Below are 57,671 nucleotides of genomic sequence, written 5' to 3'. Positions count from 1 at the left end.
CGCCTCGCAGGACGAATGGCAGAAGGCGCTCACGACATATCAGCGGTTGGTCAGCAGTTACCCCAAGGCCAAGCAGTCGGCGCGCGCCCGCGCGGGCATCACCCGGGCCGTGCTTGCTCTCGAGCTCGAGAACGTCCGTGACCTGATCACAAGCGGCGACTACTGCTCGAGGCCCGCGCGGTACAGCGGCGCCAAGCCGTTCGGCCGGGGGTACAACCCGGCGATCTTCCTCGGGGAAGGTACTGACCACATCGACCAGTTGCCGGCGGGCTGGAAACTCAGCGATCCGTATCGCGCGAAGATCGTGGTCTGCACCGGGGAGGAGGGGCTCGGTGCTGCGACGAGGACGTGCCCGTACGTTCCGGAGAACAGCCCGTACGGTCCGGTGACCCAGGTGACCTTCCGGAAGGTGACGGTCCCGGTGCGGGTGTACGAGCTCCGGACCGCTCGCCTCGTGCTGAGCACCACGTTGAGCATCTCCGGTGAGAGCTGCCCGTACTACCTCAGCAACTGGTACTCCGGGGACCGGACCAGAGCTGTCACACCCAGCAATGCCCAGGTTCAGGCGGCGTTCCGCCCGCTGCTGTTCCGCTGAGTCGGCAGCGGGCGGGGGTCAGGAGTTGCCGCGGTCGCAGGCGACGCCGTCGCCGTTGTGGTCCAGTGCGGCCGAGTAGCCAGGCTGGCCGCGGTACAGCGGCGCCTTACCGGCCGCGCGGGCCTCGGCGCACGACCGGAACGTCACGGCGGTCGTGGTCGCCGGTGCGGCGGTCGCCGTTGCCGTGGTCACCCGTGCCGTGGTCGGCTGGGTCCGCGTGGTCGTGGGCGCTTGGGTCGGCGCGGACGTCGCCTTCGACGGCGGTGCTGACGTCGGGGATGTCGGCCGCTCGGTGGGCTCGTTCGCGGTCGGGCTCGCCTCGGTCCGCTGTGGAGTGACCGATCCGGGCGTCCCCGACGGCGCGGTGGTCGGCGTGGCCGCCGCGCTCGCCGGCGGCGAAGTGGTCCGGCCGAAGAGCGGTACGGTGCCTGCGGTGTCGTTGCCGTCGCCGAACGGATTCGCCAGCACCAGCGCGATCAGCGCCAGCGGTACGCCCGCGATCGCGCCGACCTTCACCCGGCTCGGTCCGCCGTACCGGCCGATCGGGCCGCGGACCGGGCGACCGGCCTCGTCGACCCAGAAGGCCCATCCGCGGGGTGCGGGCGGCCATGATTCCGGCGGGCGCCAGCCCTTGTCGGGACGCCAGCGGGCGGTCGGCGGGTCGGGCCAACCGGGCGGTGCGTTGAACTGCCTCACTGTTCCTCCCCCAGTCGCGGCAGCAGCTTACCGAGGTGCCGCGACCAGTAGGTGCAGGAGGGGCCGAAACCCTAACAAATCAAGCGTTTGCGCGCCGCCGGGCCCCCGGTCCGGGCCGCGGTACGGCGTCCCGCGCGGACCGCACCGGATGGCCGGCGGCGCAGTGCAGTTCGGTGTGCACCGGTGAGCCGCAGTCGCGGTGGTGGACGGTGAGCGGCGACCCCTCGGGTCCGCTCAGGTACTTGTCGCCCCAGTCGCGGATCGCGATCAGGATCGGGTACAGATCGAGGCCGCGTTCGGTCAGGCGGTACTCGTACCGCTGCCGCGCCCCCGGTTCGCGGTACGGCGTACGACGCAGGATGTCGTGCTCGACCAGCTTCGCGAGCCGGTTGGACAGCACCTGGCGGGGGATGTCGGTGCGGACTCGCAGATCGTCGAACCGGCGGATGCCGCTGAACACCTCCCGCAGCACCACCACCGTCCAGCGCTCGCCGAGGATCTCCATGGTCCGGCCGATCGGGCAGTTGTCCACCGACCAGTCCAGCGGGTTGTACGTCGTACTGCTCATAGCCGCATCGTAGTGAGGGCTAGGTCTCGTTGACAGACCCAAGTCCGGATGTGAGGCTCGATCCATGACCCAGCAGGAGTTGCAGACCGCGCAGGACACCAGGAGCCGGACCTTCACCTGGAGCGATCCGGCCGCGACCGCGGCGCAGGTCGGCCGCTCGTCGGGGCTGGAGATGCTGCAGGCGATGCGCGACGGCCTGCTGCCGGCGCCGCCGATCCTGCACCTGGTCGGCGGTGCCGCGATCGAGGTCGAGGAGGGCAAGGTCAGCGTGCTGATGCCGGTGGCCGAGTTCCACTACAACCCGCTCGGCACCGTGCACGGCGGCGTCATCGCGACCCTGCTCGACACCGCCGCCGGCTGTACCGTGCATTCGACGCTTCCGGCCGGGGTCGGCTACACGTCACTCGACCTGATGACCCGCTTCGTCCGGCCGGTCACGATCGCATCGGGTCTGCTGCGGTGCGAGGGCGGGATCATCAGCCGCGGTCGTCGTACGGCGGTCGCCGAGGCGCACCTGTACGACGACCGCGGCAAACTCCTCGCCCACGCAACGTCGAACTGCTTGCTGTTCGACCTGCCTCAGGCCTGAGCGTTCTGCTGAGCGAGCAGCTTCTCGCTCGCGACCAGCCGGACGCAGGTGGCCAGGCCGACCATCGCCGACTCGACCTCGGGCAGCTCCGGGAACGTCGGCGCGATCCGGATGAACGAGTCGGTCGGGTCGTCGCCGTACGGGTGCGTCGCACCGGCCGGCGTGATCGCGATCCCGGCCGCCTTGGCCTTCGCGACCACCTCGCGGGCGCAGCCCTCCGGAACCTGCAGGCTGACGAAGTACCCGCCGGCCGGTGTCGTCCAGGTGGCGAGCCCGGTGCCGCCCAGCTCGGCGCTGAGGATCTTCTCCACGGCGTCGAACTTCGGCCGGATCAGCTCGGCCAGCGTCCGCATGTGCTCGCGCAGACCCTCGGCGTCGCGGAGGAACTGCACGTGCCGGAGCTGGTTGATCTTGTCCGGGCCGATGCTGCGCTTGACGGTGTGGCTCAGCCACCACTCGATGTTCGCGGGCGACGAGCCGAAGAACGCCACCCCGGCGCCGGCGAAGGTGATCTTCGAGCTCGAGCCGAAGACGAACGGCCGGTCCGCGTTCCCGTGCTCGGCGCTGAGCGCGAGGATGTCGGCCAGCTGCGCGGGGGAGTCGGTCAGGTGGTGGACGGCATACGCGTTGTCCCAGAAGATCCGGAAGTCCGGCGCCGCGGTCGGCATCGCGGCGAGCCGGCGGACCGTCTCGTCGGAGTACACGGTGCCGTCGGGGTTGCTGTACTTCGGCACGCACCAGATGCCCTTGACCGAGGCGTCCTCGGCGACCAGCCGCTCGACGACGTCCATGTCCGGCCCGTCGGGCGTCATCGGTACCGGGACCATCTTGATACCGTACCGCTCGCAGATGCCGAAGTGCCGGTCGTACCCCGGCACCGGGCAGAGGAACGTGATGCCCTCGACGTCGACCCAGCGCTGCTCCGCGCCCGGGACGGTGCCGAGCAGCGCGAACACGATCGCGTCGTGCATCAGCTCGAGGCTCGAGTTCCCGGCGGCGACCAGCTGGTCGACCGGCACCTGCAGGTCCGGGGCGAAGATCGCCCGCACCTCCGGCAGACCGGTCAGCCCGCCGTAGTTGCGCAGGTCGGTCCCGTCCGCGCCGACCGGGTCACCGCTCAGGTTGAGCACCCCGTTCGCCGCGTCGAGCTGCTTGGGCGAAGGCTTCCCCCGGGTCAGATCCAGCTTCAGGCCCTCGGCCACCAGCGCCTCGTAATCCCGGCGCGCACGCTCGACCTGCCCGACCAGCTCATCCACACTCACGGGGGAGTCCTTTCACAAGTACTAGGTGTAGGCCCCCAGCCTAGTCAGCCCCGTTTGCACTTGGGGTAGCGCGGGTCCCATGGTGGACAGGTGGGGAAGCCGGGCGGGGGCTTGATGGTCGGGGGAGTGCCCGGTGGGACCGGCGGTGTGATCGTGGGCGGTACCGGGGGCGGCGTGGGCTTGGCCTTGCTGCCGTTGGAGATGTAGAGCAGGACCGTGGAGCCTTCGGGGGCGCCGTCCTCCTGGCGCGGGTTGGTCCAGGCGACCGTGCCGTCGGGGGCGTCGGAGTCGACGCGCGGGCCGTGGTCCATCTGGGTCTTGAAGCCCATCGACGCGAGTTTCGCGGCCGCGTCCGCCGGGGTCATGCCCTTGAGGTACGGCAGGTCCTTCACGTCGCCGCGGATGATCTTGTCGTCGGGGCGGACGAACTTCGTGGTCGGCAGGCCGGTCAGCGCGGCGCGCATCGCGTCCTCCCAGATCGGCCCGGCGGTGCCGGATCCCGAGGCGTCCCGGAGCGTCTTGCCGTTGAAGATCTGGTTGATCATGTTCTTCGCGGGCGGGTCGGCGTCGGCGACCACCGAGGCGGCGGCCAGCTTCGAGGTGTAGCCGGCGAACCAGACCGCCTTGTTCTCGTCGGTCGTACCGGTCTTGCCGGCCAGGTCGCTGGTACCGAACTTCAGCTTGCCGCCGGTGCCGTCCTTCTCCATGACCGCCTGCAGCACGTAGTTGACGCCGTCCGCGACGCTCGGCGACAGCACCCGGTGGCAGTTCGGCCCCGGGGTCGGGATCGGCTTACCGGTCTTCAGCGAGGTCACCGACGTGATGATCTGCGGGTTGCAGTACATCCCGCGGGCCGCGAACGTCGCGTAGGCGTTCGCCAGCATCACCGGCGTGATCAGACCCGCCGAGCCGAGCGTGAACGAAACGACCTGCTCCAGCGGCTTCATCGTCTGGGCGTCGTACATGCCGAGCTTGTCCGCGACGGTCGCGATCGGGCACAGACCGATCTGTCGCGACAACTGCAGGAAGTAGGTGTTGGTCGAGGCCTTCGCCGCCTGCACCATCGACGGATCGATGACCGTCCTGGTCGAGTTCTTCGGGTTGTACGAATCCACCGACGTCGGACCGTTGCAGGTACTGAAGTTCTGGCCGCCGAGGCTGATGGTCTGCGGTGACCGGATCCGGTACGTCGTCGGCACGCCCTTGCCGATCGCGGCGGCGATCGTGAAGGCCTTCATCGTCGACCCGTTCTGGAACCCGCCGAAACCGCCCGGGTAGGACTTCTCGACGTTGTAGTTGTACGCCGTCTGACCCTTCTTCGCGCCGTACTGCCGGCTCTGCGCCATCGCCTTCACCAGACCGGTGCCGGGCTCGACCAGGGTGATCGCGGCAACGACCTGGTCGGTCGCCTTGGAATGCTTGCGGATCGCGGCGTCGGCGGCGGCCTGCGCCTTCCGGTCGAGCGAGGTCTTGACCACGATGCCCGAGGTCTCGATGTAGTTCTCGCGCTCCTCCGGAGTCTTCCCGAACGCGTTGTTCGCCTTCAGTTTCGCGACGACGTACTCGCAGAAGAACGGGTACGTCGAGTTCGCGCAGCCGCTCGGGATGACCCGGACCTTCGCCAGGTCGATCACCGGCGTCTTGATCGCGTCCGCGGCCTGCTTGGCGGTGATGATGTTCAGTTCCTGCATCCGGCGCAGGACGACGTCGCGGCGGGCCTTGGCGCGCTTCGGATTGTCGATCGGGTCGTAGCCGGTCGGGTTCTTCACCAGGCCGGCCAGCATCGCCGCCTGCGGCAGGTTCAGCTTGGCCGCGTGCACGCCGTAGTAGTGCATCGCCGCGGCCTCGATACCGTACGAGCGGTCGCCGAAGAAGGCGAGGTTCAGGTAGCGGTTGAGGATCTCGTTCTTGCTGACTTCCTTCTCGACCGCGATCGCGTAGCGCAGTTCGGCGATCTTGCGCTCATAGGTCTCGGCGGTGGCCTGCCGGACCTCCTCGGGTGTGCGCGCCTTGTTGATCAGGCTCAGCTTCACGTACTGCTGGGTGATGCTCGAGCCGCCCTGCTGGACGCCGCCGGAGGTCTGGTTGCGCAGCAGCGCGCGGAGCGTGCCCTTGAAGTCGAGCGCGCCGTGCTCGTAGAACCGGTCGTCCTCGATCGCGACGATCGCCTTCAGCATGATCGGGCTGATCTGCTTCAGCGTCACCGGCGTCCGGTTCTGCTGATACAGCGTGGCGATCGTCTTGCCCTCGGAGTCCTGGATGATCGACTTCTGCGCCAACGGCGCCGTCTGCAGGTCCTGCGGCAGGTACTGGACGGTGTCGTGCGCCTTCGCCGTGGTGACGCCGGCGAGTCCCGCGAACGGCAACGCCAGTCCCGCGACCAGCGCTCCGGAGAGCAGGCTGACCCCCAGGAACACGAACACCGACCACACGACGTTGGGCCGCTTGGCCCGCCGTTCGCCTCTGTGCATGGTTGGGCAGGTTACGTGAGGACGGTGCCTTCCGGGAGTCTCCTCGTTACGGAATTTACACATTCACCCAACGATCTCACCCTCTGTAGTCACGATTTCACTACGAAGTACCAGTACCTGTCCAACTGATCGGGGGAGCGCGGCGTCACACCACCATCAGACGCAGCACGGGGACAAGGGGGAACCGGGGATGAAGCGCTGGGGAGCAGGGACCGCGGCCGTCGGGGTTGCGGCGATGGTGTTGTCGGGAGTGTTGTCGTCGGCGTCGGCGTCGGCGGCGGCGAACGCGGGGGTCGCGCGTTCGGCCGGGGTGAGCGCGAGTACGGCGAGTACGGTGAGCTCGCCGTACTTCGGGACGCGGTACTTCAACTGTTATCCGGAGTACGGCTGTGCCGCGTCGGCGGTACTGCCGAAGAACTGGCGGGCGATCCGGCTCGGGACCGATCACTACCGGTTCGCCGACCGGACGGCGCCGCGGATGATCCGGATCCGGATGAACCTCCGGGAAGAGATCAGCACCGCGGCCGCCGCGCAGCGTAAACAGGCCGCGTTGCGGGGTACGCCGGGATTGAAGGTCCTGAGCCGCCGCACGACCACGATGAACGCGGGCCAAGGACCGTTGACGATGACAACGCTCGTCTATACGTATCGGCAGGGATCGACGACGCGGTGGGTCGCCACGCGGTACCTCGGAATGTGGGGCATGACAACGCCGAACGTCGAGCTGACCGTCGGCGGCCGGCTGCCAGACCGGGCTCTGCTCACCAAGGTGCTCGCCAAGGCAACAACATCGATCACCCTGGCAGGCTGAACAGTCGCACACTGCCGCGCCCGCTGGGGGAGCCCTAGATGATTGATGCCCGGCCCGAAGGTGTGCACGCTCGACAGTTCGTGTGGTGCGGGGCGGGTGTGTTCGGGGTCTGATTCACGCTCAGCTGTGGCCTCTGGCACGGGAGACGTCCTGTCGACCTGACACGCGCCACACGCCACACGCCACACGCGTCCTCGGCTCCACCACCCTACGACCACCGAATCCAGACCAGGCCATGCATCAATCATCTAGGGGCGGAGCAGAACCTTGAGGGCGGTGCGGTCGTCCATTGCGCGGTAGCCGTCTGCGGCGTCGGTGAGGTCGAGGGTGCGGTCGAACACTTTGCCGGGGGCAACGGTGCCGTCGAGAATTCCGGGGAGCAACCGCTCGATGTACGCGCGGGCCGGTGCGGGGCCACCGGTCAGGGTGATGTTGGACAAAAAGGACAATCCGAACCCGAGCGGCAGTTGCTCGTACTGCGGGACGCCGACGCGGCTGATCACACCACCTGGGCGGACAAGCCGGCGGCCTGTTCGTACGCCGGGTAGTGCCCGACGGCCTCGAGTACTACGTGCGTACCGTCGCCGCCGGTGAGTTCGCGGACCTTCGCGATCCCTTCCGCTCCGCGCTCGGGGACCACGTCCGTGGCGCCGAACTCGACCCCGAGGTCGGTGCGGTCCTTGTGCCGGCCCATCAGGATGATGCGCTCGGCCCCGAGTTGCCGTGCGGACAGGACGGCGAGCAGGCCGACCGCGCCGTCGCCGATCACCGTGACCGAGGTCCGCGCCGACACGCGGCCCGTGAGCGCGGCGTGGTACCCGGTCCCGTACACGTCGGACAGCGTCAGCAGCGACGGAAGCAGTGCGGGATCCACCGCGCCGGGCACAACGAACAGTGTGCCGTCCGCTTGCGGTACCCGGACCGCTTCCGCCTGGCCGCCGCCGACGCCGTTCGCGTTCCAGAAGCCGCCGTGCCGGCATGACGTGTGCAGGCCTTCGCGGCAGAAGTCGCAGGTGCCGTCCGACCAGGCGAACGGCGCGATGACGAAATCGCCTTTCCGGATCGTCGTGACGTCCCGTCCGACGTCCTCGACGACGCCCACGAATTCATGGCCGATGGTGCGCCCGTCCGGTGTCGCGGGCAGGTCAAGGTACGAGTGCAGATCCGAACCGCAGATGCAGGACTGGGTCACGCGCACCACGGCGTCGGTGGGTTCTTGAACGGCCGGGTCCGGTACGTCGATGACGCGCACGTCTCCGGCGCCGTAGATGTAGGTAGCTCGCATGCCCCCAGTGAAGGAGGCGGAGGGCCCTCGCGGCAGTGCCTGTTGTTACAGGTACTGCCAGTGCCTCCCTCCTACTGGGACCGGATCGTAGGCTGGACGCCATGGACCATCGGGCCGAGATCAAGGAGTTCCTCAGCTCGCGGCGTGCGCGGCTCACTCCGCTGCAGGCCGGTCTGCCCGCGTACGGCGGCAATCGTCGCGTGCAGGGGCTGCGCCGCGAGGAGGTCGCCTTGCTGGCCGGTGTCTCGGTGGACTACTACGTGCGGATGGAGCGCGGAAACCTCGCCGGTGCGTCGGACAGTGTCCTGGAGGCGCTGGCCCGGGCGCTGCAGCTCGACGAGGCCGAACGCGACCACCTGTTCACACTCGCCCGCGAAGCTGATGCCCAGCCGGCCCGCCGGCGATCGCCGGCCAAACGCCTGCGGCCCGAGTTGCAGCAGGTGCTGGACGCGATCACCGACGTACCGGCACAGATCCGCAACGACCGCCTCGATGTTCTGTCGGCGAACAGCCTCGCCCGCGCGCTGTACGCCGACATGTTCGCCGACCCGCGGCCGAACATCGCCCGGTTCACCTTCCTCCACCCGGCCGCGCGGGACCTGTTCGGGGACTGGAGCCGCGCCGCCGACGACGTCGCCGCGATCCTGCGGCTGCAGGCGGCGAAGAATCCGCACGACAAGGCGTTCGTCGAACTGATCGGCGAGCTGTCGACCCGCAGCGACGACTTCCGGACCCGGTGGGCGTCCCACAACGTGCGCTTCCACCGCTCCGGCCGCAAACGCATGCACCATCCGGTCGTCGGCGACCTCGAGCTCGACTTCCAGGCGATGGACATCCCGTCCGATCCCGGCCTGGTCATGGTCGTCTACACCGCACCCGCCGGCAGCGCCACCGCCGACGCGTTCAAACTCCTGGCCAGCTGGGAGGCGACCCAGGAATCTGTCTGAGCACGTCCGGGAGGTTGCCGAGGACAACCAGCCGCTTGGTCGCGCGGGTGATCGCCACGTAGAGGTCGGACAGACCGCGGTCCGACTCGGCGACGATGCCGGCCGGATCGGCGATCAGCACCGTGTCGAACTCCAGCCCTTTCGACTGCGCGACGTCGTACAGCGCGACCGCGCCGTCGAGGACCGACGGGTCGTGGCCGTGGGCCACCGCGGGCAGTGCGGCCGCGAACTCGTCGTACCGCGCCGCCGGGACGATCACCGCGAGCCGGCCGTCGCCGAGCTCCTTGCGTTCGAAGGTGATCGCGGTCCGGACAGCGTCGGTGAGCGCGGCCGCGGGCACCGGATCGATGTACGGCTCGACGCCGGTCTCCCGGACCGAGGCCGGCGGTTTCCGGGTCGGGTCGATCGCGGTGAGAACGCCGGCGGCGACGGCCATGATCTCGGTCGGCGTGCGGTAGTTCACGGTCAGCTCGGCGGTCCGCCAGCGACCGGGCGCGTAGTGGCCGAGCAGCTCCGCCCAGGACCGGACCCCGGCGGCCGAGCCGGTCTGCGCGATGTCGCCGACGATCGTCATCGACCGGCGCGGGCAGCGCCGCATCAGCATCCGCCAATCCATCGCGGACAGTTCCTGAGCCTCGTCGACGATCACGTGGCCGAACCGCCACGACCGGTCGTTCACCACACTGGCGGCGCTCGGGTCCGGCAGGGCGAACACGCGGGTCCGCTGCGCGATCAGGTCCCGGAACTGCTCGATCTCCCACGGCTCGACCGTGATCCGCTCGGCAGTCAGCTCGATGTCGACCACGCCGGATGCGTACTTCCGGCTCTCCTCGACCGCCGCCGCTTCCTCGGCGGCACGCCGCTTGCGCCCGACCACGACCTCCGCGGTGTCGCCGAGCAGCTCGGCCGCCTCGTCGAGCAGCGCGGCGTCCGACGGGGTCCAGTCGGCGTCGAGCGGGCGCAGTACGGCGGAACGCTCCGCCTGGGTCAGATGCGGCGCCGCGGCCGCGAGCCGGTCGTCGGACGAGAACAACAGCGACACCAGTAGTTGCGGCGTGAGCTCGGGCCACAGGCGGTCGAGAACCTCGAGGACCTGATCCTCCTGGAACAGCTCGTGCTGAAGGTCCTCGACGTCCGCCTCCCCGACGTACTGCGGTCCGATCCGGCGGACCACCTGATCGGTGAGCGCCGCCAGAATTCGCCGGACGAAGAGCGGGCGAGCCCGGTTGTGCAGTGGCTGCGCCGAGAGCGCCGCCTGCTGCGCCTTGCGGATCGTGGCCGGCCGGAGCACCAGCTCGTCCTGGTCGACCTTCAGCCGGATCGGCTCGGCCGGGACGATCCGGAAGCCGGCGATCGCCCGGTCGATCACCTCGGCCATCGCGAGGCTGCCCTTGATCCGCGCGGCCTCGGCCGATTCCGGCGCGGTCGCGACGACCCCCGGGAACAGCTCGCCGATCGTCGCCAGGACGACGTCGTTCTCGCCGAGTGAGGGGAGGACCTGGTCGATGTAGCGCAGGAACGTGGTGTTCGGCCCGACGATCAGTACGCCGGAGCGCCCGAGTTGCTCGCGATGCGTGTAGAGCAGGTACGCGGCCCGGTGCAGCGCTACGACGGTCTTGCCCGTGCCCGGACCGCCCTGCACCACCAGTGCGCCGCGGAGCTCCGATCGGATGATCTCGTCCTGTTCCGACTGGATCGTCGCCACGATCTCGTTCATCCGGCCGGTCCGGTTCGCACCGAGTGAGGCGAGCAGCGCCGCCTCGCCGATCAGCGTGCTGCGCTCGCCGTCGTCGATCGCGTCGGCGTCCAGCAGGTCGTCGTCGACACCCACCACGGTCCGGCCGTGCAGCCTGATGTGCCGCCGCCGCTTGACGCCGAGCGGAGCGGCGGCGGTGGCCCGGTAGAACACCTGCGCGACCGGTGTCCGCCAGTCGATCAGCAGCGGGTTGTAGTCGTCGTCGAACAACCCGATCCGGCCGATGTGGTACCGCTCGCCGCCGATCTCGTCGATCCGGCCGAAACACAATCCGCGTTCCACCGACGACAATTGCGAGAACCGCCCGGAATACAGCTCGGTGAACGACTCGCGTTCCGACCAGGCCTGATCCGTTCCGGTGGTTTTCTCGCCCTGTACCCGTCCCAACTCGCTCCGTGCCTGCTCCCGCAGTACGTCGAGCCGCTCGTACATGTCCGTCACTTCGCCTTGTTCTGCGGCGATCTCCTGCTCCAGCACGGCTGCCCCCAAAACTCTTGTCAATGCCGGAATCACCTGATATTCTGAATTCAGAAGCCCCGGAGAGGGCTTCTTTTCATGTACCGACACAAACACCTGACGGTACTCTTTCCGGCGCCCGGTGGCAATCCCCGGACGAATTCAGCGCTGCTGCAGAACGCGCGCGATCACGTCGGTGATCATGCTCCGCGGAATGTGGCGGTGAGCAACGAAATGACGGTAGAAGAACGGACTGGTGAGCAGGTCCGTGGTCAGTTCGGGGTCGCTGTCCGGCGGTAGCTCGCCGCGGTCACGACCACGCTGCAGCACCGTCAGCAGCGGTTCGCGGCGGCGGTTCGTCAGGTCGGTGTGCAGTTGCGAGAGCGCGGGATCGCGTTCGGCGGCGTCGATGAACGCCGCCAGCAGGCGCGGCTGCCGCGGCTGAAGGAGTGGGCGTACGCCGGGGTGCTGATCAACATGGCCGGCGCGGCCGCGTCGAACGCCGCCACACACCAGTACACCGGGATGATCGCCCCCGCCGCGTTCGCCGTTCTGGCGCTCGCGTCGTGGGCGATCCGTCCCCGGAGCAGGAGACTCTGAGGGCTACCGGCTGAAGCCCGCGGTCAGGCCGCTGAGCAGTTGCTTGCGGCTGACGGCGTACAGAATGACGATCGGCAGCGTGGTCAGCACGACCGACGCGAGGACCGCCGGGACGTTCACGCTGTACTGGCCCTGGAACGTCCACAGTGCCAGCGGGAGCGTGCGCTTGTCGGGGCTCTGGGTCAGGATCAGCGGGAGCAGGAAGCCGTTCCAGACGCCGAGGCCGTTGTAGATGCCGACCGTGACGAGCGCGGGCCGGGTCAGCGGCAGTGCGAGACTGCGCAGCATGTTCCACTCGGTCGCGCCGTCGACCCGCATCGACTCGAACAGTTCCTTTGGTACGTCGCGGATGAAGTTCGTCAGCACCAGCACCGACAGCGGGATCGAGAACGCGATCGACGGCAGGATCAGCGCCAGCAGGCTGTCGTACAGGTGCATCCGGATGATCAGCAGGTACACCGGGATGATCGTGGCCTGCAGCGGGATCGCCAGCCCCATCAGGAACAGCCCGTTGACGCCGGCCAGGAACTTGCTGCCGGCGCCACGGATGATCGCGTACGCCGCCATGAACGAGATTGCCACCGCCGGGACGATCGTGCCCGCGGCGACGATGACGCTGTTCAGGAAGTACCGCGGGAAGTCCGACTCGACGACCAGCTTGTAGTTGTTCATGGTCGGCTCGGCCGGCAGCGCGAACGGGTTCTGGGTGAAGTACGCGCTCTGGTCCTTGAAGCTGGTGACCACGATCCAGTACAGCGGGATCAGCACGACGCCGAGCCAGATCCAGCCGGCCAGACCGCCGAACCAGTTCAGCCGGAGCAGCTTGTAGGCACGGCTCGGACGGCGGCTGACCGTCCGGGGCGCGGTGGTCGTGCCACTGGTTGCGACTGCCATGTCATGCCCCTTCCTGCTGGCTGGCCGTCGTACTGCCGCCGAGTCTGCGCAGGAACAGCGCGAGTCCCAGGCCGAGCAGCACGATCAGTGCCGCGATCACGCTGGCCGGGCCCATCTGGTTGGACATGAAGCCTCGCTGGTACATGTCGAGGGCGAGCACGCTGGTGGCGTCACCGGGGCCGCCCGCGGTCAGGACGAAGATCAGGTCGAAGAACGTCAGCGACCCGACCACCATCAGCGTCGACGACGTGATGATCGTGTACTTCAGCTGCGGCAGCGTGATGCTGAAGAACTGGCGCACCCGGCCGGCGCCGTCGATCGACGCCGCCTCGTACATCGTGGTCGGGATCTGCCGGACGCCACCTTGGTAGATCAGCGAGTGGAACGGGATGAACTGCCAGGACACGATGAAGATCACCACGGCGAGCGCGAGGTCGCCCCGACCGAGCCAGTCCTGGGTCAGGATCTCCAGGTGCAGACCCGGTCCGAGCCCGAAGTTCGGGTCGAGCAGCGCCTTGTAGGTGATCGCGATCGCGGCGGAGCTGAGCAGCAGCGGGATGAAGAACAGCACCGCGAGGAACGCGCGGTACCGCTGCCGCCCGGCGAGGAACGTGCCGAGCAGCAGGCTGAGCGGGGTCTGCACGAGCCACGACAGGATCATGATCTCGAACGTCACCCAGATGGTGTGCGGAAGCTGGGAGTCGGTGAGCACCGATTTCCAGTTCGACAGCCCGGCGGGGTGGATCGCGCCGAGGCCGTCCCACTGGGTGAAGCTCAGCGCGAGCACACCGACCAGCGGGACGACCCCGAACATGACGAACAGCAGCAGCGCCGGCAACACCATCCATGCCACCGGCCCGCTCCGCCCCACCCCGGACGCGGGCCTGTTCTGCACGCTGCCCGGTGTGACGGGCGGAGCGGTCGAAGTCACTGGCCGATCACCGCGTTCATGTTGGTGGCGAACTGCTGCGGGGAGATCGACAGCTGGAACAGCTTGGCGATGTTGTCGAGCAGGGTCTCGGCCTGCGTCGGGCTGAGCGCCTGGTCCCAGGACTGCTGGAAGCTCTTCGCGTTCGCCGCGGTGTCGTAGACGAAGTTCAGCCAGGCGTTGTCGTTCTTGTCGGTGACCGAGGGCAGCTTGTCCTTGGCGCTCTTCACGACCGGGATGCTGCCGGACTTCACCCAGGCGTCGACGGTCGCGTCGTCGAGGGTGTTGTTCGCGATGAACTTCTTCGCGGTCTGCTTCTCGCCGTCGGTGGCCTTGGAGGAGATCGACATGTACTGACCGGGGTTGCCGACGGTGTTGCTCGGGTCGCCCTTGCCGCCGTCGACCGGCGGGAAGTTCATGTAGCCGAGGTGCCCGCCGGTGACGAAGTCCTTGCCGTCGGCCTTCATCCCGCCGTACGTCCAGGCGCCGTGCAGCATCATTGCGGCCTTGCCGGTGTAGAGCAGCGCCTGGTCGGCGTTGGAGTCGGCGGTGATCGACGAGAAGCCCTTGACGAAACCGTTCGCCTTGATCAGCTTCTGCATTTCCTCGAGTGCCTTGATCGCCGACGGGTCGGACCAGCCGTCCTTCTTGCCGTCGTAGATGCTCTGGAACAGTTCGCTGCCGCCGATCCGGTCGAACAGGAACTCCAGCCACATCATCGAGGTCCAGCGGGACTGGCCGCCGAGCGAGAACGGCGCGATGCCCTTGTCGTTGAACTTCGGCACCAGGTCGAGGATGTCGCCCCACGACTGCGGCGGCTCGGCACCGATCTTCTCGAACGAGCGCTTGTCGTAGAACAGCACGATCGGTGTCACGGTCTCACCAGGAACCGCGTACAGCTTGCCGTTCACGGTCGCCGCGCCCCAGGCGGACGGGAAGATCGAGTCCTTCAGGGCCTTCTGCTCGGTGTTGATCCAGTCGGTCAGGTCCTCGACCTGGTTGGCCTCGACGTACGCCTTCAGGCCGCCGCCGCCCCAGCCCCAGATCAGCGTCGGGCCCTGGCCGGCGCCGATGGCGGTCTTGATCTTCTGCTTGAACGCGTCGTTCTGGAACTCGGTGGTCTTGATCTTGCTGTCGGGGTTCGCGTCGTTGAACCGCTTGACCTGCGCCTCGCGGATGGCTTGCTGCGGCTGACCGGTGAGGAACCAGTACGTCGCACCGCCGCCGGCGCCACCGGCACCGGTGGTCGATCCAGGCGTGGTCGTCGGGCCGGAACTACCGCAGGCGGCAAGGCCCGCAGCGAGTGCACCGCCACCGACCAGGCCGAGGAAACTACGCCGGGATGTCGTCATGGGATCCACAGTGATCTCCGTACTCCGTGCTGCCCCCACAGGTTGCGGAAGCACCTGCCGATATGACTTGTTTTCGAAACATAGGTTTCGGAGATTGGGCTGTCAAGACTTGAACCATTCGGATTTCCGGGTCACAGTGAGGTCACGCAATCCCTGCTCATACGAGCTATTCTGCGACTGCGTCGAGCGCGACGGATCGTGCCGGGAGGATCGAAAAGTTTTCGATAATTCCCTGCCGAAACGAAAGTTGACCAGAGGGAGTTTTCTTGTCCATCGAGACTGAGCGGCCGTGGCAGGACCGCACCCGGCCGGCCGCGGAGCGGGCCGATCTGTTGCTGGCGGCGATGACGCTGGAGGAGAAGATCGCCCAGCTCGGCAGCCGCTGGATCGGCAATGACATGGCCGACAGCGCACTGCCCGAGGACGAGACCATCAACGTCGCGCCGATGGAGGACGTGTTCTCGGCCGGCGACGCGCGCACGCTGGAGGACGCCAGTCGCGAAGGGCTCGGGCACCTGACCCGGGTGTGGGGCAGCTACCCGCAGACCGTCGAGGAGGGCGCCGCCGAGGTCGTCCGGCAGCACGAGGTCGTGCTGAAGGGATCCCGGCTGGGCGTGCCGGCGCTGGTCCACGAGGAATGCCTCACCGGCTTCACGACGTACGGTGCGACCGTCTACCCGGCGTCGATCGCCTGGGGGGCGACGTTCGACCCGGCGCTGATCGAGCGGATGGCGGCGGCGATCGGCCGCGACATGGCCGCGGCCGGTGTCCATCAGGGGCTGTCGCCGGTGCTCGACGTGGTTCGCGACTACCGCTGGGGTCGCGTCGAGGAGACGATCGGCGAGGATCCGTACCTGGTCGCGCTGCTCGGGTCGGCGTACGTGCGCGGACTGCAGAGCGCGGGGGTACTCGCGACGCTGAAGCACTTCGCCGGGTACTCCGCCTCGCGGGCCGGCCGTAACCACGGACCGGTGTCGATGGGGCGCCGCGAGCTGCTCGACATCATCCTGCCGACGTTCGAGACCGCGATCGCGACGGCGCGGGCGGGATCGGTGATGAGTTCGTACTCCGACATCGACGGACTGCCCGCGAGCGCGGACCCGTGGCTGTTCACCGACGTACTGCGTGACGAGTGGGGCTTCGAGGGCACGGTGGTGTCGGACTACTGGGCGGTGCCGTTCCTCGCCTCGATGCATCGGGTCGCCGCGAACGACGACGATGCCGGCGCGCTGGCGCTGACGGCCGGCACCGATGTGGAGCTGCCGGACACCGTCGGGTTCGCCGGTCTGCTGGACAAGGTGAAGTCGGGCGACCTGCCGGAGGAGCTGGTCGACCGGGCCGCCCGCCGTGTGCTGCTGCAGAAGATCCAGCTCGGCCTGCTCGACGAAGGCTGGACGCCGGCCGACTCTGTCCAGGCGGACGGTCTCGAGCTGGACTCGGCGGCGAACCGCGCGATCGCCGCGGAGCTGGCCGAGAAGTCGATCGTGCTGCTCGACGCCGGTTCGGTACTACCGTTGGCCGATCCAACGAAGATCGCTGTGGTCGGCCCGTGTGCCGACGATCCGCGGACGTTGCTGGGCTGCTACGCGTTCCCGAACCACGTGCTGCCGCGCTACCCGCAACACGGTCTCGGGGTCGGGATCGGCACACCGGTGGATGCCTTGCGCAACGAGTTCCCCGCGGCCGAGATCAGGTACGCGAAGGGCTGTGAGGTACTCGGCGACGACCGGTCCGCGTTTGCCGAGGCCGTTGCCCTGACCGAGGACGCCGAGCTGTGCGTCGCGTTCGTCGGCGACCTGTCCGGGCTGTTCGGGCACGGGTCGTCCGGCGAGGGCTGCGACGCCGAGGACCTGCGGCTGCCGGGTGTGCAGGCCGAACTGCTCGACGCACTGCTTGGCACCGGGAAGCCGGTCGTCGTCGTGGTGGTGTCGGGCCGGCCTTATGCGCTGGGCCTGTTCGCGGATCGGGCGGCCGGTCTCGTGCAGGCGTTCCTGCCGGGGCAGGAAGGTGCCGCGGCGATCGCGGGCGTCCTGAGCGGGAGGATCGTGCCGAGCGGCAAGCTGCCGGTGCAGATCCCGCGGCATGTCGGCGGGCAGCCCGGGACCTACCTGCAGCCGGCGCTGGGCAGTGTCGAGAGCGCGGGCATCAGCGGGCTGGAGACCCGGCCGCTCTATCCGTTCGGGTACGGAGCGTCGTACACGGACTTCACAGTCGCCGATCTCCGGCTGAGCGTGCCGGAGATCGGCAGCGACGGCGAGTTCACCGCCACGGTGCGGGTGACGAACACGGGCGACCGCGGCGGCGACGAGGTCGTGCAGCTGTACCTGCACGACGTTGTCGCCCGCGTCGCCCGGCCGCTGAAGCTGCTCACCGGGTTCGCTCGGGTGTCACTTGCGCCGGGTGCGGGGGCCGACGTCACGTTCCGCGTGCACGCCGATCGCACCGCGTACACAGGTCCCGACCTGCGCAGGATCGTCGAACCGGGCGACGTCGAGGTGCTGGCCGGTACGTCGTCGCAGGACCTGCCGTGTCGCGCAATGCTGCGGATCACCGGGGATGTGAGGGTGGTGGGGCACGACCGGGTGCTGACCACACCGGTGACGGTCGAGCCCGTGCCGCCCGCGGGGGCGGTTCGCGAGACAATCGACGCGACAACCGGCGAAAGGATCGGCGAGGATGGTGGAGGAGGGTGATGGAATGTCGCGGTTGAAGGGGCGCGTCACCCTGGCCACGGTGGCCGGGTCGGCCGGGGTCTCGGTCGCCACGGTTTCGAAGGTGCTGAACGGGCGCAGCGACGTCTCGCCGGCGACGCGCGCCCGCGTCCAGGAGGTGCTCGAGAAGCACGGGTACGTCGGTCGCCGGCCGGAGCCGGTCGAACACGACACCGTCGAGCTGTTCTACCAGGGTGTGCTGAACAGCTACTCGGTCGAGGTGATCCAGGGCGTGCTCGACGCAGGCGCCGCAGCCGGTGTCGAGGTCGTACTGAGCTCGCGGCCGCCGCACCCGAGCCGGCACTCCGCGGGCCGCGCGGCGCCGTGGGTGCGGGACCTGATCGCGTCCGGTCGACGTGCCGCGGTCGGCATCACCAGTGAGCTGTCCGACGCCGACCTGGCCGCGCTGTCCCGGGCCCGGCTGCCGCTGGTGATCATCGACCCCGCGGACGTCCCGCAGCCGGACGTGACGAGTGTCGGCTCGACGAACTTCGCGGGCGGCATGTCCGCGGCGCAGTACCTGCTCGACCTCGGGCACCGGCGGATCGCGTACATCGGCGGCCCGCCGACCTCGGCCTGTAACCAGGCCCGGATGAGTGGGTTCCGCAGCGCGATGGACGCGGTCGGCGCCGAGGTGCCCAAGGAGTACATCTGGCTGAGCAACTTCCTGTACGACGACGGCCTGGCCGGTGCCTCGATGATGCTCGACCTGCCGGAGCCGCCGACCGCGATCTTCGCCGGCTGTGACGAGGTCGCCGTCGGCGTCATGGAGGCCGCCCGCGCCCGTGGGCTGCGGATCCCGGACGACCTGAGCGTGGTCGGGTTCGACGACACACAGGTGGCACGGCTCGCGTCGCCGCAGCTGACCACGGTGAAGCAGCCGCTGCGCGAAATCGGTACGGTCGCGGTCCGGACGGCGTTGCAGCTGGCGGCCGGTGAGCCGATCGCCTCGCATCACGTCGAGCTCGCCACGACGCTGATCATCCGCGGCTCGGCCGCGCCGTACGGGCTGAAGTCGGTCGTGGCCTCCTGAGTCAGTCCCGCCGCTCGGCGATCCGTGTGGTTGCGAACACGGCGGCTGCCAGCAGTAGGGAAGCGAGCCCCGTGAGCAGCGTCAGCGGTACGGCGTTGGCGCCGGCCGGCTTCTCGTCGGACAGCACGATCATGATCGGGCGGATCGGTGAGCTCCAGCGGACCAGCAGGACGACGAGGATCGCGGCGGCCGCGGTGAGCATCGCGACACCGATCCGCGGGATGACCAGACGCGAGCAGAGCAGCCCGATCGCGATGCCGACCATAGCCGCGCCGAGTTGGCCCAGTGCACCGACCGCGAGATCCGCCGCGGTCACCACGTGCGCGCCGGTGACGATCGGGTAGACCAGACCGATCACGAGCAGCGGCACGCACCACGTCAAGATGACGGCGACCGTCACCGTCAGCAGGCGCAGTGCGCTGCCGATCGTCACGAGCGTGATCGCGCGTTGGGTCGGATCCTCATGGTTGACGATGCTGACCGTGAGCCACGTCGTACAGACCAGCATCGCGAGGACGCAGAACGCGTACGACGACTGCAGCGGACCGTTGTCCGACGTCGTACCGACGGCCAGCGCGGCGAGGAAGATCAGGGTCGGCGGGAGGTAGCGCTGGGAGAGTAGTGCGCTGGTCAGCAGGTACCGGTACAGGGCGATCACTCGGGTTTCACCTGCCGCACGGTGACGACCGACCAGCCGTGGTTCAAAGCGGTGAGCAGGGCCGCGTCGTGGCTGCCTGTCGGCAGCAGCACAGTAACTCCGGTGTCAGTACGCCGTACGTCGACGACGTCTGGGTGCCGCTGCCAGTCGAGGTCCGCCCCGGGGAGGAGATGGAGCTCGGTGAGGTCGGTGTGATGCTGCGTCGTGGTCAGGCGACCGTGGTCGAGGCGGCAGACTCGCGTCGCAGTTGTGCGGACGACGTCGGCGGAGTGCTCGGTGAAGGCGACCGCCGCGCCTTGCTCGGCCGTCTCGGTGAGGAGCTCGCGCAGCGTGGAGTGGGCAGTCGCGTCGAGGCCGGCCCACGGTTCGTCGAGGACGAGAAGCTGGGGTGGGGCGAGCAGTGCTTGGGCGAGGGCGATCTTCTGGGCGTTGCCTTTCGACAGCTTGCGCATCGGGGTGTCCGCGCCGCCCGTGAGCGCGAGGCGGTCGAGCAGTTCGTCGGCCCGTGAGCGGGCGGTACCGCTGCTGAGTCCGCGGATGCGTCCCAGGTGGCGTAGGTACGCCGAGGCGGATAGGCGGTCGTGGGACGTGAACACGTCCGGGACGTAGCTGACGACGCGGGCGGTGCGCCGGACGGTTCCAGCCGACGGGCGGGAGAGTCCGGCCATCAGGCGGAGGACGGTCGACTTACCGGATCCGTTCGCGCCGACCAGGGCCACGAGTTCACCGGCGTTGAGGTGCAGGTCCACGTCGGTGAGGATCCTCCGGCGCCCGTACCGCTTCGAGACCTTGCGGAGCCGAACCACTTCCATGCGGTGAGCCTAGCTGGGCAAGCGGTCGCGTCAGCGCGACTGAGACGAGCAGCGACGCGGCGGCACACGCCGTCATCACCGGCGCGGCCGACGTGAGATCGGCGAGCGCTCCGGCCAGGATCGCGACGATCCCGAAGGTCGTCATCCGCAGCGCGGACTCCAGGCCGAGCACCTGACCGCGCAACTCGACCGGTGTGAGGTCGACCAGGATCTCTTGCTGTGCAAGCGATGCCGCATAGCCGCTGCTTCCGATCGCGACCAGGATGCAGAGCACCGCGAGCGGGAGGTCGAACGCGAAACCGAGGAACGGTACGGCGAGGAGGAAGCGCAGCCAGCGGGCAACCGCGAGGCGGAGGCGCCGGGTGAGGTAGCGGCCGACCACGAGGTCTCCGGTCATCATGCCGGCCGCCCCTGCCGCGAGCAGCCAGCCGGCGCGCGGACCGGCGTACGGGACGAAGAGCGCTTCGCAGCCGACGATCAAGCCGTTCGGCAGCGTGAGCGCGAGCAGGAGTGGTCGGGTGCGGCGCTGCGCGAGCAGGAGGCGGTTGCCGCGCCAGGTCTCGGTCAGACCGGTCCGGGCGAGGCGTCGTGGCGCCCGATCGCGTAAACCCCAGCGGATGACCGGTACGGCGAGTGCGGCGCAACCGGTCGCGATCCAGAGGACTGTCGATGGACCGACCGCCTGCAGCAGGAGGCCTGCCGCGCCGAAGCCGGCGATCTGCATCGCACCCACCGACAGGTTCATCGCGGACCGGCCGAGGACGAACTGCTCCGGCCGGACCACCTCACCGAGCAGTCCCCAGCGCACGCCCGCGCCGATCGAGAGGCCGTACGCGACGGCGAGGGACAGAACCAGCCGCGGACCTGGGGAGAGGTCGACCGCGGCCTGGACGCCGACCGCGAGCGCCGAGAGCATCGCCAGCAGGGTGAGCACCTGCCGGGGACGCGCGGTGTCCGCCGCGGACATCAGGGTCGAGACGCCGAGGACCTGGGCGAGCGACGGCCCGAACATGATCGCCGCCGCGAGCAACGCCGACCCGGTCGCGGCGTCGACCAGGATCGCGAGCGTCAGGCTGGTCATCGTCGCCGACGCGTTGCCCAGCGCGCTGCTGATCCACAGGTTGCGGAACTCGGGGTTGCGGAAGATCGCCCGGTAGCTGCTCATGCCCGGCAGCATCGACCGCGGCGCGCGGACCACCTACAGTTTCGGGTGGAGGCGAAACGTTGTCCGAATTCCTGGTCGATGCCGAGACCCTGGTGAACGCACGCTTCGGTACGTCGCAGCTCACCGAGACGGTGTCCGCGCTGAAGCTGCTCCGGGCTCCCGTCGAGCCGTGGTTCCGGCCGTGGAAGGACGCGCACAGCGCGTTGTTCCAGGCGGCTCTGCGCGACAACCCGATCTGGGCCGCGCTGGTGGACTCGGCGTTCGGGCGGAGCTGGGCCGCGGACTTCCTGACGGTGCCGCCGCTCGAACCGGATCTGACCTTGGAGGCCGAGCTCGAGTACCAGCTGTCGCTCGACGACGAGCGGATCCGTGCGGACCTGAGCGTCGTACGGACACCGCTACCGGCTGTCCTGTTGGCGTCGTCCGATCTGGCAGCGGCGGCGGCTGACCTGTTGCGGTGGGTGTGGCGGACGACCGTCGAGCCGGAGTGGCCGCGGCGGTTGCGGGTCCTGCAGGCCGACATCGTGTCGCGGACATCGCGGCTCAGCGAGCAGGGGTGGTCGGGCGTCCTGCGCGGGCTCGGGCCGGACGTGCGGTGGCTCGGCGACGGACGGATGCAGGTGAATCGGTGGGACTACCCGGTGACCGACGTCCGGGGCCAGGACCTGATGTTCATCGCCGCGCACACCCAGCGGGTCAACGTGAGCTGGCGGCTGCCGGACCGGTTCGCGCTGACGTACCCGGTGACGGGGATCTTCGGCGCCACTTCGACACCTGGTGAGCCGCTGGTGTACCTCTTGGGCCGCAACCGGGCCCGCATCCTCATGGAGGCGGCGGAACCGGTCAGCACCACGTTGCTTGTGGCAACGACTGGCCTGTCGCTCGCGACGGTGTCCGATCACCTGCGCGTACTGACCGATGCCGGACTGCTGGAACGCCGCCGCTCCGGGCGGTCGGTGCTGTACTGGCAGTCCGAAACCGGCCGCCGGGTTGCTAGCGGAGCTCCAGATCGGTCGACAGCGGAAGGTTCGTGACCGACGAGCCCGCGCGGATCGTGAACACGCCGGGCTCGGTGGTCCAGCCCGTGTCGCTCCAGTGCTCGAAGGCGCGCGCGTGCAGGTTGACCGTGATCTCACGGGCTTGCCCCGCGTCGAGCCGTACGACAGTGAATCCGGCCAACCAGCGCACCGGGCGATCGATGATGCTGTCCGGGCGTTCGACGTACACCTGAACCACATGCTTGCCGGCACGATCACCCGTGTTGCGAACGGTGAGTGCGACGGAGGTCGGGTCGATCGCGCGCAGGTCGGCGAGCTCCCAGGTGGTGTAGCCGAGGCCGTGGCCGAACTCGTACGCCGGCTCGGTACCGGCCTTCAGCCAGGCGCGGTACCCGATGTGGACGCCCTCGTCGTACCGGACGACGCCGTCGCGCGGAGTCACATCGAGCACCGGTACATCCTCCTGCGTCTTCGGCCACGTGGTCGGGAGACGACCGCCGGGCTCGACCTGACCGAGCAGTACGTCGGCCAACGCGTGACCGTACTCCTGACCGCCGAAGTAGGTCGCGAGCACCGCGGCGACGTCGTTGCGCCAGGGGAGAAGGACAGGCGAACCGGCGTTGACGGCAACGACCGTGTTGGGGTTCGCTGCCGCTACCGCGCGGACGAGGTCGTCCTGGCGGCCGGGGAGTGCCAGCGAGGTCCGGTCGTACCCCTCGGACTCGACTTTGGAGTTGGTGCCGACCACGACGAGCGCGACGTCCGCGTTTCGCGCCGCGGCGACGGCTTCGTCGATGAGCAGTTGCGGGTCGACGTCGGCGGGTTCGGTGCCGATCGTGATGCCCAGCGCGTTGATCGCGCCCTGGTGCTTCGGCAGGTCGAACTCGATGCGCACGTCGACCGGCGTACCGGCGGTGACCGTGAGCGGCGCGGAGATCGACGGCGGTGCGAGCAGCGCCGCGCCCAGATCGGTGCCGACCGGGAGCGCGGTGTCCTCCCGCAGCAGCTCGCCGTCGGCGAAGATCCAGCCGTGGCCGACGGCCGCGAAGCCGAGCCGGACCGTACCGGACTCCGTCGGCGTCCAGGTGGTGCGGAACTCGAAGATCGCGGACTCGGCGATCGGCACATCGCCACCGAAGTAGACCAGCGCGCTGGAGAAACGGTCCTCGGCGAAGAGCTCGGACCCGTCCGCGCGGAGGAAGCGCACCCGGGCACCCGGCTGTCCGGTGAGCGGGTTGGTCATGGTGGCCGGTGGTAGCTCGGCGACGCCCTCTTGGACGACGGCACCGAGCGAGTAGGTGATCTCCGCGTCCGGGAGTGCCTCGCGGAGACCGTCGAGCGGGGAGACGACCTGCTCCGGGATGACGGTCGCGCTGCCGCCGCCTTGGGTGCGTGCATCGCGGGCGTTGTGGCCGATGACCGCCAGCTTACGGACGTTGCGCCACGGCAGGGCGCTCTCGTTGCGGAGCAGTACGGTGCCCTCGGTGGCCGCCGTACGGGCGAAGGCGAGGCCGTCGAGCTGCGGTGAGTCGGCCGGCTTCTGGTGACCCTCGAGGGCGCCGACGCGGGCCGCGAGTTCGAGGATGCGGTGGACCTTGCGGTCGATCGCCGCTTCGCTCACCGCGCCCGATCGGACCGCTGCCACGAGCGCGTCGCCCCAGGCGCCTGTCGGGCCCGGCATGGCCAGGTCCTGCGCGTGTTTCGCGCTCTCCACGCTCCGCACGGCGGTCCAGTCGCTGACCACCACACCGTCGAAGCCCCAGTCGGTGTTGAGCGGGGTCTCGAGGAGGTCGTTCTCGGTCGCGGTGACGCCGTTGATCGAGTTGTACGCGCTCATCACCAGCCACGCCTTCGACTCGGTGACGGCCTTCTCGAACGCCAGCAGGTACACCTCGCGCAGCGTGCGCTCGTCGACCACGACATCCACGGTGAAGCGGTCGGTCTCGAAGTCGTTGGCCACGTAGTGCTTCGGGGTGGCGCCGACACCGAGCTCCTGGACGCCGGCGACGTACGCCGCGGCGAGGTCGGCGGTGAGCACCGGGTCCTCGCTGAACGCCTCGAAGTGCCGGCCGCCGAGCGGTGAACGGTGCAGGTTGATCGTCGGGCCGAGGACCACGTCGACGTTCTTCCGGCGCGCCTCGAGCGCGGACACCACGCCGTACCGGCGGGCGATGCCGACGTCCCAGGACGACGAGAGCGCGGTCGCGGACGGCAGGTTCAGCGATGGGTCGCGCTCGTCCCAAACCGCGCCGCGGACCCCGCTCGGCCCGTCCGACAGCACCATCGACCGCAACCCGACCGAAGGCAGCGGATGCGTCGACCAGAAGTCCCGCCCGGTCAGCAGCCGGACCTTCTCCTCCAGCGACAGCCTGCCCACCAGCTCGTCGAAGTCCATGCCGAAACTCTACGTGCGTGCCCGGCCCGGGTCGGCCGTTGGCGGGCGCGGGATAGTGGTCGTATGACGACACCCGCCGACGACCCGGCCGGCCTCGCTGCACCCACCGCCGGATCCACCGCCGGACCTGGTGCCGGTGGTGTGCCGAGGTCGGTGCTGACGCGGGAGATCTGGCTGGTGCTCGCGCTGTCGCTCGGGGCGTCGGCGGTGGCGGCGATCATCTCGTTCACGGGCGTGCTGACCTCGGCGAAACCGATCAGCGGGCAGACCGCGGTCATCGTCGGTTCGCGGGCGCCGGGGCGGCCGTGGCTCGACCTCGCGTGGCAGGTGTTCGCGGTGCTGACCGCGCTGGTTCCGGTCGCGCTCGTGGGGCATTTCCTGGCCCGCAGTCGGGAATCGTTCGCGACGATCGGATTCGACCTGCGGGACCGGGCGCGCGACCTCGGCCGCGGTACGGCGGTCGCGGCCGTGATCGGTGGAGCGGGGCTGCTGTTCTACCTCGGCGCGCACGCGACCGGTGCGAACCTGACCGTCGACCCGTCGCAGCTGCCCGACGACTGGTGGCGGATCCCGATCCTGATCGCGGTCGCTGCGCAGAACGGCGTCCTCGAGGAGGTCATCGTCCTCGGCTACCTGAACCACCGCCTCGACCAGCTGGGCTGGTCGGTCCGGCGGTCGATGGTGACCAGCTCGCTGCTGCGCGGCTCGTACCACCTCTACCAGGGGCTCGGCGGATTCTTCGGGAACGTCATCATGGGCGTGATCTTCACCTATCTGTATCGGCGGTGGGGCCGGGTGATGCCGCTGGTCGTAGCGCACACGCTGATCGACATCGGCGCGCTGATCGGGGCGACGTACCTGCTCGGCAAGGTCTCCTGGCTCCCGAGCTGAGTGAACCTCCGCACCACGTAGGTTCGCGGGATGGACGCAAAGGACGACACCGCCGGTGCCTTCGACGAGTTCGACGTCGTCAACGACCTGGTGGACGTCGGGTACGCCGTCGGTGAGGCAGACGACCACGACGAGGTGGTTCCGGACATCCAGGAGCCGACGCACGGAACCTGGGTACCGCCGAGCCAGGTCGAGAACCTGCTCCACCGCTACAAGGACGACCCGGATGTCTCCGGCTACCTGACGATTCTCGCGACCACCGGTGTCTATCACCCGGTACCGATCACCCATGCCCACCAGGAGCCGGCGAAACGGCAGCCGATGATCGCCGAGACCGACGACGGGACACGGGTGCTGTCCGTCTACTCCATGGACGTGCTGCCCCGGCCACACCCGAAGATCGTGTACGAGTTCACCAACCTGCGCGGTCTGGTCGGGATGCTGGGCGACGTCGACGTTCTGATGGTCAACCCCGCGACACCCTGCCAGAACGTCCTGCTGCTCGGCGACACGATGAACCAGCTGATGCTCCGGTTGCACGACGAGTACTGGGAGCCGGGCTACTTCTCTCATCGCATTTTCACGCGTCGGAGCAATGCGACCGAGCCCGGCGCACTCCTGCACGGGCTCGCCTGTGGCGCCCAGCTCTGCGTCACGAACGGCTACCCCTGGAACACGACTGAGCACCACGGCAACGGGTACAGCGCGGAACTCGCGCTGCTGGAGAAGTGGTGGGACGTCAAGGTCCGCGACGACTGGCTGCAGATCATGCGCCGCCTGCTCGACCGCGACGTCGGCTCGTCGATGTGGGACGACGTACTGCACACCCGCAACCTGCTGGCCGAGCACATCGGCGGACCGGTCGACGAGGCTCAGTGGCGGCAGTTCGACTCGGTGGCGTTCAGGCAGTACGTCGCACAGTCCGGTCGGCCCGCGCAGCCGGGTGCCGATCCCCGGCTCGACGGGGTGGTCGCCGCGCGCGGTGAGTTGATCACCCGGGTCCTCCGGTACGAAGCGCGCTTCCGCGAGGACGGCCTGCTCGTCGGCGACGGCCCTGGTGACGGCTACGTACGCTCGACGGCCGCCTGGGACCTGGGCCGCGCCTCCGCCATGGCCCGCTGGGGGCGGAGCACCCGCTTCGGCACCCAGGCGGAGATGTTCGACGCACTGCGTGAGCTCAGCGCGGAGGTCCAGCGCCGCTACACCTCCTGGGAGGAGTTCGGCGTCGGCTACCTGCTCGGCCGCTGCCTCCACCTCGACGAGGACACGTTCGGCGAGTGGTACACCGAGGCCCGCGACACCCATCAGCTGCTCCTCAGCTACGAGCAGAGCCCGTGGGTCACCGTCCCCTTCGCGGGCTCGCCGAGCTGAGCAATGCTCAACGAATACGACTGACACGTAACCCACCGGGTCCTGGACGGGTTGTTGGTGACGTGACAGTCAACGGGGAAATCGCAAGTCCGCCCACCGCAAGTCCACCGGAGATCGACGCCGGCCTGGCCGCCGCGGCGCTGGCCGTGTTCGCCCACCGGCACGAGGTCGTCCACCTGCTGTACGCCGCCACCGACGAGCCGGACGCCCTCGCCCGGATCGCCGACCTGCTGAAGATCGACGAGTCGACGATCACCCGCGTGCTCGACCAGCCGCTGCGCTGGATGCTGCCGCAGTTCCGCGCGGAGTTGGAGACGATCGCGGTCTCACCGGCCTCGACGGCGGCCACCCGCGCCGCCGTACCGACCAGTCCAGCCAGTCCGGCGCTGCCCGGGTCTGCGCCTGGAGCTGTGGCTGGTCCTGTGGCTGGCTCGGGGTCGGGTGTGCCGGCCGGGGCGCCTGGGCTTCCGTCGGCTGGTTCGGCGGGCGTGGGTCCGGTGGCGGGTGAGGCTGCTGCCGATCTCGAGGCGGCTGCCACGAAGAACTGACGCCGTACCCCTCGCGGCCCCTCGCGGCCACCGCGCCGACCCCTCGCGACTTCTCGCGGCACCGTTCCGGCATAGGTTGGAGCGGTGCAGACGTATGGGCGGGACATCCTGGACATCGCGGACGAGTTGACCGAGGCGTACGTCGAGGTCTTCACCGCGCCGCCGTTCGAGCACCGGGATCCCGAGGAGACGCGGACGGCGTTCGGGAAGCGGCTCGGGTTCGACGCGCAGCGGGACGGGTTTCAGGCGTGGATCGAGCGGTCGAAGGACGGGCGGATCGCCGGCTTCCTGACCGGCTGGACCACGCCGGGACCGTTCCGGACCGACCGCGCGTACGGCAAGGTCCTCGAGCGGCTCGGCGCCGAACAGGTCGAGGAACTCCTGATCGGCGCGTTCGAGGTGGACGAACTCGGCGTCCTGCAGCACGCCCGCGGTACCGGCCTGGCCCGCCGCCTCCTCGACACCGCCACCCGCGAACGAGGCCGTGCCTGGCTCCTCGCCTGGAGCCAGAACCACGACGCCCTCGCCTTCTACCGCCACATCGGCTGGCAAGAACCCAAACCCAAAGGCCCCGAAACCGACATCATCGTCTTCACCACCCCCTGACCCAGGACCCCCGACCCCTCGTGATCGGCCGGCTGGGTTGTGCTGTCGGGTCCCCGGTGCTCTTGGGTGCCCTCGGGGCAGGCTGGCAGAATCCATCGCCGGCAACTGCTTCGGGTCGGTCGGGTGGTCCCTCTCCTAGGTGATTGATGCACGGCCCGAAGGTGTGCACGCTCGACAGTTAGTGTGGTGCGGGGCGGGTGTGTTCGGCGCCTGGTTCACGCTCAGCTGTGGCCTCTGGCACGGGAGACGTCCTGTCGACCTGACACACGCCACACGCCACACGCCACACGCCACACGCCGCACGGCACACGCCCGAGCGGCCTCGGCTCCATCACCGCCTACGACCGAATCCGGACCAGGCCGTGCATCAAGTATCTAGGAGAGTTTTCCGCACAACAGTGGAGCCTTATGCCCGCCATACGGGGGAAAACCCTCCATAGATGCGGCTTCAACAACCCCACGCGACCATCACGCCACGCCACCGTCACGCCACGCCACCGTCACGCCACGCCACCGTCACGCCACGCCACCATCACGCCACGCCACCATCACGCCACGCCACCATCACGCCACGCCACCATCACGCCACGCTACGCCCCGATCACCCGCGCCCCGATCACCCGCGCGCCTCGATCACCCGCGCGCCCGTATCACCCCGGGCCGGAGCGGGGCGATACGGCCCGATGTCGGCGGCCGCGCTGAACAGCTCGTCGGGTGGGGTCAGAGGTTGAAGAGGGATTGGGCGTTGGTGTGGGTGATGGCTTCGTGTTCTTCGGGGGTGAGGTCGGCGGCTTCCAGGGCGCCCAGGGCCACGGAGGGGTCGATCAGGGTGGCGTCGGTGCCGAACATCATGCGGGTGGGGCCGATGCGGTCCAGGATCCAGCGGATGCGGTTGGCTTCCGGGGCGGACCAGCAGGGTTCGAACCAGATGCGGTCGGAGCGGTCGGCGGCTTCGGGGACGCGGGGCCAGCCGTTGGCGCCCATGTGACCGGCGACGACCCGGGCGCCGGGGACGCGGGCGGCGAGGTCGGCGAGGTCGACGACGGTGTCGCCCCAGGTGTGGACGAGGGTGGGCAGGCCGTACTCCGTGGTGAGTTCGACGGCCGCCTGCATCGCGGGGGAGTCGATCCGGGTCCGGCTGTACTCGCTGTGGATCTTCGCGCCCACCCAGCGCGAACGCCCGTCGCCGGCGAGGTACTTGTCGAGGTCGGCGCGGGCCTCGTCCAGGCGGCGCGGGTCGACGACGATCATGCCGCGCAGCCGTGGATCGGCCGGCAGCTCGGCGGCGAGTGAGCGGTTGCCGAGCGGAGCGTCGTACACGATCGCCTCGATCGCGGAGACGAGCTGCAGGTCGATGCCGAACCGGTCGAGCCCGTCGACGTTGGTACCGATGCTCCCGACGTCCATCGAGAAGAACCACGGGCCCCAGTGGGCGTGTACGTCGATCAACATGCGGGCTCCAGCAAGGTGGTGAGGCTGCGGCTTCCGGCCTGGGCGATCTCGTCCGCGCCGAGTTTGGACGACAGCAGCCGGCGGATCACCGAACGGGTCTCGTGGAACGGCGTCCGGCAGCCGAGGACGAGCCGCTCGGCGCCGACCTCCGCGGCCACGATCTCCAGCGAGTCCGGGCCGGTGAGCATCCGGGTCGAGGTGTGGAACCCGGGCTCGGACCGCGCCATCAGCACGAAGTCGCCCAGGTAGTAGAAGTGCGTGTCGAGGAACACCACGCGCGCCCCGAGGCCGCGCAGCGGCGGCCCGACCTTGCGGACGTCGCCCTCGAGGAAGATCGTCAGCCCGGCGTCGACGAGCAGCCGGACGACATGGTCGAACGAAGGGTACGTCGGTTCGACGCTCTGCGCGGTCGGCGCCAGCCGGATCGCCCGCGGCGGGGTGGCGCTCGCCAGCTGCCGGTCGAGTTCCTTCTCGGCGCCGAGCGGATCGCGCAGGTCGAGGACCGGTACCCTCGTCCAGCCGTTGCCGTCAGCAACCTGATGCGCCTCGTCGTTCCCGGTCGGTACGTCGAAGTGCACCGCCCGCAGCGCGGACACGGCACCGCCTGAGATGCCGCTGCCCGCGAACACCTTGGCGATGTCGTCCGGCCGTCCCCACCGTCCGGTGGTCACGTCGTGCCCGACCAGGATGTCGCAGTCGAGCAGCAGGGGAGCGTCGGTCATGATGCCTTCCGGGCCAGCGCGTGATGGACTTTGCGGATCGCGGTGACGATGTCGTCGACGTCGGACTCGGTGTAGTTCTCGTTCCAGCCGAGGACGAGCAGCCGGCGGTCGATCAGCTCCTCGGCGTTCGGGCACAAGCCGGCCGGGTAGGACACATCCTGCAGTGGGAACCCGGACCGGCCGTACGTGATCCGCTCACGGACGGCGGGAGCGGCGTACAGCGGGCTGGTCAGGTAACCGCCGTTCGCCGGGACACCCTCGGCGGTCAGTGCCGCAGCCCATTCGCGCAGGTCGCCAGCCTCCGCGGAGATGATCAACGGGTATTGCCAGTACACGTGATCCTGTCCGTCCGGCGGTGGTGTGACACCGGCCAGGTCCTCGATGCCGGCGGTTGCGCGGAGCGCCGCAGTACGACGGTCCTGGACGACGCCGCGCAGCCGGGTGAGCTGCGCCCGGGTGACCGAGGCGACGAGTTCGGTCATCCGGTAGTTGAGGGCGAGGAACAGGTACGTGCGCTCGTCGGTGTCGCGCGGCCAGCCCTTGTCGGCGAACAGCCGCATCCGCCGGGCGCGTTGCGCGTCGTCGGTGACCGCGAGCCCGCCGTCGCCGGCGCTGATGTGCTTGGTCTGCTGCAAGCTGAAGCAGCCGATGTGCCCGATCCGGCCGACGTACGTGTCGCCGACCGGGGCCAGGTACGCCTGCGCGCAGTCCTCGATCAGGACGATCCCGTGCCGGTCGCACAGCTCGCGCAATTCGCGGACGCGCGCCGGTTTGCCGAACAGGTGTACGACGATGACGGCCTTGGTCCGCGGCGTGATCGCGGCCTCGACCGTCTCCGGCGTGAGGCTTCCGGTGATCGGGTCGACGTCGGCGAACACCGGTACGGCGTTCTGCATCATGATCGGGAACACCGTGCCCATGTCGCTGATCGGCGTGGTGATGATCTCGTCGCCCGGATCCGGGTTCACCGCGGCGACCGCCAGGTGCAGGGCGGCCGTCCCCGAACTGCAGGCGACCGCGTGCCCGGCGCCGAGCAGGGACGCGAACTCGAGCTCGAGTGCCGGGACCTCGGTGCCCCAGGTCGCCGAGAGCATGCCGCTGCGCAGCACCCGCTCGACCGCCTTCACCTCGTCGTCGCCGAAGCGCCGGCCACTCGCGTTCATCACCGAGGGCAGCGGGGCGGTGCGCACCGGCGTACCGCCGTCCCGGGCGAGCTGACTGTTCTCCATCGCTAAATCCTTTGCTTAGGGCAACGGCAGTTGGACGAGGTCGCGGTCGGACAGGCCCCAGACGTGGTGCCGGGCACCGCGCACCGGGCTCAGCTGCGGCACGGTGTACCACCCGTCGCCGAGCTTGTTCGCCAGCAGCTTCGCTGCGCTCAACCCGGGGCCCAGCTGGTACAGGTTTCCACCGAAGTTCGTCTCACAGTAGACGCCGGTCCGGTCCGTGTAGAGCTCGCCGTACCCGGAGAGCTTGTTCGCGCCGCGGACCACCGCCCGGGTGCGCAGGTCGTAGGTGAACCAGGCGCCGCTGGTCCGCTTCAGTACGCCGTACAGCACGCCGTCGTGGACTGCGACGCTCTGGATGGAGCGTTCGCCGGCGAGCGGCTCTGCGGTCCAGAGCAATTCACGACGGCGGAGGTCGAACGCACCGATCGCCGCGGCGGTCCGGGTCGGAGTGACACCGCCACCACCGACCACGTCACCACCGACGTACGCGATCCCGTCGACGATCGCGACCGACATCACGCTCTGGTCGGGCAGGACGCCGTAGTGCACGTCCAGCTCGCCCGTGCGGACATCGAGCAGGGTGAGCGCGCCGGTGAGCTTGCCCGTCCCCGGCGCGGACGCGATCGCGAGCAGCTGCGACCGCGCGTCGTACGCCGCCTGCCACGGCCGGATCTGCTCGTGACCGATCGTGCCGAAGCTGTGCACCTGCTCGGTGCGCGGATTGATCCGCACCACCTCGGTGCTCGGGTACAGCGCGGAGTACAGCTCGCCGTGTACCCAGGTCAGTGTCTTCGCCTCGCCGGCGACCCGGATCCGGCGGGTCGCGCCGGTGCCGATCGCGTGTTCGGTCACCACCCAGTGGCCGCCGACGTACACGTGCGGGTCACCGAGCTCGATCGACTGCGGCTTGTCCGGCGCGGGCGTGAACCCGGCGTCGACGAGGTCGAGCAGCTCGAACTCGCCCGTGGTGACGTCGAGCCACCACAGCACCCCGGATCCCGTCGAGCCGAGCAGCGTGGTCTCGTCCAGGAGCACCAGTCGGCGATGCTCGTCGGCGGGCGTCGGCGTCGCCACCGCGGTGAGCTCGGTGTCCTGCGGACCGCACAACCAAACGGTCCCGGAGGTCCGGCTGGTGAGGTACGCCGTACCGTCGGCGGCGACTGTCAGCGCATCGATACTCGACTCGTCCGCGGGCAGCGGAACGGTCCGGGTATCGGAACCGTCCGGCGCGAAGCTCACCAACCCCGCGCTGCTGCCGACGAACACCCGGTCGGCGGAGGCGGCAAAGGGGCCGAAGGTGCTGCCCTGGAGCGCTTCCGGCGTGAGGTCATGGAACGTCGAAGTACTCCGGTCGTACCCGACGAGTTGCGACGGCGTGTAGATCCCGGCGTACACGTAGTTGCCGGCGGCACCGACGTACCGGCCGTACTGCGCCCCGGCGACCGGGGCGCCGAGGCGGGTGGCGACGTTCGTCGCGGGATCGACCTGCCAGACCGCGCCGTTCGGGTAGCTGACCGCGAACACCTGCCCGTCGGGTGCGGTCGTCATGTCCCAGACGAAGCCGCCGGGCCCGGCGAGCGCCCCGACGTGCGTCACCGATCCGTCAGCGGGGTCGAAACAGTAGACGTCGGCGGTCGGGTAGAGGCCCGCGTACACCTTGCCGGCGGCAACGGTGATGCCCCAACCGCCCTCGCCGGTCGGCAGTTCGACCGTCCGGGTGACGCGGCGGGTGGTCAGATCGATCTCGGTCAGCCGGGGCGGCACGATACCGCGACTGATGACGTAGGCGTGGCCGTCGTGCACCGCCATCGCGACGACGGCTGCCGTGAGAACGGCGGGACCGGCGGTGGGCAGCGTGGAACCGTCGATGGGTCCGTCCTCCGCGTTCGCAGCGATAGGGAGCGCGGTGAGCGCCCCGGTGGCCAAGGCGCCGGCGAGCGCCGTACGGCGCGTGACGGTCATCGGAGTCCGCCGATGCGGACCAGGTCGCGGTCCTTGATCGTGTACAGCGCGTCGCCGGTCGCCGAGGTGGTGATCAGCGGGTAGCTGTAGATCTGGGCGTTCAGGCCGTCGACCACCGTGCTGACGGTCGGCACGCCGGCCGGGCTCGGCGTGACCTTGAAGACACGCTTGCTGTCGGTGCCGTACAGGCCGGAGCGGGCGATCGTCAGCACACTCTGGCCGGTGCCGACCGTGGTGCTGCCGACGAGCTTGCCGGTCTTCGGGTCGAGTACGGCGAGCCGCCCGTCGTCCGTGGTCGCGTACAGGTGCCCGCGGTGGAAGACGAGGTCGGCGTACGTCTTGGCGTCGGGCAGCGCGGCGGTCTCCCACAGCACGCGGTTGCGGCGCAGATCGAACGCGACGACGGTCGCCTCCGGCAGGATCGGCTCGGTGCCGAGACTGTTGCGGATCGCGCCGCCGAGGTAGGCGATTCCGTCCGCGGTGGTCACGGATCGCACCGACTGGTCCGGTACGACGCCGCGGTGCACCTCGCGCTCACCGCTGTCGAGGTGCTGCTCGACGAGCGTGCCGTTGTACTTGCCGTAGTCGGGCTCGGTCGAGAGCAGCCACGTCCGCGAGCGGGCGTCGTACGCCGCGTCGGTCGGCCGCGTCTGCTCGTTGCCGATCTGACCGAGTTCGTGCAGCCCGGACCCGTCCGGCTGCAGCTGCCACAGGCGGGCCAGCGTGTAGACGCCCAGATACACCTGATCCTTGATCGGCGTCATGGTCTTGGCCTCGCCCGGCAGGAACGTCCGGGTGCTGCCGCCGCCGGCGAGATCGTGCACCTGGATGCCCGCCTTGCCGCTGACCAGGACCGACGTCCGCGTGGCCGCGATCGCCATCGCCTGCTCCGGGGCCGGTGGCAGCCCGGCCTGACCGAGGTCGGTGCCGGTGAACGTCCCGGTGCCCTCGTCGAAGTCGACGACCTGACTGGTCAGTTCGGCGCGGATCGTGGTGCCGTCGACGAAGATCCGGTTGAAATACGCCCCGTCGTACGGCGACCCGAGCCGCGTCAGCGCGCCGTCGCGGTACCGGTACAGCGTGCCGGACGGCCGCGTACCGAGGTAGATGTCGGCGCCGTGGATGGTGATCGCGGTGATGTACTGGTCGCCGCCGGGCGTCTGCACCTCGACCGGGTGGTCCAGGTCGCTGGTGTCGTAGACGAGCATCGTCCCGGTGGGGGAGAGGCTCACGGCGAGCTTGGTGCCCTCGAGCGCCATGGTGGCGACGAAAGTCCGGTCCGCGTACGCCGCCGGCAGCACGTCGCGGCGCGCGCCCGTCACGCGGTCGATCGCGATCAGGTGCGCCTTCGTGCCGACACCGGCGTAGATGGTGGTCGCGTCGGAGGCGATGCTTCGGACGTACTGCTCACCCTCGACCGCGGCGCCGTACGTGCGGGTCGTTCCGGTCGCCGGGTCGTACTCGTGGACGCCGCCGTCGGGGTAGGTGCCCGCGACGATCTTGCCGTCCGGGGTCGCGGCGAGCGACCAGATGAACGAGCCGAACTGCGCGACCTTGGTCGCGGTGCCCGCGGTGGTGTCGACCTTGTACACGTCGCCGGGCGTGTAGAGACCGATGTACAGGTCGGTGCCGAGGTGGGTCATCGCCCAGGCTCCGGCACCGGTCGGCAGCGAGAACTTGGTGCCGACCGTCTTCGTCACCGGGTCGAACGCGCCGACCTGGACGGGCGAGACGCCGGAGGTGATGGTCCAGATCCGGTCGCCGACCTGCTCGGCGACGCTGGTCGAGGTCACGGCGGACGCGGGCCCCAGGTTCGTGACGGTCGGGTTCGTACCCGTCTGGTTGGTGACGGTCGGGTTCGTGACGGTCGGCCCGGCGGTTTCGGTCCCGGCCGGAATGACGGCGCCGGCGGGCGCGGCAGCGCTCAGGAGTCCCGCACAGCCGATGAGTAGCGCCAACAATCCCCGTGCGAATCGCTTGTCCACAAGGCCTCCCGGGACAGTGCGGAGCGAATTACGGTCATGGCTGAAATTAGCCGGACGCGCATGAGTGCGTCAACTGTTCGAGAAACAATCAGCTGTGAACGTTCAGAGATGAACGCGGTAGACCACCAGCGGGCGCCCGCTGCCGGTCCCGAGCTGGGTGCCGGTGGCGTCCGCGAGACCGGCGCGCTCGAGCCGGTTCAGCACGCGGCGGGCGGTGCGCGGCTGGATGCCGAGGTGGTCGGCGACGGACCGCGTGGTCAGGCCCTCATCAGGCGAGGCCTTCACCAGCTCCTGCAGCCGCTCGAGGGTCGCCTTCGACAGGCCGGCGCGCTGCGCGAGCAACTGCAGCTTCGAGCGCTGCTGCGCGCGCGGTGGTGCGCCGCCGACCAGGACCAGGTCGATGTCGTTGCGCAACGACACGACCGCGGCGGTCCGCCCGGCGGTCTTGGCCCGGCCGAGCGCGCGCCGGGCCAGCGCCTCGGTCTCGCTTCCGGATCCGCCGATGCCGAAGCCGATCCTGACCGGCCCGAACTGTTCCTTCAGCCGCGTCAGCATGCCGAGCTCGGTGAACGACGCGGTCGCTTGCTCGAGCGGTCCGCGGGTCGCAACGACGAGCCAGCGCTTGTCGTCGTACCGGAGCACGCTGCCGCCGAGCGAGCCGGCCTCGCGCCGCAGGGCCGCCTCGGCATCCGGCGACATCTCGACCAGCCCGAGGGCGATCTGCGCATCGTCACTGCGCAATGCGTCGTGCACGAGGAGCAGCCGGTTGACCGCGGCGCGCACGGAGTGCACCGAAGGCGCCAGCCGGAGCGTGGTCTGCTCGGTCCGGAGCTTCTCGTAAGCCGATCGCAGACAGGTGATCGCGACGGTCGCGCCGGCCTCCCGGTGGAACTCCACGATCTCGTCGAGGCTGAGCCCGGCCCGGTACGGCAGCACCTGGACCCCGCGCATCGGGAGCCCGACCTCGTCGAACGTCTCCCGGACCTCGGCCTCGTCCAGTACGTCGATACTCAGCGAGGTGACGTCCTGACCCTCGCGGAGCAGCTGCACCAGGGCACGCATCAGCGTGGCGCCGGTGTACTCGACGTGCGCGGCAGGCCGATCCAGCAGGTCCTGCGCGGCGGCGATCTGGTACGGGACCACACCGGTGAACAGCCACGCGTCGACGCTGCCGGGGGCGCCGGCCATCACCTTCGGTGTGTCGGTCTCGCGCCGGTAGCGCAGCGGAACCACCTCGACACCACGCAGCCCTTTGATGATTCGGCTGGTGGAGGTGACCAGGTCCGACGGTCCCACTACGCCGATCGTCGTCACCATGTGCGGATCCCGGCCTTCATGCGGGTCAGTCTCACCACAAGACCGCACTGCTGCAAGAACCCGCGCCGACGTGGGCTACGTTGCCTTGATGGAGCGCGTGCTGGAGTGGATCGACGAGGGTACGACGCTGTGCCGCGGTGCACTGCGTGATCTCGAAGGTCCGTCCCTGTTACCGGACTGGTCCCGACGGCATGTCGCGGCGCATCTGTTCCTGAACGCGGATGCCCTCGGCAACCTGGTGGAATGGGCGCGGACCGGCGTGGAGCGCCCGATGTATCCGTCCGCCGAGGCCCGCAACGCGGACATCGAGCAGGCGGCATTGCTGCCCGCGGAGCAGCTGCGGTCGTCGTTCGACGACGCGTGCGCGCGGCTGAATGCCGCGATGGCGACGCTCACGGACGAGCAGTGGCAGGCAACGATCCGCAACTCCCGCGGCGCGAGCATCCCGGCGACGACGATCCCGTGGTTGCGCACGCGCGAGGTGATGATCCACGCGGTCGACCTCGACGCGGGCATCACCTTCGCCGACCTCCCGGCGGACTTCCTGGATGCCCTCTGCAACGACATCCGCACGACGCGCGACGCCGTACCCGAGGTCGACGGTCCGCTGCCCGAGCAGGCTGCCTACCTGTGCGGTCGCCCGTACAAGAATCTCACCGACGCGGACGGCCGTCCGGTCGAGCCGCTGCCGCCCTGCCTCTGAGCGCTCACTTCAGGACGCGGTAGCGGACGTGGGTGACGTCCCTGGCGGGCCGCTGACGCAGCGGCTACACCTCGATGTGGGCACCGACGATGACGGTACGGTCCCGGGGGAGTTTGAAGTACTCCGCCGCATCCGCGGTGATGTGGGACGTGGCGAGGAACAGCTGTTTGCGCCATCCTGCCATCGTGTCCGCGGCACCGCGCCGGAGTTCGATCTTCGACAGGAAGTACGACGCGTGGTCGAGATCGAGCGGCCCCTCGGTCTGCGCCTCGTCCAGTTGTGCGAGCGCGGCCGGTACGTCGGGGCTCTCCAGGTAACCGAACCGTACCGTGACGTGCGTGATCCCGTCGTCGCCGTACCCGAGGTCGTCGACCGTCACACGTTCGCTCTGCGGGACCCTCGGCACCGGCTCGGTCTCGATCGCGACGATCACCACGTGCTCGTGTCGGACCTGGTTGTGCACGACGTTCGCCCGCAGCGCGAGGGGTGCGCTGACGCCGCCGCGGTTCAGGAAGATCGCCGTACCGGGGACCGTGTGCACCGGGAGTTTGCCGGAGGTGAGTTCGTCGACGAACTCCTGCAGCGGACCCTCGACCCGCTCCCGCTCGGCCGTGACGACCTGACGACCGCGCTGCCAGGTCGTCATCACCGCGAACGCGGTCAGCGCGATCAGCAGCGGCAGCCAGGCGCCGTGCACGAGCTTGGTCAGGTTCGCGCCGACGAACAGCAGATCGACGCCGAGCAGGATCGTCGCACCCGTGATGATCAGCCACTTCGGGACGTTCCACCGGTAGTGCGCGACGTAGAAGAACAAGGTGGTGGTGATCGTGATCGTACCGGTCACCGCCATCCCGAACGCGTACGCCAGCGCGGCCGAACTCCGGAACGCGAAGACCAGCGTCAGCACCGAGACGAGCAGCAGCCAGTTGATCCACGGCACGTAGATCTGGCCCTTCGTGGTCGCGGAGGTGTGCGCGATCCGCAGCCGTGGCAGGTAGCCGAGCTTGGCGGCCTGGGACGCGACCGAGTAGGCGCCGGTGATGACGGCCTGGGACGCGATCACGGTCGCCGCGGTCGCGAGCAGGACCAGCGGCAGCCGGCCCCAGTCCGGGATCAGCAGGAAGAACGGTCCACTGATGTTCGACGCGTCGTCGAGGATGAGTGCGCCCTGCCCGAGGTAGCTGAGGGTGCAGGCGGGCAGCACCAGGAAGAGCCAGCCGACCTGGATCGCCCGGCGGCCGAAGTGACCCATGTCGGCGTACAGCGCCTCGGCGCCGGTGACCGAGAGCACGATCGCGGCCAGCGCGAAGAACGCGATGTGGAAGTGGCCGGCCAGGAACCCGATCGCGTATGTCGGCGACAGCGCCTCGAGGATGCTCGGGTGCCGGACGATCCCGCCGATGCCGCACGCCCCGATCGCCGTGAACCAGACGACCATGATCGGGCCGAACACCCGCCCGACCGCCTCGGTGCCGCGGCGCTGGACCATGAACAGCACGATGATGATCACCGCGGTGATCGGGACGACGTACCGGCTGAGCGACGGCTCGACGAGCTTGAGTCCCTCGACCGCGGACAGCACCGAGATGGCCGGCGTGATCATGCTGTCGCCGAAGAACAGTGATGCGCCGAAGATGCCGAGTCCGGCGAGCAGGATCGCGGCCTTGCGGCCCTGCTGGGCACCCCAGCGGCGCAGCAGCGTGATGAGCGCCATCAGCCCGCCCTCGCCGTCGTTGTCGGCACGCAGCGCGAGCAGCACATAGGTGACGGTGACGATGATCATCACCGACCAGAAGATCAGCGACACCACACCGAACACGTTGTGGTCGCTGACCGGGACCGGGTGCGGGTCCTCGGGATTGAACACGGTCTGGATCGTGTAGATCGGGCTGGTTCCGATGTCGCCGAAGACGACGCCGAGGGCGCCGATCACCACGGCAAGGCGGATCGTGTTGTGGGCGTTCGGGGCGGTTGCCCGCACCGGCTCCGCCTGCGGTTGCGTCACGTCCTGCGACGATACTCGCCCGGCATCGGGTCGCCGTCGCGGTGGGCGGAAATCTGTCGAGGGTCTGACAGTCGAGGCCGTAGCCTGGCGGGCGTGACTGCTCGACTCATCATCGTCAACGGCGGATCCAGCTCCGGGAAGACCGGGATCGTGCGCTGCCTGCAGGCCGTGCTGCCGGAGCCGTGGCTCGGGTTCAGCGTGGACGACTTCGTCGACGCGCTGCCCGCGACGATGGACGGCGGGCTCGAGATCGGACCCGGTGGTGAGGTGTCGGTGGGGCCCGCGTTCCGCGAACTCGAAGCGGCCTGGACGGCCGGAATCATCACGATGTGCCGCGCCGGTGGCCGGGTGATCGTCGACGACGTGTTCCTCGGCGGCGCCAAGTCCCAGCAGCGCTGGCAGGACGCAGCCGGTGATGTCGAGACGGTGTTCGTCGGCGTCCACTGCCCGCCCGAGATCGCCGCCGGCCGCGAACTGGCGCGGGGCGATCGCGAGCGTGGCATGGCCGAGCAGCAGGCGTACGTCGTGCACGAGGGCGTCGCGTACGACATCGAGGTCGACAGCTCGCGCGCCGAGTCGATGGAGTGTGCCCGGCAGATCGCGGCGCACCTGACCCGCACCTGAAAGGGCTGGATCTGCAAGGATCTGAGCGTGCGCTTGTCTGATCTGCAGCGGAGTGAGTTGGAGCGCTTGGCGGAGGCCGTGGTGCCGGGGCAGGGGTGGGGGCGGGCCGCGGTGGGTTTTGTGGAGGAGGTGCTGACGCGCGACCGGCCGGATTGGGTCGGGCGGGTGGAGCGAGGCCTGTCGGGGATGGCGGAGGCGGACCGCCACTGGCTGGTGCGGCTGATCGCGCAGGGGTTCTACGCCGACCCGTCGACGTGGGGGTTGGTCGGCTGGCGAACGGGGGAGTTCAGGCCGGTGCAGACCGCGTTGCGGATCACGCCGCGGGAGCAGTTGGCGCAGCGGTACGACTGCGTGGTGATCGGGTCCGGCGCGGGCGGTGGTGCGGCGGCGCAGGTACTGGCGGAGTCGGGTCGATCGGTGCTCGTCGTCGAGCTCGGTAGCTACCCGTCGACGGAGTCGTTGGTGCGTGACCACCTGCGCAACCCGCGGTCCGTCGCGGGGCTGCCGGCGCTGACCGACCCGGATCCGGCGGGGCGCCCGCGGGTGGCCATCGTGGACGGTGAGCGGACCGTGGTACTTCCGCCCGACGGCGGCTGGGGGAACAACGCGTTCACGGTCGGCGGCGGCACCCGCGTGTACGGCGCGCAGGCCTGGCGGTTCGTACCGCAGGACTTCCGGATGGCGACGACGTACGGCGTACCGGACGGGAGCGCGCTGGCCGACTGGCCGATCTCGTACGACGACCTCGAGCCGTATTACTCGTTGGCCGAGCAGCGGTTCGGAGTCAGCGGTGGGGGCGTCGATCCGTGGCACGGTGCGCGGTCGATCCCGTTGCCGATGCCGCCGATGCCGCGGACCGGTCCGGCGCAGGTCCTGGCCGGCGCGGCCGAGCGGCTCGGTTGGGGCACGCTCGACGTACCGCTGCTGATCAACTCGGTCGACTACCAAGGGCGCTCGGGGTGCGCGCGCTGTGGGCTGTGTGTCGGCTTCGCGTGCCCGGTCGACGCGAAGGGCGGGACGCACAACACCGCGCTGCCCGCCGCCATCGCCACCGGGAACTGCGCGCTCGTCACCGAGACTGTCGCCGAGCGGCTGGTGACCGACGCACATGGTCGCGTCGTCGGCGTTGCGCTGGCGGCGGACGGCGGGAACTGGCGACGGACCGTGGCATGCGCGGAGGTCGTCGTCGCGGCCGGCGCCACCGAGACACCGCGGCTGTTGCTGAACAGTGCCCACGACGGCGAGCCAGACGGTCTCGGCAACAACCAGGACCAGGTCGGACGGCATCTGCAGGCGCATGTGTACGCCGGGGCGGTGGGACTGTTCGCGGACGAGATCGTCGACCTCGTCGGGCCCGGTGTGTCGATCGCGACGTGCGACTTCCGGCACGGCAACGACGGGATCATCGGCGGCGGGATGCTCGCGAACGAGTTCGTGCCGACGCCCGCATCGACGTACGACTATCTGACCGGTGCCGGGCTGATTCCGGCGGCCGGCACGGAGAGTGTGCAGGGCATGCGGCGCGAGGCGCGGCGAATGCTTCGGGTGGTCGGGCCGATCCAGGAGGTCACGTCGGCGGAGTCGCGCGTACGGGTCGATCCGTCGGTGGTCGACCGGTACGGGAATCCGGTGGTCGCGTTGAGCGGTTCGGTGCATCCCGAGGATGCTCGCGCGCAGCGGTTCATGGGCTCCCGGGCACAGGAGTGGCTCGAGGAAGCCGGTGCGGTCCGGACGGTGGTCGGGACGTTGAGCGCACTGAACCGGCCGAGTGTCGGCCAGCATCAGGCCGGGACCTGCCGGATGGGCGACGATCCGGCGCGCTCGGTCACCGACCCGGACGGCAAGGTCTGGGGGCACGACAACGTCTGGATCGCCGACGCTTCGGTGCACGTCACCAACGGTGGGGTGAACCCGGTCCTGACCGTGCTCGCCAACGCGTTGCGGATCGCTACCCGCCTCAGCCGGGGCTGAGGCGGGGTCAGCCGACGCGGGAGATGCCGACGCCGCTGCGGGCGTCCCGGCCGTACTTCGCGATCTCGGCCGGCAGGTTCAGCCGCGCGATGCCGGTCTTGTTGCGGTCCTCGTCGGTGAGCAGCTCGGCGGGGATGATCCAGACGATCTCGAACTCGAGGCCGTCGGGGTCCTTGCCGTACAGCGACTTCGTGGTGCCGTGGTCGGACGCACCGACGAGCGCGTCGTGCTCGGAGAGCTTGGCGGCGAGGTCCTCCAGGTCGCCGAGCGTGTCGACCTCCCACGCCAGGTGGTAGAGACCGACCGTGGTCCGCCCGGCCCCGGACGGACCGGCCTGCGAGCCGATCTGGAACAGGCCGAGATCATGGTCGTTGGTGGACCCGGGCGCGCGCAGGAACGCCGCGCCGGGGAAGACGTCGCCGGTCTCGGTGTACCCGAAGCCCAGCACGTCCCGGTAGAACGCGACGCTCGCTTCGACGTCGCGCACGTACAACACCGCGTGGTTCAACCGGAAGATCGCCATGCACTGATGGTAGTTGAACTCTCAACTTATCGCTAGTCCTTGTGATGCAGTCGACAGGTGGGGCGGACGCCCACCACTCACCAACCGGCCCACGGACCCGGTCCGCACGCTCAGCCGCGTCTGCAAAGCGGGCAAATGCGGAGGTTGGTGAGTGCTGGGCGTCCGCCGCGAGGCGACGACCAGCAAAGCCGCAGTGGCGAAGTGGCGCCGGTCGGCAGCGGGCACCGCATGTCAGCACCTGTCAGCATCCGGTCAGCACCTGTCAGCACCCGGTCAGCAGCCGTCAGCAGCCGTCAGGCCGTCAGCGGCGGCGGGGCTTGCGGGGAGTGCTGGTGGATTTGCGAGTGCCCTTCCGCGAGGCTTGCGACTTCTTCGGGGTGGACCCGGCGGCGGACTGCCTGGACTGGCTGGACTGGCTGGACTGCTTGGCCTGCTTGGCCTGTTGGGGTTGGGCGGCGCCGCGGGTGCTGTTGGCGGTGCGGCCGCGGACGATGCCGATGAAGTGTTCGACGAGTTCGCTGGGGTCGGTTTCGGGCCAGCTGAGGGCGACCTGGGACTGCGGTACGTCGGTGATCGGGCGGTAGGTCAGGTCCTTGCGATGGTGCAACCGCGCCAGCGACTGCGGGACCACCAGCAGACCGGTGCCCATGGCAACCAGTTGGATCGCGTCGGCGGTGGCGGCGGGACGGTCGGTGATGAGGCGGCCCGGCGGGTGTTCCCAGTCGAGGACGTCGTCGCGCGGATGCAGCGTCAGCTCATCGGCGAGATCGTCGGGGGTGATCTCGTCCGCGGCGGTGATCACGTGGTCCTTGGGGACGACGACCACGGTCTGCTCGACGTACAGCGGGATCGCGTGCAGCCCGGTGCGGTCGATCGGGAGGCGCAGCAGCGCGGCGTCGACCTCGGACCGGCGGAGCAGGTCGGGGGCGTCGGCGGCAGCGGTCTGGACGAGGTCGAGCGGCACGCGGGGGAGCCGCTCGGTCCAGATCCGGGCCCATTTCGCGGGCGTCACGCCGGGGACGTACCCCAGCCGGAATCCGGTCACGGTGGTCAGGCTACCTGCCGTTACGCTGCTGCCATGACGCGCAAGACCCAGACCATGAAGCCCGCGACCGCGGCGAAGAAGCTCGGTGTGTATCTGCCGGCCACGCCTGCGGAGTTCCAGGACGGTGTGGTGTCGCGCGACGAACTCGACACTCTGCAGGCGGATCCGCCCGACTGGCTGCGTGACCTGCGCCGCGACGGTCCGCATCCGCGGCCGGTGGTGGCCGCGAAGCTCGGTGTCTCGATCAGCGGGCTCGCGCGGGCCGGCGTCACCGAGGCGCTGACCACCGAGCAGATCGAGGCGATCAAGGCCGAGAACCCGGACTGGCTCGAGCACGAGCGCGCCGTCCAGGCCGACGTCCGCCGCCAGGCCGCCGAACAGAAACAGGCCCAGCAGAAGTAGGCGGCTGACGAGAGGTAGCCCGCGCAAGGCGGTGCGGACCGGTCAGACGATGCGGACGCGGAGTCGGCGGAAGCCGCGGCCCTTGCTCTCCATCTTCACGACCTCCATCCGCCCGATCAACGCGGTCGACGCGACATGCGTTCCGCCGTCGGCCTGCACGTCGAGGCCGTTGATGTCGACGATCCGGACCACCTCGATGTCCGGCGGGAGCAGGTTGGTCGCGGTCCGGATGATGTCCGGGATCGCGAACGCCTCCGCGCGCGGCAGGGTGCTGACCGTGATCCGGCGGTCGGTCCGGATCTCCGCGTTCACCGCTTCGGCGACGCGGTCCTTGAAGTCCGGCGGCACCTCGGCGAGGTCGAAGTCCATCCGCGCGGACAGCGGCTCCATGTTCCCGCCGGTGACGAGCGCGCCGAAGTCGCGGAACACCACCCCGGTGAGGACGTGCAGCCCGGAGTGCGTCCGCATCAGCTGGGTACGGCGTTCGTCGTCCAGCGCGCCGCGCACGGCCGTACCGACCGGCGGCACCGGATCCTCCTCGTGCGGGACGAGGTACAGGTCGTCGCCCTTGACGGTGCCGACGATCCGTGTCCGGACGCCGCCCCACAACAGCACGCCCTGGTCCGGCGGCTGCCCGCCACCGCCGGGATAGAAGGCGGACCGATCGAGTACGACGCCCCGCTCCGGGTCCGCTCCGACAACCGTCGCATCCCACTCCCGGATCGAGGCGTCCTCGAGATCGAGCCGATGTGTGTGGCCGTGCTGGTCGGTCATGAGCTCGCCAGGTCGGTGAACGCGTCCAGGGCTCGACGGATGTTGTCGATCGAGTTCGCGTAGGAGAACCGCAGATGGCCCTCGCCGTACTCGCCGAAGGCGGTGCCGGGCAGGCACGCGACGCCGGCCTCGGCCAGCAGCCGATCGGACAGGGTCGCGGCCGGGACGCCGAGCTCGGTGATGTTCGGGAAGGCGTAGAACGCGCCGCCCGGCTCCACACAGCTAACGCCTGGTACGGCGTTGAGGCCGGACACGATCACCTCGCGCCGTTCGCGGAACGCCTCGAGCATCCGGTCGACGTCGTCCCACGGTCCTTCGAGGGCGGCGATCGCGGCGTGCTGGCTGAACGCCGACGTACACGACACCGAGTTGATCATCAGCCGGGTCACCGGCTCGACCAGCGGCTCCGGGAACACGCCGAACCCGAGCCGCCAGCCGGTCATCGCGAAGGTCTTCGACCAGCCGTCGAGCAGTACGGTGCGCTCCGCCATACCGTCCAGGTCGAGCACGCTGTGGTGCTCACCGTCGTACCGCAGTGCCCAGTAGACCTCGTCGCTCAGCACGACCAGGTCGTTCTCGATCGCGATCTGCGCGATCGCCTCGAGCTGTTCGGGGGTGGACGCGCTGCCGCACGGGTTGTGCGGTGAGTTGAGGATCAGCAGCTTGGTCCGGTCGGTGACCAGGGACCGCAGTTCGTCGGGGTCGACGACGAAGCCGTTCTCCTCGCGCAGCGGTACCGGGACCGGCTTCGCGCCGGCGAACGACGCGATCGAGGCGTACATCGGGAAGCCGGGGTCGGGATAGAGGACCTCGTCGCCTTCCTCGCACAGCGCGAGGATCGTGAAGAACATGATCGGCTTGGCACCCGGCGTGATCAGGACCCGGTCCGGCGTCGTCTGCAGGCGCCCGGTGCGGCCGAGGAAGTCGGCGACCGCGGTCCGCAGTTCGGGGATGCCGGGCGCGGGCACGTAGTGGGTGTGCCCCTTGTCGAGGGCCTGCTGAGCGGCCGCGATGACGTGCTCCGGGGTGTCGAAGTCGGGTTCGCCGATCTCCAGGTGCACGATCTCGCGTCCCTGCGCCTCCAGGGCCTTCGCCTTGGCGAGTACCTCGAACGCCGACTCGGTCCCGAGCCGATCCATCCGCCCAGCAAGTTTCACGATGTGTCCTCTCCCAGTGCCACCTCACACCCTAGTGCGATGATCGCCGCGTGAGTGAGACGAGGCGGGTAGCGGTCACCGGTAGCAGCGGGAAGCTCGGCAAGGCTGTCGTCGACCATCTGGCGGCGCACGGGTGGGACGTGGTCGCGCTCGACCAGGCCGCGCCGGCGCGCGCCGATGTGACGTCGACGCGGGTGGACCTGACCGATTTCGGCCAGACGTACGAGGCGATCGCGGGGATCGACGACCGGCACGACGGGGTCGACGCGGTGGTGCATCTGGCCGCGATCCCGGCGCCGGGGCTGCGGCCGAACGCGGCGACTTTCCACAACAACATGACCGCGACGTACAACGTCTTCTCGGCGGCGCTGCGGGCCGGTGTCCGCAACATCGTGTGGGCGTCGAGCGAGACCGTACTGGGGCTGCCGTTCGACGAGTTCCCGCCGTACGTGCCGGTCGACGAGGACTACCCGCCGCGGCCGAACAGCACGTACTCGCTGGTCAAGACGCTCGAGGAGGAGCTCGCCCGCCAGCTTTGCCGGTGGCACCCGGACCTGAAGCTGATCGGGCTGCGCTTCTCGAACGTGATGTACCCGGAGGACTACGCGCGGTTCCCGGCCTTCGCCGCCGACGCGCGGGCGCGCAAGTGGAACCTGTGGGGCTACATCGACGCCCGCGACGGCGCGCAGGCGGTCCGCAAGGCGCTCGAGTACGACGCGACCGGCACGGACGTGTTCATCGTCGCGAACGCCGACACCGTGATGTCCAGGCCGAACGACGAGCTGCTGGCCGAGGTGTTCCCCGGTGTACAGGTGAAGCGGCCGTTCGGCCCGAACGAGACGCTGCTGTCGATCGACAAGGCGCGTCGGCTGCTCGGCTACGAGCCGGAGTTCTCCTGGCGCGGCCCGAACGGGAACAACCCGGACGGATCGTAGGCGGACCGTACCTCGGCCAGCCGCGCCCGCGTCTCGGCCGGCCAGCAGGCCTCGAACGACCCCGGCAGAGCGAAGCCGCCGAAGTTCACCGTGGCCTGCGCACTCCGCCACGGCCGGAGCCGTTCGAGTACGGCGTCGACCGTTGCCGGAAGTACCTGTTCGAACAGCGCCGGGTCCGGTGCGCCGATCAGCACCAGTGAGTAGGCGCCGCCACGACCGCCGACCGCGCTGCCTTCGGGCACGTCGCGTGCGGCGGCGCCGCCGAGGTGCCGGATCTCGGCCGCGACCAGCGGAAGCTGCTGATCCGGGCCGAGCAGTTCCAGGAAGGCCGGAGCGAACGCGGGGTCCAGCTCGTCGAGCAGTACGCCGCGGTCCCAGGCGGGCAGCGGATCCTTCGGATCGTTGTGGATCAGCGGGATGTCCGCGGCCGCCATCTCGTCGACGCCGTCGATCAGCACCGGGCCGGCGTCGCGGATCGGCTGGAACAACTGCTTCCCGTCGGCCGCGTCGCCGACGTACGCGAACCGCACGTTCAGCGCGGTCTGGCCGCGCAGCGGTTCCGGGATGACGTCGAGCGGTGGCAGGCGCAGGATCACGGCCGATGTGGTCGCGGACTCCGGTAGCGTCGTGGTCCACTCGGTCCAGCGGCTGAACACCGGTGCGATGTGCTCCGCGGTGAAGAACACCGATCCGCCGTACAAGGTGGTCAGCTCGACCAGGGCGAAGTCCATCGCGGTGACGATGCCGAAACCGCCCTTGCCGCCGCGCAGCGCCCAGAACAGGTCCGCGTGCTCGGTCGCGTTCGCGGTCACGGCCTCGCCGGCGGCGGTGACGACCCGGAATCCGCGGGCATAGTCGGACGAGAAGCCGTACGTTCGGGCGAGTGGCCCGAGTCCGCCGCCGAGCGTGTAGCCGATGCAGCCGACGGCGTCCGACGCTCCGGTGATCGGGGCGAGGCCGTGCGGCGCCGCGGCCTCGATGACGTCGCTCCAGCGACAGCCGGCGGCGATGTGCGCGACCTGGGCCTCGGCGTCCACGGTCACGCCGGTCATCCGGCCGGTTGTGACGACGATCCCGCCCTGGATCGGGTCCGGGATGCCGTGATTGGTGGCCAGGATGCGGATCGGCGTACCGCTCGCGGCCGCGGCCCGCACGACTGCCACCGCGTCGTCCTCGGATGTCAGACCGACGACGACATCAGGTGTGTGCGTCACCGCTAGGTTGAAGCCTGACAACTCCTCGGCGTAACCGTCGTCCTCCGCTGTGAGCACCGGTCCGCTCACGGTGTCACGCAGCCTGCCGATCAGTTCCCCTGTCGCTGGCATGTTTCGTCCCCTCCCCAAGAGTCGTGCACGGCAGTTTTCCGTACGGCGAGGGTCAACGCCAAGGGGATTTCAGCGGCCCGTAGCAGAGGGGGTGAACACGCCTGAACAGGGGGCCGACTCGACGGTAACGGCCGCGGACTGAAAACCTGTGCCAGCGACACCTGTCCGCTGCGATCCAGGGGAGAGGTCTGTCCGCGAAGCTCAGGGTGAGACACGGAGGCGGTCGATGTTCAAGCGTATCGCAATAGTGAACCGGGGTGAAGCCGCGATGCGGCTGATCAACGCGGTCAGGGAGATCAACGCCGAGGGCGGTGACCCGATCGAGACCGTGGCCTTGTTCACCGACGGCGAGCGCACCGCCACCTTTGTCCGCGCCGCGGACATCACCTACCCGCTCGGCCCGGCGTCCGCGCGGCCGTACCTGGACCTCGCGGTCCTGGAGCGCGCGCTGCGCGAGACCGGCGCGGACGCCGCCTGGGTCGGCTGGGGCTTCGTCGCCGAAGACCCGGCGTTCGCGGAGCTCTGCGAACGGCTCGGCGTGACGTTCATCGGCCCGTCCGCGGAGGCGATGCGCAAGCTCGGCGACAAGATCGGCTCGAAGCTCATCGCCGAGGAGGTCGGCGTTCCGGTCGCGCCGTGGAGCCGGGGCGCGGTGGACACCCTGGACGACGCGCTCGCGGCGGCCGAGCGGATCGGGTACCCGTTGATGCTCAAGGCAACGGCCGGCGGCGGTGGCCGCGGCATCCGGGTGGTCCGGTCCGCGGACGAGCTGGCCGAGGCGTACGCGCGGACCAGCGAGGAGGCCGCCCGTGCGTTCGGCAGCGGCGTGGTGTTCCTCGAGCGGCTGGTGACCGGCGCGCGGCACGTCGAGGTTCAGGTGATCGCCGACGGCGAGGGTACGGCGTGGGCGCTCGGCGTCCGCGACTGCTCGGTGCAGCGGCGCAACCAGAAAGTCATCGAGGAGTCGGCGTCGCCGCTGCTGTCCGCGTCGCAGGTCGACGACCTGAAGGCGTCGGCGGAACGGCTCGCGGTCGCGGTCGGGTACCGCGGTGCGGCGACGGTCGAGTTCCTGTACCACCCGGGCGAGAAGTCGTTCGCGTTCCTCGAGGTGAACACCCGGCTGCAGGTGGAGCACCCGATCACCGAGCTGACCACCGGGTTCGACCTGGTGAAGGCACAGCTGCACGTGGCATCCGGCGGCCGCCTGGAAGGCACCCGCCCGGTGGAGAACGGGCATGCGGTCGAGGCGCGGCTGAACGCCGAGGACCCGGACCGCGACTTCGCGCCGTCGCCGGGGCGGATCGTGGTCCTGGACCTGCCGGCCGGTCCGGGCATCCGGGTCGACACCGGTGTGAGCGCCGGGGACAGCATCCCGGCCGACTTCGACTCGATGATCGCCAAGATCATCGGGTACGGGCGGACCCGCGAGGAGGCGCTGGCGCGGCTGCGCCGGGCGATGTCCGCGACGACCGTCCTGATCGAGGGCGGCGCGACCAACAAGAGCTTCATCCTCGAGCTGCTCGACCAGCCCGAGGTGATCGACGGCAGCGCCGACACCGGCTGGATCGACCGGGTCCGCGGCGAAGGCCGGCTGATCTCGCACCGGCACTCCGGCGTCGCGCTGGTCGCCGCGGCGATCGAGGGGTACGAGGACGCCGAGCAGGTCGAACGCACCCGGCTGCTGGAGACCGCGCACGGCGGCCGTCCGCAGGTCCAGCACGAGGTCGGTCGCGCGATCGACCTGAAGCTGCGTGGCGCGAGCTATCGCGTGACGGTCGCGCGGATCGGCCCGGAGCGGTTCCGGGTCGGCGTCGGCAACGGCAGCGAGCATCTCAAGGTCGTGGACGCCGAGCTGGAGCGGCTGGACGACTACACCAGCCGCCTGGTGGTCGGCGGACAGCGTTTCCGCCTGGTGACCGCCACTCACGGCCCGGTGCATCTGGTCGAGGTCGACGGTGTCACGCACCGCGTCAGCCGGGACGAGGGCGGCGTACTGCGGTCGCCCGCGCCGGCGCTCGTGGTGGCGACACCGGTGCAGGCCGGTGCCGAGGTGGAGGCCGGCGCTCCGGTGCTGGTGCTGGAAAGCATGAAGATGGAGACGGTGCTGTACGCGCCGTTCAAGGCGACCGTGAAGGAGCTGCAGGTATCGACCGGCAGCCAGGTGGAGACCGGTGCGCCACTGCTGCGGCTGGAGCCGGTCGCTGACGACGCCTCGGCCGAGGACGTCGCGCCGGTGCACAACGGCGTACAGCTGGATCTGCCGAACGGGACCGGCGAGAAGTCCGCCGCCGAGCGCGTCGAGCAGGGGCTGGACAACCTGCGCAGCATGCTGCTCGGGTTCGACATCGACCCGCAGGACGAGGGCGGCATGCTGGCCGACTACCTCGCGGCGCGGGCCGAGCTGGCGCACCAGCGTTCGGAGCCGCCGATCGCCGAGGAGATCGAGCTGCTGGCGGTGTTCGCGGACTTCGCCGAGCTGAGCCGGAACCGGCCGGCCGATGACACCGACACCAGCCTCGAGAACCGGGTGCACAGCCCGCGCGAGTACTTCTACACCTACCTGCAGAGTCTCGACCCGGACCGCGGCGGGCTGCCGCCGGAGTTCCAGGCACGGCTCACGAAGGTACTGAGTCACTACGGCGTGACCGGTCTGGAGCGCAGCCCGGAGCTGGAAGAAGCGGTCTTCCGGATCTTCCTCGCCCAGCAGCGGTCGACGCCCGACGTCCTGCTGGTGACGTCGGTGCTGCAGCGGTGGATCGCCGAGCCGCTGCCGGAGGCGCCGCTCGACGAGGCCGTCCACGAGCTGCTCGACCGGCTCGTCCTGGCCACGCAGCTGCGGTTCCCGGTGGTCGGCGACCTCGCCCGCAGCGTCCGGTTCCGCTGGTTCGACCAGCCGCTCGTGGACGCCGAGCGGGCCTCGGTGATCGCGGGCGTCGCCGACGAGGTCGCCGATCTCGCGGCGCACCCGGACGCGCCGGACCGGCAGCAGCGGATCGACGCGCTGGCCGCGATTCCGGAGCCGATCGTCCGGTTCCTCGCCCAGCGGCTGGAGCGCGGCTGGGGCGAGCGGGAGCCGATGCTCGAGGTGCTCGTCCGGCGGCACTACCGCGAGTACGAGCTGCACGACCTGCGGGAGTTCGCGGTCGACGGTCGGCCGTTCGCGACCGCGCACTACACGATCGACGACCGCCCCAGTCACCTGGTCACGACGGTCGGGACGGTCGCTGAGCTGGCCGACCCCGGCAGCGGCCTGGCGCAGGCGCTGGCCGCTCAGATCGACGCCCGGACCGCGGGCCACGAGGCCGTCGTCGAGCTGTACCTGTACGGCCCGGACCTGCCTGAATCGCAGCAGGAAGCCTCGGACCTGTACCGCCGGATGGTCGCCGACCTGCCGATCGCCCAACGGGTACGGCGGATCTCGGTCGCGATCGCCCCGGGCCAGGACCGGCCGGTCTCGTACTTCACCTACCGCCCGGCCGGCGGCTCGATGGCCGAGGACGACAACGTCCGCGGCGTCCACCCGATGGTCGGCCGCCGGCTGAACCTGTGGCGGCTGCGCGACTTCCGGATCACCCGCCTGGAGGCGCCGGAGGACGTCCTGCTCTACTACTGCGTCGCGCGCGACAACGAGGCCGACCGGCGGCTGGTCGCGCTGGCGCAGGTCCGCCAGTTCGCCGTGGTCCGGGACGAGGAGGGTCAGGTCACGTCGCTGCCGCATGCCGAGCGCGCGATCGCGAACTGCCTGGAGGCGATCCGCCGGGCCCGGACCGCGCGCGGCGCGGCGGGCGCCAAGCTCGACATGAACCACGTCTGGGTGCAGATCTGGCCGGTTGTCGAGGCGCGGGTCGAGGAAGTGACCGCGTTGCAGCGCAACATCGCGCCGCTGACCGCGGGCGCCGGGATCGAGGAGGTCCTGGTCCAGGGCCAGGTCGCGGCGCCGGACGGGACGGTCAACCCGGTCGCCGCCCGGTTCTACTACCAGCACGGCGCCGGTGTCGTGACGTCGATCGAGCAGCCCCCGACCGGGCGGTTGATGCCGCTCGACGACTACGCACAGAAGGTGCAGCGCTCACGGCGGCGCAACACGATCTACCCGTACGAGGTCAGCGGGATGGTCGCCGGCGAGGGCGGCTCGTTCGTCGAGCACGACCTCGATGACAGCGGCCGGCTGGTTCCGGTGGACCGCCCGAAGGGCCTGAACAAGGCCGGCATCATCGTCGGCCTGGTCACCACGCCGACCACCCGGTACCCGGAGGGGATCACCCGGGTGGCGATGAGCGGCGACCCGACGAAGGCCCTCGGCGCGGTGGCCGAGCCCGAGTGCGCGCGGATCATCGCGGCGCTCGACCTCGCCGAGCGGATGCGGGTACCGGTCGAGTGGTACTCGCTGTCCGCCGGCGCCCGGATCTCGATGGACTCCGGCACCGAGAACATGGACTGGGTCGCGAAGGCGCTGAAGCGGATCGTCGAGTTCACTCAGGCCGGCGGCGAGATCAACGTCGTGGTCGCGGGCATCAACGTCGGCGCGCAGCCGTACTGGAACGCCGAGGCCACGATGCTGATGCACACCAAGGGCATCCTGGTGATGACGCCGGACAGCGCGATGGTGCTGACCGGTAAGCAAACGCTGGACTTCTCCGGCAGCGTGTCGGCCGAGGACAACTTCGGCATCGGCGGCTACGACCGGGTGATGGGCCCGAACGGACAGGCGCAGTACTGGGCGCCGGACCTCAAGGGTGCCCGGGACGTGCTGATGACGTACTACGACCACACGTACGTGCTGCCGGGGGAGAGCGGCCCGCGGCGCGCCGAGACGTCCGACCCGGTCGACCGGGACGTGACGCCGTACCCGCACGACGTCGCGGGCAGCGATTTCAAGACGATCGGCGAGATCTTCTCGGCGGCGACGAACCCGGACCGGAAGAAGGCGTTCGACATCCGGACGCTGATGCGAGCCGTCACCGACCAGGACCACCCGGTGCTGGAGCGCTGGGCCGGGATGGCCGACGCGGACACCGCCGTCGTGCAGGACGCCCGCCTCGGCGGGTACCCGGTGTGCCTGGTCGGGATCGAGTCCCGCTCGGTACCGCGGCGCGGTTTCCCGCCCGCGGACGGACCGGACACCTACACCGCCGGCACGCTGTTCCCGCGCTCGTCGAAGAAGGTCGCCCGGGCGATCAATTCGGCCAGCGGGAACCGGCCGCTGGTGGTGCTGGCGAACCTGTCCGGGTTCGACGGGTCACCGGACTCGATGCGGAACCTGCAGCTCGAGTACGGCGCCGAGATCGGGCGCGCGATGGTGAACTTCCGTGGGCCGATCGTGTTCTGTGTGGTCTCGCGGTACCACGGCGGCGCGTTCGTGGTGTTCTCGAAGTCGCTGAACCCGTCGATGACGGTGCTCGCGGTGGAAGGCTCGTTCGCCTCGGTGCTCGGCGGCGCGCCGGCTGCGGCGGTGGTGTTCGCGGCCGAGGTCGACGCACGGACCGCTGCGGATCCGCGGGTTGCGTCGCTGGCCGAGCGGGTCGGCGAGGCGTCCGGTGCGGAGCGCGCGGCCCTGGCCACAGAGCTCGCGGAGGTGCGAACCGCCGTACGTGCGGAGAAACTCGGCGAGGTCGCGGCCGAGTTCGACCGGGTGCACAGCATCGAGCGGGCCCGCGACGTCGGGTCGGTCGACGAGGTGATCAAGGCCGACGAGCTGCGACCAAAGTTGATCGAGGCAATCAATTCCGGCCTACCCCGGAGTTGATAACTCACCTACTCTGGAGGTATGCGTACCGACAGGGGCGGTCGCAGTAAGGCTCGCGCGATGATCATGTTCATCCTCGTGAGCGTGCTGTCCGGTGCGCTGGCGGCGGGACTCGCGATCCCGTTCGCCGGTTTCGCCGGCTCCGGCTCGGAGCAGGTCGTGGACACGGTCGAGAGCCTGCCGAAGGAGTTCGAGAGCGACCCGCCCGCCGTCCGCAGCCGCATCCTGGCCGCGGACGGGACGTTGCTGGCCACGCTCTACGAGCAGAACCGGGTGCCGGTGCCGCTGAGCAAGGTCAGCCCGATCATGCGCAAGGCGATCATCGCGATCGAGGACTCCCGGTTCTACGACCACGGCGCGCTCGACCTGAAGGGCACGCTGCGGGCCGTGATCCGCAACCAGACCGGCGGCGAGGTGCAGCAGGGCGGGTCCAGCATCACCCAGCAGTACGTGAAGATGAGCCTGGTCGAGAAGGCGAAGACCGCGGCCGAGCGGGCCAAGGCCACCGAGGTGTCGTACCAGCGCAAGCTCACCGAACTGCGGTACGCGATCGCGGTGGAGAGCGAGCTGTCCAAGGACGAGATCCTCGAGCGGTACCTGAACCTGGCCAACTTCGGCGACGGGGCGTACGGCGTCCAGACCGCGGCCCAGCACTACTTCCGCACCACCGCCGCCGAACTCACGCTGCCGCAGGCCGCGCTGCTGGCTGGCCTGGTGAAGAACCCGACTGGGTACGACCCGACCAACGACATGGTCCGCGCGAAGGGCCGCCGGGACCTGGTGATCAAGCGGATGCTCGAACTCGGCGTGATCACCGTGCACCAGGCCAACCAGGCGCTGAAGACGCCGGTGATCGATCCCGAGAAAATCCAGCCGGTGCCGAACGGCTGCGCCAACTCGCGATACCCGTTCTACTGCGACTACGTGGTCGCCAAGCTGCTCACCAACCCCGCGCTCGGCAAGACCGTGAAGGACCGCGAGCACTACCTCAAGACCGGCGGGCTGCTGATTCGGACCTCGATCGACCCGCGGATCCAGGCGGCCGCGCAGGCGTCGATCCGCGAGCACACCGAGCGCACCGACTCCGCGATCGCGGCGATCACGATCGTCGAACCGGGCACCGGCCTGGTGAAGGCGATGGTGCAGAGCCGCCCGTACGGCAACGGGAAATTCCAGACCAACTACAACTACAACGTGGAGAAGTCCTACGCCGGCGGGTACGGCGGATTCCAGAACGGCTCGACGATGAAGGCGTTCACGATCGCGGCAGCACTGGCCAAGGGCATCCCGATGGACTACCGGATCAACTCGCCCGACCAGATCGACCTGAGCCGGACGAGGTTCCGCACCTGCAAGGGCTGGACCCGGGACCCGACGTACCGGCCGCGGAACTCGACCCGCAGCGGCAACCTGACCATGGTCGAGGCGGCGCGGTACTCGACCAACACCTACTTCCTGCAGCTGTCGCAGCGCACCGGGCTGTGCGCGATCGGGACGGTCGCGGGCAAGCTCGGGATGTACAACGGGCAGACCGGTGAGCCGCTCGACCAGGTGATCTCGATGACGCTCGGCGTCGGGTTGGTGACCCCGTTGATGCTCTCGAACGCGTACGCCACCTTCGCGGCGCGCGGGAAGTACTGCCAGCCGCTCGTCGTCACCTCGGTGCGGGACAAGGCCGGCCGGCCGGTTCCGGGCCCTGGCATCGACTGCAAGCAGGTCCTGCCGCGCGGCGTCGCCGACGGCGTGAACCGGGTGCTGAGCGCGGTCATGGACCCAGGCGGCACCGGCGGGCGGCTGCGGTTCGGCACCCGGGACATGGCCGGCAAGACCGGCACGATCCAGGACAACAAGGCCGTCTGGTACGCCGGGTACACGCCGAACCTCGCCGCCGCCGCGGTGGTTGCCGACGCGAACCTGCCGTACACGAACCTGATGTACCGGCACACGCTGAACGGCCGCGACATCTCCGACCCGACCGGTTCCGGGACCGCCGGACCGCTGTGGCAGACCGCCATGGAGGGCGCACTGCGCGGGATGCCCGTCAAACGTTTCGCGGCGCCGCCGCGCAAGCTGATCGGCAACCCGAACCCACCGCCGGCCGAACCCTCGGACGGGCGGCCGCGGGAGCCGCGCTGAGCCTGGGCTTCAGTCACAAGCGCCCGTTGTGCACCTGACTCTTATCACCGAGGCGGGGTTGGCGTGAGCGCGAGGCTGTGACCTGCGGGTTTGCGTGGTGGGGCTGCTGGATTTGCGCACTAATCGGGCTCGTAGGGTCGGGTTCGTGGCGTACGTGCGGACGGTGAAGACCGCCTCGGGGGCGACGGCGGTTCAGGTTGTGTGGTCGTCTCGGCGTGGGTCCAGGGATATCGAGCATGTCGGCTCTGCGCACGACGACGAAGAACTGGAGGCGCTGAAGGCGGCGGCGAACCAGCGCCTGGCTGCGGGGCAGGGCGAGCTGGACCTCGGCCTGGAACGGGCAGTTGGTTCGGGGCCGCTGGAGATCACGTCGTCGCGGATGGGGCATCTGTGGGACGCGTTGTGCCGCGCTTACGACGTGCTCGGGTTCGCTGGGGCTGCTGGCGGGGACGAGGTGTTCAGGCAGTTGGTGCTGGCGCGGATCATCGAGCCGACCAGCAAGCAGGACAGTCTGCGGGTGCTGGAGGAGGTCGGTGTCGCTGCGGCGTCGTATCCGACGCTGAACCGCCGGTTGCCGGTCTACGCTCGGAAGTCGTGGCGCCGCGCCTTGGCGGCTGCGTGTGCGAGGCAAGCGGCGCTGGGGCCGGCGTCGCTGGTGTTGTACGACGTGTCCACGTTGTATTTCGAGACCGACGCCGGCGACGGGTTCCGCGAGCCGGGGTTCTCCAAGGAACGCCGTCTGGAGCCCCAGATCACGCTGGGCCTGTTGACCGACGGGTCGGGGTTTCCGCTGATGGTGGAGGCGTTCGAGGGCAACCGGGCCGAGACCAAGACGATGCTGCCGGTCATCGAGGCCTTCATGGCCGCGCACGACCTGTCCGAGGTGACAGTGGTGGCGGATGCGGGGATGATCTCGGATGCCAATCAGAACGCGATCGAGGACGCGAAGCTGTCGTTCATCCTCGGCACAAAGATCCCCGAAATGCCTTACGTGGTGAAGAAGTGGCGCACAGCCCACCCCGGTGAGGACATCCCGGACGGGCATGTGTTCACCCAGCCGTGGCCGGCCACGCAGGCGCAGAAGGCCAACGGCCGCCGCGACAAGGTCATCTACTACCAGTACCGGGCCGACCGGGCGCGGCGGACGTTGCGCGGGATCGACGAACAGGTCGCCAAGGCCGAGAGCGCGGTCGCGGGGAAGGTGGCGGTGAAGCGCAACCGGTTCATCAAGCTCACCGGCACCACCAAATCGGTCAACCG

Annotated in this window: 47 protein-coding genes (1 of these 47 running past the window's edge); 20 read left to right on the top strand and 27 right to left on the bottom strand. The window is 69.6% G+C overall.

The window, feature by feature from the left end:
• Window positions 1–595: the 3' portion of a hypothetical protein gene (locus AB0B82_RS16985; RefSeq protein ID WP_360168477.1), read on the top strand. It extends 836 nt beyond the left edge of the window; the window shows 595 of its 1,431 coding nt (coding positions 837–1,431); the start codon falls outside the window, past its left edge; it ends in the stop codon at window positions 593–595.
• Window positions 596–613: 18 nt separating this feature from the next.
• On the opposite strand, the gene AB0B82_RS16980 is transcribed toward AB0B82_RS16985, so the two are convergent.
• Window positions 614–1,291: an excalibur calcium-binding domain-containing protein gene (locus tag AB0B82_RS16980; RefSeq protein ID WP_360168475.1), complete on the bottom strand. Its 678-nt coding sequence runs from the start codon at window positions 1,289–1,291 to the stop codon at window positions 614–616.
• Window positions 1,292–1,370: 79 nt separating this feature from the next.
• Complete coding sequence (locus AB0B82_RS16975; protein ID WP_360168472.1) at window positions 1,371–1,859, bottom strand: helix-turn-helix domain-containing protein; 489 nt, start codon at window positions 1,857–1,859, stop codon at window positions 1,371–1,373.
• Window positions 1,860–1,923: 64 nt separating this feature from the next.
• Between AB0B82_RS16975 and AB0B82_RS16970 the strand changes: the two genes are divergently transcribed.
• Complete coding sequence (locus tag AB0B82_RS16970) at window positions 1,924–2,448, top strand: PaaI family thioesterase (protein ID WP_360168469.1); 525 nt, start codon at window positions 1,924–1,926, stop codon at window positions 2,446–2,448.
• On the opposite strand, the gene AB0B82_RS16965 is transcribed toward AB0B82_RS16970, so the two are convergent.
• Together AB0B82_RS16965 and AB0B82_RS16960 are read right to left on the bottom strand one after the other, a co-directional pair.
• The gene (locus AB0B82_RS16965) at window positions 2,439–3,710 is read right to left on the bottom strand and encodes an aminotransferase class I/II-fold pyridoxal phosphate-dependent enzyme (RefSeq protein ID WP_360168466.1); all 1,272 of its coding nucleotides are present in this window, start codon (window positions 3,708–3,710) and stop codon (window positions 2,439–2,441) included. The two genes, AB0B82_RS16970 and AB0B82_RS16965, sit on opposite strands and share 10 nt — an antisense overlap.
• Before the next feature lie 44 nt (window positions 3,711–3,754).
• Window positions 3,755–6,181, bottom strand: coding sequence for a transglycosylase domain-containing protein (locus AB0B82_RS16960; RefSeq protein ID WP_360168463.1), 2,427 nt, complete (start codon window positions 6,179–6,181; stop codon window positions 3,755–3,757).
• Window positions 6,182–6,371: 190 nt separating this feature from the next.
• Between AB0B82_RS16960 and AB0B82_RS16955 the strand changes: the two genes are divergently transcribed.
• Window positions 6,372–6,992: a hypothetical protein gene (locus AB0B82_RS16955; RefSeq protein ID WP_360168461.1), complete on the top strand. Its 621-nt coding sequence runs from the start codon at window positions 6,372–6,374 to the stop codon at window positions 6,990–6,992.
• Between the two features lie 248 nt (window positions 6,993–7,240).
• Here AB0B82_RS16955 and AB0B82_RS16950 read toward each other — a convergent pair whose 3' ends face one another.
• Together AB0B82_RS16950 and AB0B82_RS16945 are read right to left on the bottom strand one after the other, a co-directional pair.
• Window positions 7,241–7,495, bottom strand: coding sequence for a hypothetical protein (locus AB0B82_RS16950; RefSeq protein WP_360168458.1), 255 nt, complete (start codon window positions 7,493–7,495; stop codon window positions 7,241–7,243).
• Complete coding sequence (locus AB0B82_RS16945) at window positions 7,492–8,277, bottom strand: alcohol dehydrogenase catalytic domain-containing protein (RefSeq protein ID WP_360168455.1); 786 nt, start codon at window positions 8,275–8,277, stop codon at window positions 7,492–7,494. The genes AB0B82_RS16950 and AB0B82_RS16945 overlap by 4 nt, the downstream gene beginning before the upstream one ends.
• A gap of 101 nt (window positions 8,278–8,378) precedes the next feature.
• Between AB0B82_RS16945 and AB0B82_RS16940 the strand changes: the two genes are divergently transcribed.
• Window positions 8,379–9,224, top strand: a complete 846-nt coding sequence (locus AB0B82_RS16940; protein WP_360168452.1) for a helix-turn-helix transcriptional regulator — start codon at window positions 8,379–8,381, stop codon at window positions 9,222–9,224.
• Here the strand turns inward: AB0B82_RS16940 and AB0B82_RS16935 are convergent.
• Window positions 9,181–11,481: an ATP-binding domain-containing protein gene (locus AB0B82_RS16935; protein ID WP_360168449.1), complete on the bottom strand. Its 2,301-nt coding sequence runs from the start codon at window positions 11,479–11,481 to the stop codon at window positions 9,181–9,183. The two genes, AB0B82_RS16940 and AB0B82_RS16935, sit on opposite strands and share 44 nt — an antisense overlap.
• 117 nt (window positions 11,482–11,598) lie before the next feature.
• Window positions 11,599–11,847: a TetR-like C-terminal domain-containing protein gene (locus tag AB0B82_RS16930; protein WP_360168535.1), complete on the bottom strand. Its 249-nt coding sequence runs from the start codon at window positions 11,845–11,847 to the stop codon at window positions 11,599–11,601.
• Here AB0B82_RS16930 and AB0B82_RS16925 point away from each other — a divergent pair.
• Window positions 11,806–12,036: a DoxX family protein gene (locus AB0B82_RS16925; RefSeq protein WP_360168446.1), complete on the top strand. Its 231-nt coding sequence runs from the start codon at window positions 11,806–11,808 to the stop codon at window positions 12,034–12,036. The genes AB0B82_RS16930 and AB0B82_RS16925 overlap by 42 nt on opposite strands.
• Before the next feature lie 3 nt (window positions 12,037–12,039).
• On the opposite strand, the gene AB0B82_RS16920 is transcribed toward AB0B82_RS16925, so the two are convergent.
• The 3 genes from AB0B82_RS16920 to AB0B82_RS16910 form a co-directional block, all read right to left on the bottom strand.
• Complete coding sequence (locus AB0B82_RS16920) at window positions 12,040–12,930, bottom strand: carbohydrate ABC transporter permease (RefSeq protein ID WP_360168443.1); 891 nt, start codon at window positions 12,928–12,930, stop codon at window positions 12,040–12,042.
• 1 nt (window position 12,931) lies between these two features.
• Window positions 12,932–13,774 (bottom strand): sugar ABC transporter permease, encoded by an 843-nt coding sequence (locus AB0B82_RS16915; RefSeq protein ID WP_360168532.1) that lies wholly within the window; start codon window positions 13,772–13,774, stop codon window positions 12,932–12,934.
• A gap of 83 nt (window positions 13,775–13,857) precedes the next feature.
• Window positions 13,858–15,210 carry an extracellular solute-binding protein gene (locus AB0B82_RS16910; protein ID WP_360168440.1) on the bottom strand — a complete coding sequence of 451 codons (1,353 nt, stop codon included), beginning with the start codon at window positions 15,208–15,210 and terminating at the stop codon, window positions 13,858–13,860.
• A 266-nt stretch (window positions 15,211–15,476) separates the two neighbouring features.
• Between AB0B82_RS16910 and AB0B82_RS16905 the strand changes: the two genes are divergently transcribed.
• Both AB0B82_RS16905 and AB0B82_RS16900 read left to right on the top strand, forming a co-directional pair.
• On the top strand, window positions 15,477–17,903 hold the full coding sequence (locus tag AB0B82_RS16905) for a glycoside hydrolase family 3 N-terminal domain-containing protein (protein WP_360168437.1): 2,427 nt from the start codon (window positions 15,477–15,479) through the stop codon (window positions 17,901–17,903).
• 4 nt (window positions 17,904–17,907) lie between these two features.
• Window positions 17,908–18,954: a LacI family DNA-binding transcriptional regulator gene (locus AB0B82_RS16900; protein ID WP_360168434.1), complete on the top strand. Its 1,047-nt coding sequence runs from the start codon at window positions 17,908–17,910 to the stop codon at window positions 18,952–18,954.
• Window position 18,955: 1 nt separating this feature from the next.
• Here AB0B82_RS16900 and AB0B82_RS16895 read toward each other — a convergent pair whose 3' ends face one another.
• From AB0B82_RS16895 to AB0B82_RS16885, 3 genes are read right to left on the bottom strand one after another with little or no spacing between them, the layout of a single operon-like run.
• Window positions 18,956–19,612 (bottom strand): hypothetical protein, encoded by a 657-nt coding sequence (locus tag AB0B82_RS16895; protein ID WP_360168431.1) that lies wholly within the window; start codon window positions 19,610–19,612, stop codon window positions 18,956–18,958.
• Window positions 19,609–20,424 (bottom strand): ATP-binding cassette domain-containing protein, encoded by an 816-nt coding sequence (locus tag AB0B82_RS16890; protein WP_360168428.1) that lies wholly within the window; start codon window positions 20,422–20,424, stop codon window positions 19,609–19,611. The genes AB0B82_RS16895 and AB0B82_RS16890 overlap by 4 nt, the downstream gene beginning before the upstream one ends.
• The gene (locus AB0B82_RS16885) at window positions 20,336–21,589 is read right to left on the bottom strand and encodes an MFS transporter (RefSeq protein ID WP_360168425.1); all 1,254 of its coding nucleotides are present in this window, start codon (window positions 21,587–21,589) and stop codon (window positions 20,336–20,338) included. The genes AB0B82_RS16890 and AB0B82_RS16885 overlap by 89 nt, the downstream gene beginning before the upstream one ends.
• Window positions 21,590–21,648: 59 nt before the next feature.
• On the opposite strand from AB0B82_RS16885, the gene AB0B82_RS16880 reads away from it, so the two are divergent.
• Entirely contained in the window at window positions 21,649–22,623 is a 975-nt protein-coding gene (locus tag AB0B82_RS16880) for a winged helix-turn-helix domain-containing protein (protein WP_360168422.1), read from the top strand.
• On the opposite strand, the gene AB0B82_RS16875 is transcribed toward AB0B82_RS16880, so the two are convergent.
• Entirely contained in the window at window positions 22,583–24,982 is a 2,400-nt protein-coding gene (locus AB0B82_RS16875; RefSeq protein WP_360168419.1) for a glycoside hydrolase family 3 C-terminal domain-containing protein, read from the bottom strand. The two genes, AB0B82_RS16880 and AB0B82_RS16875, sit on opposite strands and share 41 nt — an antisense overlap.
• Before the next feature lie 63 nt (window positions 24,983–25,045).
• On the opposite strand from AB0B82_RS16875, the gene AB0B82_RS16870 reads away from it, so the two are divergent.
• The 4 genes from AB0B82_RS16870 (at window position 25,046) to AB0B82_RS16855 (ending at window position 28,398) form a co-directional block, all read left to right on the top strand.
• The gene (locus AB0B82_RS16870; protein WP_360168416.1) at window positions 25,046–25,873 is read left to right on the top strand and encodes a type II CAAX endopeptidase family protein; all 828 of its coding nucleotides are present in this window, start codon (window positions 25,046–25,048) and stop codon (window positions 25,871–25,873) included.
• Window positions 25,874–25,903: 30 nt separating this feature from the next.
• Window positions 25,904–27,244, top strand: a complete 1,341-nt coding sequence (locus tag AB0B82_RS16865) for a DUF1266 domain-containing protein (RefSeq protein WP_360168413.1) — start codon at window positions 25,904–25,906, stop codon at window positions 27,242–27,244.
• Between the two features lie 62 nt (window positions 27,245–27,306).
• Window positions 27,307–27,792, top strand: coding sequence for a hypothetical protein (locus AB0B82_RS16860; RefSeq protein ID WP_360168410.1), 486 nt, complete (start codon window positions 27,307–27,309; stop codon window positions 27,790–27,792).
• A gap of 84 nt (window positions 27,793–27,876) precedes the next feature.
• A complete protein-coding gene (locus AB0B82_RS16855) occupies window positions 27,877–28,398 on the top strand; it encodes a GNAT family N-acetyltransferase (protein ID WP_360168407.1) in 522 nt (173 codons plus the stop codon).
• 720 nt (window positions 28,399–29,118) lie between these two features.
• Here AB0B82_RS16855 and AB0B82_RS16850 read toward each other — a convergent pair.
• The 6 genes from AB0B82_RS16850 to AB0B82_RS16825 all read right to left on the bottom strand — a co-directional run bounded on the left by AB0B82_RS16850 (window position 29,119) and on the right by AB0B82_RS16825 (window position 37,065).
• Window positions 29,119–29,850 (bottom strand): amidohydrolase family protein, encoded by a 732-nt coding sequence (locus AB0B82_RS16850; RefSeq protein WP_360168404.1) that lies wholly within the window; start codon window positions 29,848–29,850, stop codon window positions 29,119–29,121.
• Complete coding sequence (locus AB0B82_RS16845) at window positions 29,844–30,572, bottom strand: hypothetical protein (RefSeq protein ID WP_360168401.1); 729 nt, start codon at window positions 30,570–30,572, stop codon at window positions 29,844–29,846. Before AB0B82_RS16845 ends, AB0B82_RS16850 begins: the two co-directional genes overlap by 7 nt.
• Window positions 30,569–31,801, bottom strand: coding sequence for a DegT/DnrJ/EryC1/StrS family aminotransferase (locus AB0B82_RS16840; RefSeq protein ID WP_360168398.1), 1,233 nt, complete (start codon window positions 31,799–31,801; stop codon window positions 30,569–30,571). The genes AB0B82_RS16845 and AB0B82_RS16840 overlap by 4 nt, the downstream gene beginning before the upstream one ends.
• A gap of 15 nt (window positions 31,802–31,816) precedes the next feature.
• Window positions 31,817–33,763, bottom strand: a complete 1,947-nt coding sequence (locus tag AB0B82_RS16835) for a hypothetical protein (RefSeq protein ID WP_360168395.1) — start codon at window positions 33,761–33,763, stop codon at window positions 31,817–31,819.
• A complete protein-coding gene (locus AB0B82_RS16830; protein WP_360168392.1) occupies window positions 33,760–35,721 on the bottom strand; it encodes a PQQ-binding-like beta-propeller repeat protein in 1,962 nt (653 codons plus the stop codon). Before AB0B82_RS16830 ends, AB0B82_RS16835 begins: the two co-directional genes overlap by 4 nt.
• 129 nt (window positions 35,722–35,850) lie before the next feature.
• On the bottom strand, window positions 35,851–37,065 hold the full coding sequence (locus tag AB0B82_RS16825) for a helix-turn-helix domain-containing protein (protein WP_360168388.1): 1,215 nt from the start codon (window positions 37,063–37,065) through the stop codon (window positions 35,851–35,853).
• Window positions 37,066–37,153: 88 nt separating this feature from the next.
• On the opposite strand from AB0B82_RS16825, the gene AB0B82_RS16820 reads away from it, so the two are divergent.
• The gene (locus tag AB0B82_RS16820; protein ID WP_360168385.1) at window positions 37,154–37,768 is read left to right on the top strand and encodes a maleylpyruvate isomerase family mycothiol-dependent enzyme; all 615 of its coding nucleotides are present in this window, start codon (window positions 37,154–37,156) and stop codon (window positions 37,766–37,768) included.
• A gap of 64 nt (window positions 37,769–37,832) precedes the next feature.
• On the opposite strand, the gene AB0B82_RS16815 is transcribed toward AB0B82_RS16820, so the two are convergent.
• On the bottom strand, window positions 37,833–39,773 hold the full coding sequence (locus AB0B82_RS16815; protein ID WP_360168382.1) for a potassium transporter Kup: 1,941 nt from the start codon (window positions 39,771–39,773) through the stop codon (window positions 37,833–37,835).
• Window positions 39,774–39,866: 93 nt separating this feature from the next.
• On the opposite strand from AB0B82_RS16815, the gene cpt reads away from it, so the two are divergent.
• Together cpt and AB0B82_RS16805 are read left to right on the top strand one after the other, a co-directional pair.
• Window positions 39,867–40,397 (top strand): chloramphenicol phosphotransferase CPT, encoded by a 531-nt coding sequence (gene cpt, locus AB0B82_RS16810; protein ID WP_360168379.1) that lies wholly within the window; start codon window positions 39,867–39,869, stop codon window positions 40,395–40,397.
• A 27-nt stretch (window positions 40,398–40,424) separates the two neighbouring features.
• A complete protein-coding gene (locus AB0B82_RS16805; RefSeq protein ID WP_360168376.1) occupies window positions 40,425–42,368 on the top strand; it encodes a GMC family oxidoreductase in 1,944 nt (647 codons plus the stop codon).
• Between the two features lie 7 nt (window positions 42,369–42,375).
• On the opposite strand, the gene AB0B82_RS16800 is transcribed toward AB0B82_RS16805, so the two are convergent.
• Both AB0B82_RS16800 and AB0B82_RS16795 read right to left on the bottom strand, forming a co-directional pair.
• Window positions 42,376–42,891 (bottom strand): VOC family protein, encoded by a 516-nt coding sequence (locus tag AB0B82_RS16800; protein WP_360168373.1) that lies wholly within the window; start codon window positions 42,889–42,891, stop codon window positions 42,376–42,378.
• A 301-nt stretch (window positions 42,892–43,192) separates the two neighbouring features.
• Window positions 43,193–43,936, bottom strand: a complete 744-nt coding sequence (locus tag AB0B82_RS16795; protein WP_360168370.1) for a LysR family substrate-binding domain-containing protein — start codon at window positions 43,934–43,936, stop codon at window positions 43,193–43,195.
• Window positions 43,937–43,969: 33 nt separating this feature from the next.
• Between AB0B82_RS16795 and AB0B82_RS16790 the strand changes: the two genes are divergently transcribed.
• Window positions 43,970–44,338, top strand: a complete 369-nt coding sequence (locus tag AB0B82_RS16790) for a DUF5997 family protein (RefSeq protein WP_360168367.1) — start codon at window positions 43,970–43,972, stop codon at window positions 44,336–44,338.
• 42 nt (window positions 44,339–44,380) lie between these two features.
• Here AB0B82_RS16790 and AB0B82_RS16785 read toward each other — a convergent pair whose 3' ends face one another.
• Together AB0B82_RS16785 and AB0B82_RS16780 are read right to left on the bottom strand one after the other, a co-directional pair.
• Entirely contained in the window at window positions 44,381–45,112 is a 732-nt protein-coding gene (locus AB0B82_RS16785; RefSeq protein WP_360168364.1) for an alanyl-tRNA editing protein, read from the bottom strand.
• Window positions 45,109–46,269, bottom strand: a complete 1,161-nt coding sequence (locus AB0B82_RS16780; RefSeq protein WP_360168361.1) for a pyridoxal phosphate-dependent aminotransferase — start codon at window positions 46,267–46,269, stop codon at window positions 45,109–45,111. Before AB0B82_RS16780 ends, AB0B82_RS16785 begins: the two co-directional genes overlap by 4 nt.
• Window positions 46,270–46,319: 50 nt before the next feature.
• Here AB0B82_RS16780 and AB0B82_RS16775 point away from each other — a divergent pair, with 50 nt between their 5' ends.
• A complete protein-coding gene (locus tag AB0B82_RS16775) occupies window positions 46,320–47,204 on the top strand; it encodes an NAD(P)-dependent oxidoreductase (RefSeq protein WP_360168358.1) in 885 nt (294 codons plus the stop codon).
• Here the strand turns inward: AB0B82_RS16775 and AB0B82_RS16770 are convergent.
• Window positions 47,147–48,529, bottom strand: a complete 1,383-nt coding sequence (locus AB0B82_RS16770) for an FAD-binding oxidoreductase (protein ID WP_360168355.1) — start codon at window positions 48,527–48,529, stop codon at window positions 47,147–47,149. The two genes, AB0B82_RS16775 and AB0B82_RS16770, sit on opposite strands and share 58 nt — an antisense overlap.
• Before the next feature lie 226 nt (window positions 48,530–48,755).
• Here AB0B82_RS16770 and AB0B82_RS16765 point away from each other — a divergent pair, with 226 nt between their 5' ends.
• The 3 genes from AB0B82_RS16765 to AB0B82_RS16755 all read left to right on the top strand — a co-directional run.
• Window positions 48,756–54,275 carry a carboxyl transferase domain-containing protein gene (locus tag AB0B82_RS16765; RefSeq protein WP_360168352.1) on the top strand — a complete coding sequence of 1,840 codons (5,520 nt, stop codon included), beginning with the start codon at window positions 48,756–48,758 and terminating at the stop codon, window positions 54,273–54,275.
• 21 nt (window positions 54,276–54,296) lie between these two features.
• Entirely contained in the window at window positions 54,297–56,411 is a 2,115-nt protein-coding gene (locus AB0B82_RS16760) for a transglycosylase domain-containing protein (protein WP_360168349.1), read from the top strand.
• A gap of 154 nt (window positions 56,412–56,565) precedes the next feature.
• The coding region (locus tag AB0B82_RS16755; protein ID WP_360168529.1) for an IS1634 family transposase at window positions 56,566–57,671 on the top strand (1,106 nt) is incomplete at its 3' end.

This window comes from Kribbella sp. NPDC048915, from assembly GCF_040649595.1.
GTDB lineage: Bacteria > Actinomycetota > Actinomycetes > Propionibacteriales > Kribbellaceae > Kribbella.
Note: the sequence above shows the minus strand (reverse complement) of the source record. Positions and strands in the feature narration are given on the sequence as shown.

Coding starts and splice junctions, on each gene's coding strand:
- AB0B82_RS16975 (WP_360168472.1), bottom strand. CDS start 1,859: ATGAGCAGTACGACGTACAACCCGCTGGACTGGTCGGTGGACAACTGC.
- AB0B82_RS16970 (WP_360168469.1), top strand. CDS start 1,924: ATGACCCAGCAGGAGTTGCAGACCGCGCAGGACACCAGGAGCCGGACC.
- AB0B82_RS16960 (WP_360168463.1), bottom strand. CDS start 6,181: ATGCACAGAGGCGAACGGCGGGCCAAGCGGCCCAACGTCGTGTGGTCG.
- AB0B82_RS16955 (WP_360168461.1), top strand. CDS start 6,372: ATGAAGCGCTGGGGAGCAGGGACCGCGGCCGTCGGGGTTGCGGCGATG.
- AB0B82_RS16945 (WP_360168455.1), bottom strand. CDS start 8,277: ATGCGAGCTACCTACATCTACGGCGCCGGAGACGTGCGCGTCATCGAC.
- AB0B82_RS16940 (WP_360168452.1), top strand. CDS start 8,379: ATGGACCATCGGGCCGAGATCAAGGAGTTCCTCAGCTCGCGGCGTGCG.
- AB0B82_RS16920 (WP_360168443.1), bottom strand. CDS start 12,930: ATGGCAGTCGCAACCAGTGGCACGACCACCGCGCCCCGGACGGTCAGC.
- AB0B82_RS16915 (WP_360168532.1), bottom strand. CDS start 13,774: ATGGTGTTGCCGGCGCTGCTGCTGTTCGTCATGTTCGGGGTCGTCCCG.
- AB0B82_RS16910 (WP_360168440.1), bottom strand. CDS start 15,210: ATGACGACATCCCGGCGTAGTTTCCTCGGCCTGGTCGGTGGCGGTGCA.
- AB0B82_RS16900 (WP_360168434.1), top strand. CDS start 17,908: ATGTCGCGGTTGAAGGGGCGCGTCACCCTGGCCACGGTGGCCGGGTCG.
- AB0B82_RS16890 (WP_360168428.1), bottom strand. CDS start 20,424: ATGGAAGTGGTTCGGCTCCGCAAGGTCTCGAAGCGGTACGGGCGCCGG.
- AB0B82_RS16885 (WP_360168425.1), bottom strand. CDS start 21,589: ATGAGCAGCTACCGGGCGATCTTCCGCAACCCCGAGTTCCGCAACCTG.
- AB0B82_RS16875 (WP_360168419.1), bottom strand. CDS start 24,982: ATGGACTTCGACGAGCTGGTGGGCAGGCTGTCGCTGGAGGAGAAGGTC.
- AB0B82_RS16870 (WP_360168416.1), top strand. CDS start 25,046: ATGACGACACCCGCCGACGACCCGGCCGGCCTCGCTGCACCCACCGCC.
- AB0B82_RS16865 (WP_360168413.1), top strand. CDS start 25,904: ATGGACGCAAAGGACGACACCGCCGGTGCCTTCGACGAGTTCGACGTC.
- AB0B82_RS16850 (WP_360168404.1), bottom strand. CDS start 29,850: ATGTTGATCGACGTACACGCCCACTGGGGCCCGTGGTTCTTCTCGATG.
- AB0B82_RS16845 (WP_360168401.1), bottom strand. CDS start 30,572: ATGACCGACGCTCCCCTGCTGCTCGACTGCGACATCCTGGTCGGGCAC.
- AB0B82_RS16840 (WP_360168398.1), bottom strand. CDS start 31,801: ATGGAGAACAGTCAGCTCGCCCGGGACGGCGGTACGCCGGTGCGCACC.
- AB0B82_RS16835 (WP_360168395.1), bottom strand. CDS start 33,763: ATGACCGTCACGCGCCGTACGGCGCTCGCCGGCGCCTTGGCCACCGGG.
- AB0B82_RS16825 (WP_360168388.1), bottom strand. CDS start 37,065: ATGGTGACGACGATCGGCGTAGTGGGACCGTCGGACCTGGTCACCTCC.
- AB0B82_RS16820 (WP_360168385.1), top strand. CDS start 37,154: ATGGAGCGCGTGCTGGAGTGGATCGACGAGGGTACGACGCTGTGCCGC.
- AB0B82_RS16800 (WP_360168373.1), bottom strand. CDS start 42,891: ATGGCGATCTTCCGGTTGAACCACGCGGTGTTGTACGTGCGCGACGTC.
- AB0B82_RS16790 (WP_360168367.1), top strand. CDS start 43,970: ATGACGCGCAAGACCCAGACCATGAAGCCCGCGACCGCGGCGAAGAAG.
- AB0B82_RS16785 (WP_360168364.1), bottom strand. CDS start 45,112: ATGACCGACCAGCACGGCCACACACATCGGCTCGATCTCGAGGACGCC.
- AB0B82_RS16770 (WP_360168355.1), bottom strand. CDS start 48,529: ATGCCAGCGACAGGGGAACTGATCGGCAGGCTGCGTGACACCGTGAGC.
- AB0B82_RS16765 (WP_360168352.1), top strand. CDS start 48,756: ATGTTCAAGCGTATCGCAATAGTGAACCGGGGTGAAGCCGCGATGCGG.
- AB0B82_RS16760 (WP_360168349.1), top strand. CDS start 54,297: ATGCGTACCGACAGGGGCGGTCGCAGTAAGGCTCGCGCGATGATCATG.